Raw genomic sequence first — 56,791 nt, 5'->3', positions numbered from 1 at the left:
GTTCTTCGCCGCGGCGATGATGTCCAGCGCGCGGTACGCGGCAGGGGCCGCTCCGTGCACCTTGCTGTCCGCGACGGCCCGGCCGCGGGCCACGGCCTGGTCCCACGCCTCGCCGCGGTCCACCTCGGCCCGGTCCACCTCCAGCTCGCCCTTGAGGACGGCCGCGGTCCAGGCCAGCGACTGCTCCAGGAAGTCCGCCGCCTCGAACAGCGCGTCGGCGATGCCCAGTTCGTACACCTGGGCGCCCTTGAGCTGACGGTTCTGGTTGAGCGAGTTCTCGATGATGACGGTGACCGCGCGGTCCGCGCCGATCAGGTTCGGCAGCAGTACGCAGCCGCCCCAGCCGGGCACCAGGCCGAGAAAGACCTCGGGGAGCGAGAAGGCGGGCAGCGAGGCCGACACCGTGCGGTAGGTGCAGTGCAGACCGACCTCGACACCGCCGCCCATGGCCGCGCCGTTGTAGTACGCGAAGGTCGGCACGGCCAGGGACTGGAGCCGCTTGAAGACCTCGTGACCGCTCCTGCCGATGGTCAGCGCCTCGTCGCGTGTCCTGAGCACCTCGACGCCCTTGAGGTCGGCGCCGACCGCGAAGATGAACGGCTTGCCGGTGATGCCGACGCCGGTGATCGCGCCCTCCGCCGCCTCCTTCTCCACCTGGTCGAGCGCCGCGTCCAGGTTGGCCAGCGACTGCGGGCCGAAGGTGGTCGGCTTGGTGTGGTCCAGGCCGTTGTCCAGCGTGATCAGCGCGAAATGGCCCGCGCCCGGCAGCTCCAGGTGCCGCACCTGGGCCTGGGTGACGACCTCGCCGGGGAACCGCTCGGCCGCCCCCTTCAACAGCTCGGTGGTGCTGCTCACTTGGTGCCTCCGTCGAAGTGGGGGTTCTCCCAGATGACCGTGCCGCCCATGCCGAAGCCGACGCACATGGTGGTGATGCCGTAGCGCACGTGCGGCTGCTCCTCGAACTGCCGGGCGAGCTGCGTCATCAGCCGCACACCGGAGGAGGCCAGCGGGTGGCCGTAGGCGATGGCGCCGCCGTACTGGTTGACCCGCGGGTCGTCGTCGGCGATGCCGTAGTGGTCGAGCAGCGAGAGCACCTGGACGGCGAACGCCTCGTTGATCTCGAACAGGCCGATGTCGCCGATCGACAGACCGGCCTTGGCCAGCGCCTTCTCGGTCGCCGGGATCGGGCCGATGCCCATCACCTCGGGCTCGACGCCCGCGAAGGCGTACGAGACCAGGCGCATCCGTACCGGCAGGTCCAGCTCCCTGGCGACGTCCTCCGCGGCGAGCAGCGAGGCCGTGGCGCCGTCGTTGAGACCGGCCGCGTTGCCCGCGGTGACCCGGCCGTGCGGGCGGAAGGGGGTCTTCAGGCCCGCGAGCTGCTCCAGCGTGGTGCCCGGCCGCATCGGCTCGTCCGCCGTCGCCAGGCCCCAGCCGGTCTCCCCGGCCTCGGGGGTGGTGCGGCGGATCGCGATCGGCACCAGGTCCTGCTGGATCCGGCCGTTGGCGTACGCCTTCGCGGCCTTCTCCTGGCTGCGGACGGCGAATTCGTCGGCGCGCGCCTTGGTGAGCTGCGGGAAGCGGTCGTGCAGATTCTCCGCGGTCATGCCCATGAACATCGCGGACTCGTCGACGAGCTTCTCCGAGACGAACCGCGGGTTGGGGTCGACGCCCTCGCCCATCGGGTGCCGTCCCATGTGCTCGACGCCGCCGGCCACCACGACGTCGTACGCGCCGAAGGCGATGCCGCCGGCCGTGGTCGTCACGGCGGTCATCGCGCCCGCGCACATCCGGTCGACGGAGAAACCGGGCACGGTGGTCGGCAGCCCGGCGAGGATGCCCGCCGTCCGGCCCAGGGTGAGGCCCTGGTCGCCGATCTGCGTGGTCGCGGCGACCGCGACCTCGTCGATCCGCGCCGGGTCCAGATCCGGGTTGCGCCGCAGCAGCTCCCGGATGCACTTGATCACCAGGTCGTCGGCCCGGGTCTCGTGATACATGCCCTTCGGGCCCGCTTTGCCGAACGGGGTGCGGACGCCGTCAACGAATACGACGTCCCTTCCGGTACGAGGCACGGTGGGTCTCCCTCTTCGACGATGTGGAACGCGGCGCTGAAGCACGCTTCCTACGGCTCGCCTCACATGCTACTCGTCGGTAACTCATGTGCACAGCTTCCCTCGCGGAAGCGGCGCAGCTCACATCGCACGGATGTTACCGAAGGTTACCCCTGTGGGGGAGACCCTGAGGGAGCGCCGCGGGCGGGTCGGCCGTTCGGACGCAGAACCACCGGCGGCGGACCACCGACGCAGGACCACGGACGGGGAACCGCCGACTGCGGACGGGCCACCGGCCCCGGCGGGCTATTCGCCCGGGGGCGGGTCCGCCGGGCGGGCGGTCAGCGCGACCGTCAGCAGCGGGGTGGTCAGCTCGACCTGCCACGGGCGGGCGCCCATGTCCGCGAGCTGGGCGGCCACGACCTCCTCGCTCGCGTTCGCCGGAGGCGCCCAGCACAGCCGTCGCACGGTGTCCGGGGTGATCAGATTCTCCTGGGGGAGATTCAGCTCCTCGGCCAGCGCGCTCACCGCGGCGCGCGCCGCGGAGAGCCGGGCGGCGGCGACCGGGTCCTTGTCCGCCCAGGCGCGCGGCGGCGGGGGGCCGGTGTACGCGGCGGCGGGCTGCGGCAGCTCCCGCTCGGGCAGCGCGCGCGCCCGGTCGATCGCGGACTGCCACTGGTCGAGCTGGCGGCGGCCCATCCGGTGCCCGAAACCGGGCAGGGCGGCCAGCGCGTGCGCGTTCGGCGGGCTCTCCAGCGCCGCCGTCACGATCGCGGCGTCGCTGAGCACCCGGCCGGGGGAGACGTCCCGCTCACGGGCGGTACGGTCGCGCGCCAGCCACAGCTCGCGCACCACGGCGATCTGCCGACGCCGCCGCACCTTGTGCATGCCCGAGGTCCTGCGCCAGGGGTCGACGCGCGGCGGGGCCGGGGGGGCGGCGGCGATGGCCGCGAATTCCTGGAGCGCCCACTCCAGCTTCCCCTGGGTGCGCAGCTCCTCCTCCAGCGCGTCGCGCAGATCCACCAGCAGCTCGACGTCGAGCGCGGCGTACCGCAGCCACGGGTCGGGCAGCGGGCGGGTGGACCAGTCCACCGCCGAGTGGCCCTTCTCCAGCGCGAAGCCCAGCACGTTCTCCACCATCGCGCCGAGGCCGACCCGGGCGAACCCGGCCAGCCGCCCGGCCAGTTCTGTGTCGAACAGCGAGGTGGGGTGCATGCCGATCTCGGACAGGCACGGCAGATCCTGGGTGGCGGCGTGCAGCACCCACTCGGTGCCGGTCAGGGCGTCGCCCAGGGTGGACAGGTCGGGGCATCCCGTGGGGTCGATCAGCGCGGTCCCTGCTCCGGCGCGGCGCAACTGGACCAGATAGGCCCGCTGCCCGTAGCGGTAGCCGGAGGCGCGCTCGGCATCGACGGCGACCGGACCGGAACCCGCTGCGAAAGCCGCGACGACATCTGCGAGAGCCTCCGGGCTGGCGGTCACCGGCGGGATTCCCTCGCGCGGGTCCAGCAGCGGGACCGGCGCCGGGCCTGCTTGGGTTGCGGTCTCTCTGGCGTCGGTCACTTGTTAAGGGTAGCCGGGTACGGCGTGTCAGGTGGAGATCCAACGGACAGGGCGTACGGTACGTCGCCGCCGGGTCCGTGAGCGCCGGGGCCGCGGCACCGCCACGACGGCCGACGCGCGCGCGTATACGGCGGGCGTACGCGCGGACACGGGCGCGCGTATACGAAACGACCCCCGGCGGAACGTTCCGCCGGGGGTCGCTCACGGCCGGGGCCTCAGTGGATGATTCCGGTGCGCAGGGCCACCGCGACCATGCCGGCGCGGTCCCCGGTGCCCAGCTTCCTGGCGATCCGGGCGAGGTGGCTCTTGACGGTCAGCGCCGAAAGGCCCATGGAGACGCCGATCGCCTTGTTCGACTGGCCTTCCGCGACCAGCCGCAGGACCTCGACCTCGCGGCCGGACAGCTCGCGGTAGCCGCTGGGGTGGCCGGGGGCGCCCGGCGGGCGGCGCTGCATACGGGCCGCGGTGGCGCCCAGTGGCGCCAGTCCCGGCCGGGTGGCGAGACCGCCGGGGCTGTTGCGGGTGCCGGTCACGACATAGCCCTTCACCCCCCCGGCAAGCGCGTTGCGCACGGCGCCGATGTCGTCGGCGGCGGAGAGTGCGAGGCCGTTGGGCCAGCCTGCCGCGCGGGTCTCGGCGAGCAGGGTGAGGCCGGAGCCGTCGGGGAGATGGACATCGGCGACGCAGATGTCGCGGGGGTTACCGACCCGGGGACGGGCCTCGGCGATGGACGAGGCCTCGATCACGTCGCGAACCCCGAGAGCCCACAGGTGTCGGGTGACAGTGGAGCGGACGCGGGGGTCGGCTACGACGACCATGGCCGTCGGCTTGCTGGGGCGGTAGGCGACCAGGCTCGTGGGCTGCTCGAGAAGAACGGACACCGGGCCTCCTGTGGCAAAGGGGACTGAAACGGTCACAATCTCCTTCGGCAGCAATTGCTCCGGCCTTTAGGGAAAGATCACGATTTATTGAGGATCATTTCCGGCAATTCGGACGAGAAATCGAACATGCGAGAAGTGAGTGCGCCGCGCGATACGCCGGGGAGTGCGCGGGGGCGCGTCATCGGGGGCGCGTGACGTCACCGCAGGCCGGGGCGGTACGCCGGGCTACGGAAGCGGTCCGACGGACTCAGGTACGGCGCTTCGGCATCGGCACCACGCCGCTGCCCCCGCGCACCAACGGCTCCGGGCCCTCCGACGGCGGCAGACCCGCGCACGCGCACAGCAGATCGCACCAGGCCGCCAGGTGCGCCGCCACCTCGGGCGCGCCCCCCGCCCGCTCCCTCGGCGTCCACGACGCCCGGATCTCGATCTGCGTGTCGTCCACCCGGTCCGCCAGCGCGCCGAAGTAGTGCGACGACGCCCGCGAGACCGTACCGCTCGGGTCGTTGTACGCCGCCCCGCGCGCCGCCAGCGCCCCGGTCAGCCAGGACCAGCTCACCTCGGGCAACAGCGGATCCCCCGCCATCTCCGGCTCCAACTCGGCCCGCACCAACGTCACCAGGCGGAACGCGCCGTGCCACGCCTCGTGCCCGTCCGGCTCGTGCAGCAGCACCAACCGCCCGTCGGCCAGCTCCTCGCCGTCCGCCAGCACCGTCGCCTCCAGCGCGTACGCGTACGACGCCAGCCGCTTCGGCGCGGCCGTCTCCTCGATCCTGACCTCCGGCCTCACCCGCACCGAGCGCAGGGTGTCCACCGAGCGCCGAAAGGGGAGGGGGACGTCGTCACTGCCGTCGCCGAGGTGCCCGTGAACCGCTGCCATGCCCGGAAGACTAAGCCGCCGATGCCCTCCGGGCTCGGAACAACACCCTTATTGCCCTTCGGGGCGCCTTCCCGCTCCCCGCGAGGAGCACCCTTGCGCCTGCCACGCGCCCCCAACCTCCCGACTGCGCGGCGGGGTTCGCCGCTGGGGTGGCTGTGTGTGGGGGGTGGGGGACGTCAAGGGGGGCGCTCTTGCGTGGGGTCAGCGGTACGGGGGAGCGGGGGTGGGAGGGGGTGAACGTCAAGGGGGGCGCTCTTGCGTGGGGTCAGCGTTACGGGGGACCGTGCGGGGGAGCCGTCTTTTCTATGCTCACCGCGATTCCCTTTTTTTGCCGCCCTCTCGCCTCCGGCGGCTTAGATCCGGTGTCGACGGTCGATCGTGCTCGCTCCCTCGTTCCTCGGTCGCTGTGCGCGTTCTCCCTTTCGACACCGGCGCCGCCTTCGGCTCGCTGGCTACCGGCGAACCCCACCGCGCAGCGGTGCTGTAGGGGCGCAGCCCCTCGCGTAGACGCACCCTGGGGGCGAACCCCAGCGCGCGGACGTGTGCTAGGGGCGCAGCCCCCTTGGTGGGGGTGGTGGGGGAGACGTGGGAGGATTCTCGGCGTGAGTGCGCACCAGCAGACCGCTGCTTCCCCGTTCATCCGCGCCTGTCGGCGCGAGCCCGTGCCGCATACGCCGGTGTGGTTCATGCGGCAGGCCGGGCGTTCGCTGCCCGAGTACCTGAAGATTCGCGAGGGCATCGCGATGCTGGACTCGTGCACGCGGCCCGACCTCATCGCCGAGATCACGATGCAGCCGGTGCGGCGGCACAAGGTCGACGCGGCGGTCTACTTCAGCGACATCGTGGTGCCGCTCAAGGCGATCGGGATCGACCTCGACATCAAGCCCGGCGTGGGCCCGGTGGTGGAGGACCCGATCCGTACGAGGGAGGACCTGAAGCGGCTGCGGGCGCTGGAGCCCGAGGACGTCGGTTACGTCACCGAGGCGATCGGCCTGCTGACGGCCGAACTCGGCGAGACGCCACTGATCGGATTCGCGGGCGCGCCCTTCACGCTGGCCAGCTACCTCGTGGAAGGCGGCCCGTCGCGCAACCACGAGCGGACCAAGGCGCTGATGTACGGCGACCCCGAGCTGTGGCGTGACCTGCTGGACCTGCTCGCCGACATCACCGTGGGCTTCCTGAAGGTGCAGATCGAGGCGGGCGCGAGCGCCGTCCAGGTCTTCGACTCGTGGGTGGGGGCGCTCGCGCCCGTCGACTACCGGCGCTACGCGATGCCCGCGTCGGTGAAGGTCTTCGACGCGGTCGAGGACTACGGCGTCCCGCGGATCCACTTCGGCGTCGGCACCGGCGAACTGCTCGGTCTGATGGGCGAGGCGGGCGCGGACGTCGTCGGCGTCGACTGGCGGGTGCCGCTGGACGAGGCGGGCCGTCGGGTCGGTCCCGGCAAGGCGCTCCAGGGCAACCTCGACCCGTCGGTGCTCTTCGCCCCGACGGCGGCCGTCGAGGCGAAGGCCCGGGAGGTGCTGGACGCGGCCCCGGCCACCGGCCATGTGTTCAACCTCGGCCACGGTGTCCTGCCCAGCACCGACCCGGACGCTCTCACCCGTCTCGTCGACTTCGTGCACACCTCGACCGAGGTGTGACGGCTCAGTCCGTCGGCGGCTCCTCCGCACGCTCCGGCGCGTCCGTACCCGCCGGAGCCGTGGAGGGCGTGCGCTGCGGGTGGATCGGCGCGTGCGAGGACGGGCTCCAGGGGCGCGGCGCCATCGTCGGCGGCTCCTGCCGGGGCCAGCGGCGGCGCACCAGCCGGTAGCCGATGAAGCCGGCCAGCGCGACCACCAGGAACGGCAGCACGGCCGACAGGACGACCAGCACACCGCGGATCGTCACGTAGAAGGCGTGCCAGCCGCCGCCCAGCGCGTGGCCGACCTGCGTCCAGAAACCGTCCTCGTGCTTCGGCTTCGGCTTCGCCGCGACGTGCTTCACCGGCGGCTCGACCAGCCGCAGCGTCACCGTGGCCAGATCCGTCCGCTCCCGCAGTGCCGCCTGCTGCGCCTGGAGGGACTCCAAGTCGGCCTCGCGCGTGCTCAGTTCGCGCTCCAGCGACACCACGTCGCTGAGCGAGCCCGCCTGGTCCATCAGCTTGCGCACCCGCGCCACACTGGCCTGCTGCGACTTGATCCGGCTCTGCACGTCGACCACCTGGCCGGTGACGTCCTCGACGCCGACCTTGCGCTCCATCAGCGTGCCGAGCCCGGCCAGCCGGGTCAGCAGACCGTCGTACGCCGCGGGCGGCACCCGGAGCTGGATCGTCGACTGCTCGTGGCCCCCGGCGTCGACCGAGGTGTCCTCGGTGCCCGCGTAACCGCCCGCGTCGGCGACCATCGCGCGGGCCTTGTCGAGCGCGTCGCCCACCTTCGGGGTGCGGACGGTCAGGTGGGCCGTACGGACGAGGTAGCTGGGCGCGGACGGCTTGGCGTTGTTGCCGGTGGTGGCGGCCTTGTCCGACGCGGAACCGGGCGTACCGGAAGGCGCGTTCCCGGCGTCCGTACCGCTGCCGCCGTTCTTCATCGAGTCGCTGCCGCTGTCGTCCTGGCCGCGGGCCGCCGGGGCGGCGGCCTTGTCGGAAGCGCCGCCGCTTTCGCTGCTGCACCCGGCGACCGCGAGCGAGGCGGCCAGCAGCAGCGCGGCCGGGACGGCGGCCAGCCGCCGCCGTCCGCGCCGGCCGGCGTGGTGCGCGCGCCCGGTGCGCGGCGCTCCGGGTCTGTGTGTCCTCACGTCAATTCCCCCCAGGTGCGAGCCTCGTGAGGCCCGCCTAGTGACCTGTAATGACAGTTGGACGTGGATGGTCCGCGCCGGGTTGCGGTCCCGCGGTAGCGATGGGATCACGTTCGGAACTCGGAACGGAGTCTGAGACAGTGGACGCATGAGCCAGACGCACAACGGCACGGGCGCTCCTGAACACGCGATCGTCATCGGCGGCGGAATCTCCGGACTCGCCGCGGCGCACCGGCTGGCGGGCGCGGGCGTCCGCGTCACGCTGCTGGAGGCGTCGTCGCGGCTGGGCGGCAAGCTGTACGCCGACGAGATCGCCGGGGTGCCGGTCGACCTCGGCGCCGAGTCGATGCTGGCCCGCCGCCCCGAGGCGATCGCCCTGGCCCGCGAGGTCGGGCTCGGCGACGACCTGGAGCCGCCCGCGGTGCTCGGCGCCGCGCTGTGGACCCGCGGCAAGCTGCGGCCCATGCCCAAGGGACACGTCATGGGCGTGCCCGGCGACCTCGGGCCGCTCGCCTCGTCCGGTGTGCTGTCCGCCGCGGGTCTTGCCAGGCTCCCGCTGGACCACGTACTGCCGCGCACCGAACTCGGCGACGATGTCGCGGTCGGCGCCTTCGTCGCTGCCCGGCTCGGCCACGAGGTCGTGGACCGGCTCGTCGAACCACTGCTCGGCGGCGTCTACGCGGGCAACGCCTACGAGATCTCGCTGCGCGCCGCGGTGCCGCAGCTCTTCGAGGCCATGCGCACCGGGCGCTCCCTGATCGAGGCGGCCCGCGACATCCAGCGCCGGGCCGCGGCCAGGGCGGGCGGCGCGGGACCGGTCTTCAACGGCATCCGCGGCGGTGTCGGACGGCTGCCGCTCGCGGTCGCCGAGGCGTGCCGCGCCGCGGGCGTCACCATCGAGACGGACGCGCCCGTACGCGAGCTGCGGCGCACTCCGCACGGCTGGCAGGTCGGCCTCGACGGCCGCGCGCTGGAGGCCGACGCCGTGGTGCTCGCCGTGCCCGCGCCGACCGCGGCCCGGCTGCTCGACGCCGAGTCGCCCGCCGCCGCGGCCGAACTGGACACCGTCGAATACGCGGGCATGGCGCTGGTCACCATGGCCTTCCGCCGCCGTGAGATGACACGGCTGCCCAACAGCAGCGGCTTCCTCGTCCCGCCGGTCGACGGCCGCACCATCAAGGCGTCCACCTTCTCCAGCCGCAAATGGGGCTGGCTCGGCGAGGCAGGCGGCGACACCGTCGTCCTGCGCACCTCCATCGGCCGCCACGGCGACGAGGCGGACCTCGCCTGGGACGACACCGACCTCGTCCGCCTCTCCCGCGACGACCTGGAGGCCGCCGTGGGCCTGCGCGCCGCCCCGATCGCCGCCCGCGTCACCCGCTGGACCGCGGGTCTGCCCCAGTACCCGGTCGGCCACCTCGCCCGCGTCGCCCGCGTCCGCGAACACCTCACCAAGCTCCCCGCCCTGGCCGCCTGCGGCGCCGCGTACGACGGCGTCGGCATCCCCGCCTGCATCGCCGGAGCCCACCGCGCCGCGGCCGAGCTGCTGCCGCGGGGCTGAACGGCTCCGCGCCGGGTGGCCCCGCGGGCGTCGTGGGGGACCCTGGTGCCGGGAGCGCCGGGGGGCGCGGGAGAATGGGGGGTATGACCGACTCGACTGCCGACCGCGCTTCCGATTCCGCCGACGCCACGTCGGCGAAGGCCCCCAACGCGGGGAAGAAGGCCAAGGACCTCAACGAGGTCATTCGCTACACGCTCTGGTCGGTGTTCCGACTGCGCGACACCCTGCCCGAGGACCGCGGCGGGTACGCGGACGAGGTCGAGGAGCTGTTCGCGCAGCTCGCCGCCAAGGACATCACGATCCGCGGGACCTATGACGTCTCGGGGCTGCGGGCCGACGCCGATCTGATGATCTGGTGGCACGCGGAGACGGCCGAGGAGTTGCAGGAGGCGTACAACCTCTTCCGCCGCACCAAGCTGGGGCGCGCGGTGGAGCCGGTGTGGTCCAACATGGCGCTGCACCGCCCGGCGGAGTTCAACAAGTCGCATGTTCCGGCCTTCCTCGCCGATGAGACGCCGCGCGAGTGGGTCAGCGTCTATCCCTTCGTGCGCTCCTACGACTGGTACCTGCTGCCGGACGAGGACCGCCGCCGGATGCTCGCCGACCACGGCAAGATGGCCCGTGGCTACCCCGACGTGCGGGCGAACACCGTCGCGTCCTTCTCGCTCGGCGACTACGAGTGGATCCTGGCCTTCGAGGCCGACGAGCTGTACCGGATCGTCGACCTCATGCGGCACCTGCGCGCCTCCGAGGCCCGCCTGCACGTCCGCGAGGAAGTCCCCTTCTACACCGGCCGGCGCCGCGAGGTCGCCGACCTGGTCGCGGGCCTGGCCTGACGCAGCAGCGCCCGTATCGCGGGGTCGCGCAGCGTGCGCGGCCCACGGGCGGCCAGGGCCGACAGCGGCGGCGCGTCCCGGGGTATCCCCCGGAGCGCCTCCTGCCCGGCCGGGGCCGCCCACCGCGTGTACGGATAGACCTCGACGCGCGCCACCGCCCAGCACGCCCCCGTCAGCAGCAGCGGCAGCACGTACCAGAGCAGCGCGGGCGTGCCGTCCGGCGCACGGACCGACCCGTTCAGGGCGACGGTGGCCACCGCCATCGCCAACGTCAGCCCGGTGGCGCCGCGCACCTGCCGCACCCCCGCCGCGAGCCGTTCGCGTGCCGCCGCCGGAACCCCGAGCCCGGCGGCCACCAGCCGCTCGCCGAGCGCGCGTACGGCCTCCGGCCAGGAACGCCGTTTCGTACAGACCGAGTTCGACGCCGTCCGTGGGCCGCCGCTCTCCGGGCGCTCCACCGGCCGCGGCGACCCCGGCCAGGCACAGGCGCGCGCTGGCGGCGGTCGCCGCGGCACACGCGACGAGCAGCAGAAGAATCCACATGAGGGATTTCTACCGGACTCCGCCGACACCGCGTTCTCGGCCTGTGGATAACTCCGCGAGCGGGCTGGCGGGGCCCGTCAGAGCGTGCCGGGGGCGGGATGCGCGCGCAGGGACGGGTGGTCGGCGACGACGGTGGCGGAGCCCGGGGCGACCTCGGTGAAGCCCGCGTCGCGGACGACGGGGAGTGAGGACGCGCTCAGGCGGGTCCACAGGGCGGGGGAGGGGGTGCGGACGGCCAGGGGGAAACCGGCGGCGCGCCAGGCGTCGCGGTCGGCGTCCGACAGCTCCCACCAGGCGAGTTGGGCGCCGTGTCCGGCCTGGGCCATGGCCTTCCCGGCCGACATGGTGACGTCGGGATTCATCCACAGGACGGGGCGCGGGTCGCCGGGTTCGAGCGGTGACGGCGGCTCCGGGTCGTCCAACTCCGTGCCGGAGACCTGGAGTTTGGCCAGTTCCTTCGGCCAGCCGTCGAGCGGCACGGGCGGGTAGACCCGCACTTCGGCGGGCGGCACATCGGTCGTACCCGCTTCCGTGTCCGCCCCCGGCACCGATCCCGACGCGGACCCCGATCCCGATCCCGATCCCGTCACCGTGATGCCCGGCAGGGCCGCCGCCCGCCGCCACTCCGCTCCGCGCGCCCGCCGTACGACCTTGCGGATCCTGGCATCCTGCCAGTTCCGTACGGCCTGCGCCCACTCGCCGTCGTCGGCCGTCGCGCGCTCGTCGCAGAGCAGGGTGAGGACGGCGCGCGCCGCCGTCTCCAGGGCGTCGGTACGGGCCGGGGGCGCGTCGCGCTCGATCCGGACGACGAGCGGGAGGACGAACTGGGGTGCCGCGTCGCGGTCGGTGGCCTGGTGCTGGACGGGGCTGCTCACCGCCCCAGTCTGCCACCCGCTGCTGGACGCCGATCCGCCGTGGCGTGCGGCGTCGGTCCGTACGGAAGCGGCGGCGGCCGCGGCGGCCACGCCGGAGCTGGTGGCGCCCGCCGATGCCGTCGTGCCAGCCACGATGCTCCCGCAGGGGCACCGCCCGCCCCGGCGGGGCGGTTCGGTTGTCTCCGGACCACCGGCCGGTGGGGGCGGGTCGCGCAGTTCCTCGCGCCCCTTCGGGGCCCGTTCCGCCGTGGGGACGGTGGCCCGCCGTCGTGGCTGGTCGCGCAGTTCCTCCCCCAGCCTTCGGCCGGGAGGTGCCCCCAGCGCCCCTTCGGGGCCCGTTCCGCCGCGGGGGCTGGTCGCGCGTCCCCGCGGCGCTGAACGGCTGCCCCCCGCCGGAGGCGCACGGCACCCCCCCGGAGGGGTTACTCCGTGGGGGTCAAGGTCAGGGAGATGGAGTTGATGCAGTAGCGCTGGTCGGTCGGTGTGCCGTAGCCCTCGCCTTCGAAGACGTGGCCCAGGTGGGAGCCGCAGCGGGCGCAGCGGACCTCGACGCGGGTCATCCCGAGGGTGCGGTCCTCGATGAGTTCGACGGCGTCGGTGTCGGCGGGGTCGTAGAAGGAGGGCCAGCCGCAGTGGGACTCGAATTTGGTGTCGGAGCGGAAGAGCTCGGCGCCGCAGGCACGGCAGGCGTAGACGCCGGTCGTCTTCGTGTCGGTGTACTCGCCGACGAAGGGCCGCTCGGTACCGGCTTTGCGCAGGACCGCGTACTCCTCCGGCGACAGCTCGGCGCGCCACTGCTCGTCGGACTTGCTGACTTCGTAGGACATGGAGGTCTCCTCAGCTGCCGAGGCGGGCGAGAATCAGGGGACCGAGGTCGGTCACGTCGCCCGCGCCCATGGTGAGAACGAGATCACCCGGCTTCGCCATTCCTGCGACCACGTCCGGTACCGCCTGCTTGTCGTGTTCCGCGGTCACGTCGGCGCCCGCCGCGCGGGCCGCGTCGATGATGAGTGCGCTGGTCACACCGGGGATCGGGTCCTCGCGGGCCGGGTAGATGTCGAGGACGACGGAGGCGTCGGCGAGGGCGAGGGCGGCGCCCATCTCGGTGGCCAGCTCGCGGGTGCGGCTGAAGAGGTGCGGCTGGAAGACGACCAGGACGCGGGCGTCCCCGGCGGCGCCGCGGATCGCCTCCAGGTCGGCGGCCATCTCGGTCGGGTGGTGGGCGTAGGAGTCGATGACCTGGACGCCCGCCGCCTCGCCCTTGAGCTGGAGGCGCCGCTTGACGCCGGTGTACTTCGCGAGGGCCGAGGCCAGATTCCGGGTCGGGGCGCCGATCGCGGTGCCCGCGGCGAGCGCGGCGACGGCGTTGTGCGCGTAGTGGCGGCCCGGCACGGAGACGGTGAAGGTCAGCGGGCGGCCGTCGATGACGACGGTGACCTCGCTGGTCAGCCCGCGCGGGTTGATCTTCGTGATGCGTACGTCGGCGGTCTCGGCCTCGCCGACCGTCACGATGGTCAGACCGCCGATGTCCCGTACCCGCTTCGTCAGCTCGACGGCGCCCGGCTGGTCGGCGGAGATCACCAGCGTGCCGCCGGGGCGGATCTTCCCGACGAAGGTCTCGAAGGAGTCGTAGATCTCGTCCATCGAGGCGTAGTTGGCGTGGTGGTCGAGCTCCACGTTGAGGATGATCGCGACCTCGGGCGCGTACGTGTGGAAGCTGCGGTCGCTCTCGTCGGCCTCCGCGACGAAGATCTCGCCGCCGCCGTGGTGCGCGTTCGAGCCGGGCGCGTCCAGGTCGCCGCCGATCGCGTACGACGGCTCGCTGCCGAGCGCAGTCAGCGCGACCGCCAGCATCGAGGTGGTGGTGGTCTTGCCGTGGGTGCCCGCGACCGCGATCGGCCGGGTGCCCTCCATCAGCGCGGCCAGCGCGTCACTGCGGTGCACCACGGGGACGCCGCGCTCGCGGGCCGCCGCCAGCTCCGGATTCTCCGGGCGGATCGCGCTGGAGACGACCACCGAGGTGGCGTCCTGCGCCAGGTGCGCCGCGTCGTGGCCGATGTGCACGGTCACGCCGAGCGCGCGCAGCGCGCCCGCCGTCTCCGACTCACGTGAGTCACTGCCCGCCACCCGCGCCCCGCGCTGCGCGAGGATCTTCGCGATCCCCGACATTCCGGCGCCGCCGATGCCGATGAAGTGCGGTCGGTCCATGGCGGGGGGAACGGACGGGCTCATACGGAGGTCTCCCGGAGATGTGCGTGGTTCGTTTATTGACCGGGTCCTGATTCTCGCACCTCCGGGCGCGCGGACGACTCTGCCCGCGCGCCCGTGGCACCTTCCGCCGACTCTGCCCGCGCGCCCGTGGCACCGCGCGCCGACCCTGACCACGCACCCGTGGCACCCCCCGCCCGGCGAGACGTTTCTGCAAGGGGTGCCCGGGACACACGACGCCCGAGCCGCCGGGCGGCGCGGCACCGCCTCGCCGCGCTCACCGCGCTCGCCGCCTCATCGTGCCCTGCGGCTCATCGCGCTCGGCGGCTCATCGCGCGCTGCGCCTAATCGTGCTCGGCGAAGAGCTTCAGCACCGGCACCCCCACCTTGTGCCGCGCCCGCGACGTCCAGTCGCGGTGGAAGAACTCCTCCACGAAGTGCGGCGCGGTGAGCACGATGACCTCGTCGGCGTTGGTCTCCTCGACGACCGTGCGCAGCAGGTCGAGCGGGTGCTTGTCGACGATCCGGCCCACCGCCTCCGCGCCGGAGGCGCGCAGCGCCTCCAGGGAGTGCGCCAGGGCCCGCTCCGCGACCGGGGTGGCGTCGTCGCCCTCCGGCTCGCGGTCCTCGTGCGCGGCGTCATCCAGATAGCCGAGCGCCACGTCGTCGACGGCCCGCAACAGCCGGTCCTGGTCGCCGCGTGGCTGCATGAGCACGACGAAGGAGACCTGCTCGTCGCCGTGGAGAGAGGTGACGAGCTCCACGTCGGCCGGTGCGAGCGGCTTCTCGATCATGAGTACGGTCGTGAACACGGACGCGTCCTTCTTTCTCGTGCTTCGTCGGGGCCACCGGGCCGGCGTTGGAACGATCCTGCCCCGATCTTGGCGGGGCACTCGGGTAAGTGTTCCCGCGCGGAGCAAAACGGAACGAGGGAATCCGCTTTTTTCGGTCGCGGTTCCACCGTGCGGCGCGCCGCTGGTCAGGTGGGTGGCATGAGGGGTGTCGGTGGGACGGTCGGGCGGTCAGGCCCGGACGTAACGGGTGAACAGGAAGCCGTCCTCCTCCAGGACGGAGCGCGGGACGAGGCGGGCCGGGCCCGGAACGTCGGGGCCGTGCATGATCCGGGGCGCGTCGCCGCCCCCGAGCACCGGGGCGACGGTCAGGCACAGTTCGTCCAGCGTGTCGGCCGCGGCGAACTGCGCGAGGACTCGCGGGCCGCCCTCGTGGAGCAGCCGCGTGTGGCCCAGCGCGGCCAACTCGCGCACCGCGCGGACCGGGTCGACGCCTTCGCCGTCGCCCGCGACGACCACATGGGCGCCCGCCGCGCGGGCGGCGGCGACGCGGTCGGCGGGCGGCGACGCGCCGGTCAGCACCAGGGTGGGGGTGACCGGCGCGGTGAACAGCGGTGTCGTGAAGTCCAGATCGAGTCCGCGGCTGATCACCGCGACGGCGGCGGCCGGGGTCTGGCCGTCCGCCGCCCTGCGCGCCGCGAACACCTCGCGGGCCCTCGCGGGCCGGTAGCCCTCCAGGCGAACCGTTTCCGCACCCACCAGCACCACGTCGGCCAGCGCGCGCAGCACGCCGAAGACCCGCATGTCCGCCTCCGACGACAGCGGCGCCGACCTGCCGTCGTACCGGGCCGCGCCGTCCAGCGACGACACCATGTTGGCCCGGAGGTACGGGCCCGCTCCCCGTTCGGGGTACGCGTACGCGTCCGCCAGACCGAGCGGGGTCTCCAGCCCGGCCGAATCGTTCGCTCCCGCTACGGGATAGAGCCGTCGCATCCCCGAAGTCTCCCACGCCGCGCCGCTACGGGCCGGTCGGCGCCCTCGGCCCGCCGCCCCCGTACGCGTGGGGTCGGACACATGCCGGCGGGGGCGGAACCGGGAGGCACTACGCTGGTGAGCTGTGTCGACCTCTGTCGTTTCGTCTGGGAGTGCCGCGATAGGCGGCGATGGCGGGCCCGTGTCACTCAGCGCGCGCACGCCGCATGTGCCGGTGGAGCGATTGGTGGCGGAGATGGTGCCGCCGCCGCGGTTCGACGGCGTCAGGTTCGAGACCTACGTGCCCGACCCGAATCAGCCCAGCCAGGCCGCGGCCGTACGGGCCCTGGCCGGTTTCGCGGCGTCGCTGACGGCCGCGCCGACGCCCAAGCGGTGGTTCCGGCGGGAGGCACCCGCGCCCGGCGGCCCCGGCGGGGTCTACCTCGACGGCGGTTACGGCGTCGGCAAGACCCACCTGCTGGCGTCGCTGTGGCACGCCACCCCGGCGCCCGCCGAGCGCAAGGCGTTCGGCACGTTCGTGGAGCTGACCAATCTGGTCGGCGCCCTCGGCTTCCAGCACGCGGTGGCGGCGCTCAGCGACCACCGGCTGGTCTGCATCGACGAGTTCGAACTGGACGACCCGGGCGACACGGTGCTGGTGTCCACGCTCCTCGGCAAGCTCGCCGACGCGGGCGTACGGCTGGCGGCGACGTCGAACACGCTGCCCGGCAAGCTCGGCGAGGGCCGCTTCGCCTCCGCCGACTTCATGCGGGAGATCCAGGGCCTGTCCGCCCGCTTCACCAGCCTGCGGATCGACGGCGAGGACTACCGGCACCGCGGCCTGCCCGAGGCGCCGACCCCGCACACCGACGAGCAGGTCACCGCCGCCGCGGCCGTCACACCCGGCGCCGCGCTCGACGACTTCGGCGCGCTGGCCGCGCACCTGGCCACCGTCCACCCCAGCCGCTACGGCGCGCTCTGCGACGGCGTCGGCGCCGTCTTCCTGCGCGGCGTGGAACCCGTCACCGACCAGGCGACCGCGCTGCGCCTGGTGGTGCTCGCCGACCGGCTCTACGACCGCGAGATCCCGGTCTTGGCCTCCGGCGTGCCCTTCGACCGCGTCTTCGGCCAGGACATGCTGGCGGGCGGCTACCGCAAGAAGTACTTCCGCGCCGTCTCCCGGCTCACCGCGCTCGCGCGGGACGCCGAGAAGCTGACCGGCACTGGCGGAGACCGCTGATCCGGCGCAGGATCGGTGCATGGCCAAGAGCGGGAGCAAGGGCAAGGGCAAGCACGGCGCCGAGCACGCGCACGTGGACCGGCACGCGCACGAGGACGGCCGGGGCGGCAAGCACGCCGACGCCGCCGCCAAGAAGGCGCAGAAGGACCCGGGCCTGCGCTCCCTGCTGCGCGTGCCGCCCGGCGGCGGACCGGTCAACCTGCGGGCGTACGACCCCTCCGCGACCCCCGGCGGCCCGCGTGACAAGGCGACGGCCCTGGCCGCGACCGCGGAGCTGCGCGCCCGGCTGGCCGAGCTCCAGGAGCGGCTGTGGGCGCAGAGCACCGCGGGCGACCCGCACTGCGTGCTGCTGGTGCTCCAGGGCATGGACACCTCGGGCAAGGGCGGCACCGTCAAGCACGTGTCCTCCGGGCTGAACCCGTCGGGCATCCGCGTCACCGCGTTCAAGGCGCCCACCGAGGAGGAGCGCCAGCACCCCTTCCTGTGGCGCATCCGCCGCGCGCTGCCCCGCCCCGGCGAGCTGGGCGTCTTCGACCGTTCGCACTACGAGGACGTGCTGATCGCCCGCGTGCGCGACCTCGTGCCGCGCGCCACCTGGAGCCGCCGCTACAGCGTCATCAACCGCTTCGAGCAGTCGCTCGCCGACGACGGCGTCACCGTCGTCAAGGTCTTCCTGCACATCAGCTACGACAAGCAGCGCGAGCGGCTGCTGAAGCGGCTCGACAACCCGGACAAGCACTGGAAGTTCAACCCCGGTGACATCAGCGAGCGCGCGCTGTGGCCCGCGTACCAGAAAGCGTACGAGGTGGCCCTGGAGCGCTGCTCGACCGACGCCGCGCCCTGGCACGTCGTGCCGTCCGACCGCAAGTGGTACCGGAACTGGGCGGTCGCCAAGCTGCTGCTCGAACACCTCGAACTGATCGACCCGGCCTATCCGAAGGCCGACTTCGACATCGAGGAGAACCGCGTCGCGCTCCTCAAGACCTGACCCGCGTGCCCCGGTCCTAGCCGGAGCACGCGGTGCGCTGCGCCTCCTGCCACTCGCACACCGGGCAGTACGTCGCGCCGCGCGTGCTCGCCGGATACTCGGTCGGCTCGCCGCACAGCACGCAGTCCGCGAGGGCTTCCGCGTCGGGCGTCGGGGTCGTCTGTGTCACCCGTTCACCGTAGCGCGGGCGCGCAGCACGGCGGCTCCCCGGGGCGGAAGCTGGACGGCCGCGTCCGGGCCCGGCAGCACCTTGCACGACGGCCGGGCCAGCACCACCTCGCACGGCACGTCCAGCGGCACCCGCGCGGGCGCGTCGGAGAAGTTCACGACCGTACGGAAGGGGCCGCGGGCCAGCCGCAGCGTCCGGCCGCCCGCGGTCGCCGCGACCGTGTCGAGCTGGGGATCGGTCAGGGCGGGCTCCGACCTGCGCAGCGCGATCAGCCCGCGGTACCACTCCAGCAGCTCGCGGTGCCCCGCCTTGTCCGGCTCGGCCCAGTCCAGGCACGAGCGGTCCCGGGTCGCGTGGTCCTGCGGATCGGGCACGTCCTCCTCCGCCCAGCCGTGGTCGGCGAATTCGCGGCGCCGCCCGCGCGTGATGGCCGCGCCCAGCTCCGGGTCGTCGTGGTCGGTGAAGAACTGCCAGGGCGTGCCCGCGCCCCACTCCTCGCCCATGAAGAGCATCGGGGTGAACGGCGAGGTCAGGACGAGGGCCGCGGCCACGGTGAGCTGGTCAGGGGTGAGCCGGTCGCCGGTCGCGCGGTTGCCGATCTGGTCGTGCGTCTGCGCGTAGCCCAGCAGCCGGTGGGCGGGCGCGGCGGCCCGGTCCAGCGGGCGGCCGTGGTGCCGGCCGCGGAAGGAGGACCAACTGCCGTCGTGGAAGAAGCCCCCGGTGAGCGTCTTGGCCACCGCGGCGGGCCCGGCGGCGGCGAAATCCGCGTAATAGCCCTGCGCCTCACCGGTGACGGCCGCGTGCAGGGCGTGGTGGAAGTCGTCGCTCCACTGGGCGTGCAGTCCGAGGCCGCCCGCCTGGCGCGGGGCCGTCGTCCGCGGGTCGTTCAGATCGGACTCGGCGATCAGGAACAGCGGGCGGCCGAGCGCGGCCGACAGCCCGTCCACGGCCGTCGAGAGCTCCTCGAGGAAGTGCAGGGCGCGCGTGTCCACCAGCGCGTGGACGGCGTCGAGCCGCAGCCCGTCGAGCCGGTAGTCGCGCAGCCACGACAGCGCGCTGCCGATCAGGAAGTCCCGCACCTCGTCGGAGCCGGGCGCGTCCAGATTGACCGCGTCGCCCCAGGGGGTGTGGTGCCGGTCGGTGAAGTACGGGCCGAACGGTGGCAGATGGTTGCCCGACGGGCCCAGGTGGTTGTGGACCACGTCGAGGACGACGCCCAGGCACTGCTTGTGCGCCGCGTCGACAAATCGCTTCATTCCCTCGGGGCCGCCGTACGGCTCGTGCACCGCCCACAGCGACACGCCCTCGTACCCCCAGCCGTTGGTGCCGGGGAACGGGCACACCGGCATCAGCTCGATGTGCGTGATGCCCAGCCGGGCCAGGTGCGGCAGCCGCTCGATCGCCGCGTCGAAGGTGCCCTCGGGGGTGAAGGTGCCGACGTGCAGTTCGTAGACCACCGCGCCGGGCAGCGCGCGGCCCGGCCACGGCACCGTCCAGGCGAACGCGTCGTGGTCGACGACGGCGCTCGGCCCGTCCGGGCCCTCCGGCTGGCGGCGCGAGCGCGGATCGGGCAGCGGCGGACCGCCGTCGAGCAGATACGCGTACCGCGTGCCCGGCCCAGCGGACACCTCCGCGCGCCACCAGCCGGCCCGCGCCGGGTCGGGGCCGAGGCCGTGCCGTGTGCGGTCGTCGATCAGGATCTCCACCTGCTGGGCATCCGGCGCCCACACCTCGAACAGCACCCACGGCTCCCGTCTCGTCATCCGGTTCGTTCAGCGTCTTCGGTCTTCCGCGCGGCGGTCTTCCGCGCGGAAGTTCTCCGTACAGCGGTTTTCTGTACGGCGGTACGGCGGTCTTCTGTACGGCAGTCTTCTGTACGGCGGTCTTCTGTACGGGCGCCCCCCGAGGCCGTTCCTCGCGGGTGCCCGGGGCCGTGGCCGCGCCACGGACCCCGGGCACATGCATGCCCACGGAACGGCCTCCCGCATCACCGCGAGCGGATCAGCGGGGGAACATCACACTGCGTCGGGGACGAAGTCGATCCGCTCCTGAACGATCGGATACCCCGCCTTCGCGAAATTCCGCGCCATCGGGACATTCGTCCGGTCGGTGGCCGCCGCGACCTTGACCGCGCCGCGGTCGACCAGGTCGTGAGTGCACTCGACCAGCAGGTCGTACGAGTAACCGCGGCCCCGCTGCTCGGGCACCACGGCGATGAAGCCGATGCACGGGCCGGCCGGATTGCGCGCGGGCACGTGCAGCCCGGCCACCTCGCCGTCCGGGGTGTACGCCACCCGCCGCCAGTCGGCGGGCGAGGGGAACCAGTCGAAGATGCCGATGGTCTCGTCGAGGGCGGCCTCCAGGCCCTGTTCGGCGATCATCCGGCGGTCGTGGGCGTCGAGAGTGCCCTCCATGATGCGGGCCATGACGGCCCGGAAGGCGGTGTCGTCCGGCTCGGGCCGGTACTCAAGACGCCCGGTGCGCGGCGGCAGCGGGCAGTCCGCCGTCCACTCGTAGCGGTACCGCTCGACCAACTCGCGCAGTCCCGCGGCCTCGACGGCCGCCGCGCGGCTCCGCGCCGCCGCCGTCACGTCGGGGCGCTCGCGCCAGTCGGGCGGCAGCAGCAGGCTGTACTCGGTGTTCAGCGGCGCGGCGCGCAGCAGTTCGGTGGCCGCCTCGGCTTCGCCCTCGGCGAAGTCGAACCAGTCCAGGGCCAGCGGCTCGCTGTCCTCGGGCTTGGCCCACCACGCGGCCCGCGCGACGACCTTCGCGCCGCGCAGCGCGACCCACGACCACTCGGGCCGGTACTCGCCGCCCGCGTCGAGGGTCGCGAAGGACTGGCCGAGCAGGGCGCGGCCGACGAACGCGTCGCCGGTGCCGGTGCGCGTGCCGGATGCCGTCTCGGCAAGGGAGTTGAACAGGGCGGACTCGCCCGCGACCAGCGGGCGGAAAACCAGATCGGACATGGTGAAGCGATTCCTTCGGGAGTTCGACGGAGCGCTCCCGGGACCATCTCCCCGTGGATCTACGGACGCCCTGCGGAGGGGCGGGAGCGCGGCACAGTGATGTACGTCATCGCTCTCGCCTCCTTCTCGTCCGGTCATGGGCGTGATCAGCACCCTAGGCGGGCGACGGCCGACAAGGCCACCGGTTATTACGCGGCGGCCTTGTCGGGATGGCGACGCGGGTGCGCGGGAGCGGGCGGGGGCGGCTCAGGCCGCCGGGCTCACCTCGCCGCGCTCACCTCTCCGGGCTCGCCTCTCCGCGCTCACCTTTCCGGGGTCAGCAGGGCCACAGGGCTGCGGCCCAGCAGTTCGGCCAGCGGGGCCGCGCCCTCGTACGTCCCGCCGCCCAGGCGGTCGTGCCAGCGGCCCGGAGGGAGCGGCAGCGACGCCTCGCGCCAGCCGCCCGCCGCGGCGAGGCGGGCGGAGAGCCGGGTGACGACGGTGAGGGCGGAGCCGCCGCGCAGGAAGGCGAGGCAGTGGTCACCGGCAGGACCCTGCGCGACGAGGGGGATGTACGAGGCGGTGGGGCCGTACCACTCGGGGCGGTCGCGCCGCAGCCGGAGCGCCACGGCGGTCAGGCGCAGCTTGGCCTCGTCGAAGGAGCCCGGCGCGGCGCCGTCCAGCAGGCGGTCCAGGGTGCGGTCGACGCCGAACCGCTGGGTCCCGCCGACCGGCCCGTTCATGGGGCCGCGGTTGTCCGGGTCGACCAGGGTGTACACCGGGAATTCGGTGTTCTGGTAGACGTCGGGCACCCCCGGCATCGTCAGGTGCACCAGCGCCGCGCCGAGCGCGTTGGCATCGGCGTACGGGGCGAGGGAGTTGACGAATTCGCCCACGTCGTAGACGCCCGCGCCGCACGGGCCCTGCTCGGTGAAGTCGGTGACGGCCTTCTCGTACGCCTCGTCCTGCTCGGTCCACGAGGTGTGCAGGCCCGCCTCGCGGACCGCCTTGAGCGCGGCGGGCACCAGCCGGTCCGGGTGGCAGAAGCCGAGGCCGACGCCGGTCTGGAAGACGGTGTACGCGGTGTGCCGGTCGGGCGCGGGCGCGTCGCCTGACCGCTCGGCGCGGGCCTCGCGGGCGCCCATCCACTCCCGCCAGGCGTCGGGGAGTTCGGACAGGACGGCCAGTCGCAACCGCAGGTCGGCGCTGCGCTTGGTGTCGTGCGTGGACAGGACGGTGCCGGTACCGGGGTGGTCGCGCTGGATCCGCGCGCAATAGGCGTGGAATTCCTCCGGGGCCGTCGCCGGATGCGCCGGGCTGCGGCCGACCTCGCACAGCGACAGCAGCGGCGAGTAGCGGTAGAAGGCGGTGTCCTCGACGGACTTGGCGTGCAGCGCGGAGGCGACCTGCGCGAAGCGGACGGCGAAGTCGTCGGCGTCCTCACCGGGCACCGTCGCGCCCTCGGCCGGGCGGCCGAGCGCAAGGTCGCGCAGCAGGCCGATCGCCGGGGCGAGCCGCCCGTCGGCGCTTTCCGCCGCACTGGAGGCGGCCTCGGTCACCATCAGGGTGTCGCCGGGCGTCGCCGGGGTGCCGGGGCGTACGTACGGGCGGTACACCGGGATACGGACCAGCAGCTCGCGCAGCGCCTCCTCCAGCACGGACGTCGCATAGGGCGCCGTGTAAGGGTCGGTCTCCTGGTGCTCGGCTGTTACCGGCCCGCCCGCCCCCTCGGTCCCGCCGCCCGTGCCGGGGCGCTGCGCCCGCTGCGCGCTCGCCGCGAGGCGGGAGACCTCCGCGGCGAGGTCGTGGCCGACGATGCGGTGGGCGGCGCGCCGCGCGGTCGGCTCCCACCGGCCGCCGCGGCTGTCCTCGACGCCGGTGAACTCCCGGTAGAAGTCGGTCACTTCGGCGACGCCCGCCGGGTCGGTGAACAGCCCGTCGATCCGGTCGAGCGCGTCGTACCCGGTGGTGCCCGCGCACGCCCAGTCGGCGGGCAGCGCCTCGTCGCGCTGGAGGATCTTCTCCACCACCGTCCACCGCCCGTCGCTGGCCTCGGCCAGGCGGCGCAGATAGCCCGCCGGGTCGGCGAGGCCGTCCGGGTGGTCGATCCGCAGCCCGTCGGCGACGCCTTCGCGCAGCAGCCGCAGCACGGTCGCGTGGGTGGCCTCGAAGACGTCCTGCCGCTCGACGCGGACCGCGATCAGGTCGGAGATCGTGAAGAAGCGGCGGTAGTTCAGCTCGGTGCGGGCCTGCCGCCAGTACGCCAGCCGATACCACTGCGCCTCCACCAGTTCCGGCAGCGGCAGATTCTCCGTGCCCGGTCGCAGCGGGAACCGGTGGTCGTAGTAGCGCAGCACCTTGCCGCCCGCGCGCTTGTCGGAGACCACCGAGAGCTGCCCGAGGACGTCGGGCAGGGGGTCGCCCAGCACGGGCAGCAGCACCTTGCCGCCCAGCGCGGCCCAGTCGATGTCGAACCAGTCGGCGTACGCGGAGCCGGGACCGTCGCGCAGCACCTCCCACAGCGGGCCGTTGAGGTGTTCGGGCGCGGGCACCGCCATGTGGTTGGGGACGATGTCCAGGATCAGGCCGAGGCCGTGCTCGCGGGCGGTGTGCGACAGTGCCCGCAGGCCCTGCTCGCCGCCCAGCTCCTCGCGTACCCGCGAGTGGTCCACCACGTCGTAGCCGTGGGTGGAGCCGGGCACCGCTTCGAGGATCGGCGACAGATGCAGGTGCGAGACGCCGAGCGAGGCCAGGTACGGCACGTGCGCGGCGGTGTCGGCGAAGGTGAAGCCGGGCTGCACCTGCACCCGGTAGGTGGCGGAGGGCGTCACGGGAAGTCCGGTCATGAGGTCTTCTCTACCCCGGATTCGGCCGTGAAGCGGCCGAACGCGCCCGGGTCTCCCCGGACGCCGTCCGTATCGCCGAAAGCGGCCCGTCCTTCCCCGTGGCAGGCCGGCCGCGCCGCTGACCCGCGGGCCACCGGCCGCGCCGCCGACCCGCGGGCCACCGGCCGCGCCGCCTTACGCGGAGCACGTGTCGCGCCGCCCGGGCTGCTACAGCGCCGGGCGCTGGAGCACCACCATGCTGCGGTCGGCCAGCTCCACCCGGTCCCCGGCCTGTACGCGCTGGCCGGTGCCCGGCGGGACGCCCCCGGCCAACTGGGTGTCCACCACGAGCTGCCACTCCATGCCGTGGTTGACCGGGACCACGAACTCCTGCGGCTTCGGCGCCGCGTTGACCATCAGCAGGAACGAGTCGTCGGTGACCGGCTCGCCGCGCGGCCCCGGTTCGGAGATCGCGTTGCCGTTGAGGAAGACCGACATCGACCTGGCGTGCGCCGCCTGCCAGTCGCGCTGCGCCATCTCCTGCCCCTCGGGCGTGAACCAGGCGATGTCCGACAGTTCGTCGTGCGTGCCCTCGACCGGCCGCCCGTGGAAGAAGCGCCGCCGCCTGAACACGGCGTGGTCGCGCCGCAGCCACACCATCGTGCGCAGGAACTCGTGCAACTGCTGCGCCTCGTCGTTCGGCCCGCCGTCGTCCGGCTTGCCGGGCCAGGACACCCACGCCAGTTCGTTGTCCTGGCAGTAGACGTTGTTGTTGCCCTTCTGGGTGCGGCCGAACTCGTCGCCGTGCGAGATCATCGGCACGCCCTGCGAGAGCATCAGCGTGGCGAGGAAGTTGCGCATCTGCCGCCCGCGCAGCGACCGCACCTTCTCGTCCTCCGTCGGCCCCTCCGTACCGCAGTTCCAGGACCGGTTGAAGCTCTCGCCGTCACGGTTGTTCTCGCCGTTGGCGTCGTTGTGCTTGTCGTTGTACGACACCAGGTCGCGCAGCGTGAAACCGTCGTGGCAGGTGACGAAGTTGACCGAGGCCAACGGGCGGCGGCCGTCGTCCTGGTAGAGGTCGGAGGAACCGGTCAGCCGGGAGCCGAACTCGGCCAGCGTGGCGCTCTCGCCGCGCCACAGGTCCCGTACCGTGTCGCGGAACTTCCCGTTCCACTCGGTCCACAGGGGTGGGAAGTTGCCCACCTGGTAGCCGCCCTCGCCGACGTCCCACGGCTCGGCGATCAGCTTCACCTGCGAGACCACCGGGTCCTGCTGGACGAGGTCGAAGAAGGACGAGAGCCGGTCCACCTCGTGGAACTGCCGGGCCAGTGTGGCCGCGAGGTCGAAACGGAAGCCGTCCACGTGCATCTCGGTGACCCAGTAGCGCAGGCTGTCCATGATGAGCTGGAGGACGTGCGGGCTGCGCATCAGCAGGCTGTTGCCGGTGCCCGTGGTGTCCGTGTAATACCGCTTGTCGCCGCCGAGCCGGTAGTACGAGGCGTTGTCCAGGCCGCGCAGCGACAGCGTCGGCCCGAGGTGGCTCCCCTCGGCCGTGTGGTTGTAGACCACGTCCAGGATCACCTCGATCCCGGCCCGGTGCAGCGCGCGGACCGCCGTCTTGAACTCCAGCACCTGTTGCCCGCGGTCACCCAGCGAGCAGTACGAATGGTGCGGCGCGAAAAAGCCGATGGTGTTGTAACCCCAGTAGTTCGCGAGACCCGCGTCCACCAGACGGTGGTCCTGGATGAACTGATGCACCGGCATCAGTTCCAGTGTCGTCACCCCGAGTTCCACCAGATGGCCGATCACCGCCGGGTGAGCCAGCGCCGCGTAGGTGCCGCGGATCTCCTCCGGCAGACCCGGGTGAGTCATCGTCAGGCCCTTGACGTGGGCCTCGTAGATGATGGTCTTGTGATAATCGATCCGCGGGGCGCGGTCGTCGGCCCAGTCGAAGTACGGATTCACCACGACGGACGTCATGGTGTGCGGGGCGGAGTCCAGATCGTTGCGCGAGTCGGGCTGTCCGAAGCGGTAGCCGTAGACGGCCTCGTCCCAGTCGATGCTGCCGCTCATCGCCTTGGCGTACGGGTCGAGGAGCAGCTTCGCGGAGTTGCAGCGGTGGCCGCGGGGCGGGTCGTAGGGCCCGTGCACCCGGAAGCCGTACCGCTGACCCGGCATCACCCCCGGCAGGTAGGCGTGCCGTACGAAGGCGTCCGCCTCGCGCAGCTCGACGGCCGTCTCCGACCCGTCGTCGTGCAGCAGGCACAGCTCGATACGGGACGCCACCTCGGAGAAGACGGCGAAGTTGGTGCCCGCGCCGTCGAAGGTGGCACCCAGGGGGTACGACTGACCCGGCCAGACTTGCATCTCGTGACTCTTCCACTCCCGGACCGGGAGAGCGCGGACCGATTCCGCGCACCCGGCCAGCTTCGTTGCCGAATTCGTTGCCGAGAGTGCATCCTCCCACCTGGTCCACCCGAGGGTGACAAAGCCACAACAGCCAGCTACCGCAAGGGTGATGAGCTTGTCCGGTAGTAGTCAAGTAGGGTCAACAGGGCTGCGGGGCACCCTGCACCGCAGTACCCTTCCTTGATCGTGGACGGGGGTGGGAGGCGGGTGGCGTGGAGACGTCCGGAGGTCTGATGCTCCCGGGTGGTGGAGATCAGGAGGACCGTCAGGTCGCGGACGGTGCCGCCGCCGAGGCGGTGCAGAGCGCGGTCACCCTCGCCCAGCCGCTGGAGATCGGAGCGGAGCTGGACTGGGGCGCGGAAGCCTGGTCGGAGGTACGCACCCGCGCCACGCGCGCCGGGCGGGCCTACGTATGGCTCAACCTCGTGGAACAGCGCCTGCGCGCCGTCGTCAACGCGGTGCTGCGCCCGATCTACGAGCCCGTGCACGGCGAGGAGTGGGTGGTCGCCGCGGCGGGCCCGGCCGGGCACGAATGGGTGCAACGGGCCGTCGCCGTACGGGAAGTGAGCCGCCGTAAGGGCTTCCTGCTCGACCCCGCCGACGACAATGTGCTCAGCTTTCTGACGCTGCCCCAGCTCCGCGAACTGGTCGTCCAGCACTGGCCGTGCTTCGAGCCGTACTTCGACGACCGCCGCGACCTCGAACTCGCCCTGGACGAGCTGGAGGTGGCCCGGCACGTCGTCTCACGCAACCGGGCGCTGTCCAGGACCGTCCTGGACCAGGCCGAGCGGGCCGCCGCCAAGCTGCTGGAGCTGCTGGGCGCGGGACCCGCCCGTACGGCCGCGCAGCGGCTGCCGGTGGACGCCGTCGAGGACCTGGTCGCCGACCGCTACTCCGACGTCATCGGCGTCTACCCGGACCGCGTGCGGCTACAACGGCAGCTCCCCGTCGAGGACTTGTTCTCCGGCGCGCGCCGGCTCGACGCGATAGGCATCGGCCTCAATCTGCTGGTGCAGAACTACTCGGGGCGGCGCCTGGTGCGGCTCGCCGAGTCCGGCTGCCGGGTCAGACTGCTCTTCCTCAACCCCGCGAGCAGTACGGTCCGCCGCCGCGAGCGGGAACTGGGCCTGGGGCGCGGTGAGCTGGCCAGGTCGGTCGAGATGAACATCATGCACATGCGCCGGGTGCGGGCCCGGCTGCGGGACCCCGACGCCTTCGAGATCCGGGTCTTCGACGAGACCCCGCGCTTCACCGCCTACCTCGTCGACGGCGACACCGGCGACGGCCTGGCCGTCGTGCAGTCCTATCTGCGGCGGGCCCGCGGCATGGAGGTGCCGGTGCTGCTGCTGCGCGGCGGGTCCCGGCAGGTGGTCGCCGAGGAAGGGCCCGCGGAACACGGGCTCTTCGAGGTCTACCGCGAGGAGTTCGAGGGCATCTGGACGGATTCCCGTCCCGTGTCGTGACCTCCGGGGGAGGGGCGGGGACGCCCCGGGAAACGGAACCCCGCCGTCCGGCGCTGTCAGTGGTCCGCGCGATGATGGCAGGGCACACGGGGGTTACGGGGAAATGGGTGGGAAGGATGCTCGCCATGGCATGGCATGAGGAGCTGTTGGTCGGGTTCGACCTGGAGACGACGGGGACGGATCCGCGCCAGGCGCGGATCGTGACCGCGGCGGTCACCGAGGTGAAGGACGGGGAGCCGGTACGGCACCGGGCGTGGCTGGCCAATCCCGGCGTCGCCATTCCCGAGGAGACGACCGCCATCCACGGCATAAGCACCGCCCGCGCGGCGGCCGAGGGGCGCCCGGCGCCGGAGGTCGTCGCCGAGATCGCCGACGCCCTGCGGGGGTACTGGGCGGCCGGGGTGCCCGTCGTCGTCTACAACGCGCCCTTCGATCTCACCCTGCTGGACGAGGAGTTGCGGCGGTACGCGCTGCCGCCGCTGGCCGTTCCCGGGGCCCGCCCGGGGCCCGTGCTCGACCCGCTGGTGATGGACCGCGCCCTCGACAAGTACCGGCGCGGCAAGCGCACCCTGGAGGCCGCCTGCGGCGTCTACGGTGTCGTCCTCGACGGCGCGCACGAAGCGGGCGCCGACGCCCTCGCCGCCGTCCGCGTCGCCCGCGCCCTCGCCGCCCGCTACCCCCAGGTCGCCGACGCCGACCTCTGGGACCTCTACGACGAGCAGCGCGGCTGGTACGCCGACTGGGCCGAGGACTTCGCCTCCTGGCTCCGCCGCAAGGGGTCTGCCGACGCCTCCACCATCGACCGCGCCTGGCCGCTGCGCGTCTCCGCCGCCTGACCCCTCCGGGGCCGGTCACCCGCCGTCCCGCGGCCCGCCGCTGCGGCGGATCGAAGAGGCGCCGCCTCTTCGGCTCACCTGTGCGTCGCGGTCAACCGGCGGCCGTGCGGGGGGTGATGGGGCGGGGGAAGGCGGCGGTGCCTTCCTTGAAGGCCGCCGCGGTGGGGCGGGGTCAGAAGGAGTACCAGCGGACGGTGGGGTCGGCGGCTCTCAGCGAAGCGACACGTCGGCGGAATTCGTTGAGGGCGGCCGGGCTGGCCGGGGCGTGCTGGGCGACCCAGGCGCAACTGGCGGTCTCGCGGGCACCGCGCAGGACGGTGATGCCGGGCCACTCGGTGACGTCCCAGCCATAGGCGGCGGTGAAGGCGTCGTACGCCGCCGCGGGCACCCCGTAGCGGTCACGGCTGAGCGCCTGGACGACGAGGTCGTGCTCGCGCAGGTCGGAGGAGAAGGTCTCCAGGTCGACCAGGACCGGCCCGTCGGGCCCGATGTGCACATTGCGCGGCAGCGCGTCCCCGTGGATCGGCCCGCGCTCCAGGTGCGGTACGAGCTCGGCCGCGGCGGTCGCGAAACCGTCGCGCCGATTGCGCAGATACGCGGCGTCCGCCGGATCGATCGCGTCCCCGGCCAGCCGCAGCCAGCGCTCGACCCCGCCGAGCAGCTCACGCGGCGGCAGCCCGAAGTCCGGCTCGGGCAGCGCGTGCACGAGCAGCAGCAGCGGCGCCACATCGGCGGGCTCCGCGGGCCGCAGCGGCTCCGGCAGCCGCTGCCAGTACGTGATCGGATGGCCGTCCACCAGCCGCACCTCGGACTCCGCCGAGCGCACGGCGGGCACATCGTGCTTGGCCAGCCAGTCGGCGGTGCGCACCTCGCGCCGGGCCCGCTCCAGCAGATCGGCGCTGCGGCCGATCTTGATCACCAGACGCCCGGCGGCGTAGACCGCGTTCTCGCCGAAGGCGAGCAGCTCGGCCTCGTGATGCCCGGCGGCATCCAGCACCGCCCGCGCCCGCTCCCGCGTGAACACCCTCGTGTCCGCCATGCCGAAACCCGAACCCTTCGCCGAATCGCCCGCAGTCCCGAATCGTCCACTGTCCCGTACCGCCGCGCCCGCCCGCGCCCTCCCCGTACGCCCCCGCCGTGTCACGCGCCGCCCCACCGACGTGCCGCTTTCCGTACCGCATATGCCGACAGCATCGGTCAACGGCGCGGAACTAGGCCAGTGTCGCATCCGCGCGCCCCCTGAACGCGCGTCACCGGCTGAGAATGCGCCGTGAATACGCCCGAATACGTCGGGCGCGCAGCGATGAATCCTGGCCGCCCGGCCGGTCGGTATCCATGAAGGCCCGTCCGGGGGCCAGGTCCAGGAGAGGCGGAGAAGACTGTGACGGCGGCACCCGGCCCGACGGAACCCCTGGTCGTGGACGTGACCGGGCTCCCCGGCGGCGCGCCCGGCACCATCGGCGCGCTCGCCCGGCTGGGGCTGGCCGCGCACAGGACCGGGCACACCGTGCGGTTGCGCGGCGCCACCGCGGAACTCCGCGAATTGCTCGAACTCGCCGGGCTAGCGGGGCAGTTCGAGTGGGAGGCCGAAAAGCGGGAATAGGTGCGCGGTGTCGAGGAACGCGTTGATGCCGGTGATCCGGCCGTCGGTGATCTCCAGCACCTGGAGCGCCCACGGGTGGTGGCCGCCCTCCGGGCCGTTCGACCGGTACTGCCCGAAGCCGGGCGATCCGTTGGCCCACACCGGCAGCAGCCGGGAGTCCTTGCACTCGATACCGGTGCCGAGGAACCAGTCGCGTATGTCCTGGTGACCCTGGAGCCACAGGGCGTACGGCGGCATGGACAGCGTGACGTCCTCGTGCAGCAGGGCGGTCAGCGAATCGAGGTCGTAGCGCTCGAAGGCGTCCACATAGCGCGCGAGCAGCTTCTCCTGCGCCTCGTCCATCGGCGCGGCGGCGGCCTTGGCGTAGTCGGTCCCCGCCGTGCTCACCCCGGCCTCGCTGAGCGTGGCGCGGGCGCGCTGCAACGCGCTGTTGACCGACGCCACCGTCGTACCGAGCAGTTCCGCGGTCTCGCTGGCCTTCCAGGCCAGCACCTCGCGCAGGATCAGGACGGCCCGCTGCCGGGCGGGCAGGTGCTGGAGGGCGGCGACGAAGGCCAGCTTGATCGTCTCGCGGGAGACCACGACATCGGCCGGGTCGCCGGAGGACGGCAGGGCGCGGACGTCGGGCACCGGCTCGATCCAGACGCTCTCCGGGGAGGCGGCGGGCAGCGTCGCGTCGGCGTGCGACGCGGGGGACAGGTCCATCGGGCGGGCCCGGCGCTTGCCCGCGTTGAGACTGTCCAGGCACACATTGGTCGCGATCCGGTACAGCCAGGAGCGGAACGAGGCCCGACCCTCGAAGCCGCGCTGCCCGCGCCAGGCGCGGACCAGCGTCTCCTGCACGGCGTCCTCGGCCTCGAACACCGAGCCGAGCATGCGGTAGCAGTAGCCGGTCAGCTCTGCCCGGTGCTCCTCAAGACGGAGCTCCACCTCGTCGGCAGCCAGGGCGGTACCGCTCCCGGCGCTTTCGCTCTCTCTCACGGTCACGCTTTCCACACTAGGCCCGCCCACTGACAACGAGCCCGGAAAAGGGGCCCGGAACACCGCCCGGAACGCGCCGGAGCCCCCGTCCCGGGCGGGACAGGGGCTCCGTGACCTGCGGAGAAACGCGGGATCCGAATTTTCCGAGGTAATTTTCGCGCCGGGCCGAGGCGGGCCGGGTCGGGCCGGGAACAGGCCCCGGGGTCCTCCCCGGCCCCTGGTCGGGGATCAGACCCGGTCGGGCACCTGGTCCCGGTACGGCTCCTCCGGCAGCGCGACGACCGGCGGCGGGGCCAGGGTCGACTCGTCGTGCGTCATGTCGGGCAGCCGGTGCATCCAGCGCGGCAGGTACCAGTTGCGCTCGCCGAGCAGGCTCATCACGGCCGGGAGCAGCACCCCGCGGATGACGGTCGCGTCGATCAGCACCGCGAAGGCCAGGCCGACACCCATCTGCTTCATGCTCTGCATGGACAGCGTCCCGAAGATCGCGAACACCGCGACCATGATGACGGCGGCGCTGGTCACGACGCCCGCGGTGGTGGTGATGCCGTGCTCGATCGCGCCGCGGGTGCTCATCCCGCGCACCTTGGCCTCGCGGATCCGGGAGACCACGAACACGTGGTAGTCCATGCTCAGCCCGAACAGGATCACGAAGAGGAACAGCGGCAGCCAGGCCACCACCGCGCCCGTACCGGTGGCGCCCACCAGCGACGCGCCCCAGCCGTGCTGGAAGACCGCGGACAGGATGCCGTAGGCCGCGCCCACCGAGAGCAGATTCAGCACGATCGAGGTCAGCGCGATGGTCAGCGACCTGAAGGACAGCAGCATCAGCAGGAAGGCGAAGACGGTCACGAAGGCGAAGACCGGCAGCACACTGCTGGTGATCTTGGCCGTGAAGTCCATCGACCCGGCCGTCCCGCCGGTCACCGGCGCCTGGAGGCCGTCGACCTTGCCGAGCGTGTCGGGCCGTACGTGGTCGCGCAGCGTCCGCACGTTGTCCTGGGCCTTGGCGCGGTCGCTGCCGCCGGCCAGCGGTACGTCGATCTGGGCGACGTTCTGCGCGGCGTGCACGGTCAGGGTGACCGGGCCCTTGCTGGCGCCCGAGGACACGGCCTCGGCGCGGAAGGCGGCGATGGCCTTCTTGACCGCCGGGGCGTTGATGTCGTCGGCCTTGACGACCACGTTGGCCTGGTCGGGACCGCCGGGGAACGCCTCGTTGATGTGCTCGTAGGTCTGGATGATCGGCAGCTTGCTGCCCAGTTCCTGCGGCATCGACAGATTCGCGGTCTTCATGCCGAACGCGGGGAGCGCGATGACCAGCAGGGCGCCGCCCGCCATCACCGTGGCGGTCTTGGGGTGGCTCAGCACCGGACCCAGGACGGTCTTCCAGAAGCGGCTGCTGGGGTTGGCGGCGCGCCGGGCGGAGTTCTTCCGGCCGCGGTTCAGGAACGGGATGCGGCCCTTCTCGACCCGGTGGCCGAGCAGCGACAGCAGCGCGGGCAGCACGGTGACCGAACCGAACATCGCGATGGCGACGACGATCATCGTGGCCAGGCCCATCGCCTTGAAGTCACCGATGCCGGTGAAGAGCATGCCCGCCATGGCCACGATCACGGTGATGCCGGAGATCAGGATGGCCCGCCCCGAGGTGGCCGCCGCGATCTTGATCGCGGTCTGTCCGTCGTGCCCCGCGGCCCGCTCCTCACGCTCGCGGCGCAGGTAGAACAGGCAGTAGTCGACGCCGACGGCCAGGCCGACCAGCAGCATCACGGAGTTGGCGGTGTCGCTCATCGGGATGATGTGGCTGACCATCGCCACCACACCGCCCGCGGCCATGAACGCCGTCATCGCCAGCGCCACCGGCAGCAGCGCCGCGACCAGCGCGCCGAACGCGATCAGCAGGATGCCCAGTGCCACGGGCACGGCGGAGAACTCGGCGGTCTTGAAGTCGCTGCCGAAGGCGTCGTTGAGCACCTTCCCGCCGCTCGCGTCGCCGAATTCCTCGATCCGCAGGTCCGTGTGGCGCGACTGGACCTTCTTCACCGCGTCCATGACCGGCTGCACCTTGTCGGGCGCGTCGTCCGCCAGGCCGAGCATGTCGAAGCGGACCAGCGCCGAACGCCGGTCGGCGGAGACGGCCTTGGTGTCATAGGGCGAGGTGACCGCGGTGACCTTGCCCGTGCCCTTGACCGCGGTCATCACATCGGCGACCGCGGTGCGGAAGGCCGGGTCGGTCGCGTGACCCGAGCCCTTGGCCTGGATCAGCACCATCTCGCCCGCCGCGCTCTTGAGCCCGGCGTTCTCCTTGATCGTGGCGGCCTGGTTGATCTCGCCGGACATCGACTTGTCCTGGTCGAGGTCGACCCGGCCCGCCGACTGTCCGACGAACATCGCCAGGATGACGAAGAGCAGCCACCCGCCCACCGCCGCCCAGCGGTGCCGGGCGCTCCAACCGCCCATAGCCGCCGCGATGCCCATCCTGCTGCCGTGTGCGCCTGAGCGACTCACGGTGTCCCCCTTGAAGGATCGTCATGGGTGGCGGCCTGACCTGGTGATCCGGGGCCGCTCCGTACGCCTATGACGCTATGGGGACGCGGGGCGCCGACCCATCCGGCCTGCTGGTGACTTCCGGGAGGGCGGGCTCCCCCTCAGGGGTGGGGACAACCCCACCATGGCCGGGAAGTTGGCCCTTACACCGACACCAGTCGGCGCGCGGGCAGCAGCGCCTCGTCGTACCGGCGCAGCAGCAGTTCGGCCAGCTCCGGCGCGGCGCCGAGCACCGGCGCGAGCACGTCGGCGCCCGCCTCCCGCGCGCCGCGGGCGATCCGGTCGGGCAGGAAGCCCGGCGCGATGACGTACGGGGCCACGGCGATCCGGCGGACGCCCTCGGCGCGCAGCGCGCGTACGGCGTCCTCGGTGCGCGGCAGGGCGGCGGAGGCGAACGCGGGCCGCACGGCGCGCCATCCGGTGCGCCGCCACTCCCGCGCGATGTCGGCGATCACCGCCCTGGCCTCCGGGTCGGTGGAGCCCGCGGAGGCCAGCACGACACCGGTCGAGGCGCGGTCGCCCGGCCGCAGCCCGGCCTCCGTCAGCCGCCGCTCCAAGGTGGCGACCAGCAGCGGCGACGGGCCGAGCACGTCGGCCTGCGTGATCCGCAGCCGGGAGGGGGCGTCCCGCAGTACGGCGGGGATGTCGGCCTTGGCGTGGAAGGCGCGGGTCAGCAGCAGCGGAAGGGCGACGGTCTCCCGTACGCCCTCGGCCGCGAGCCGTTCCAGCACCTGGGGCACCGAGGGGGCGCAGAAGTCCAGGAAGCCGGTCTCGACCCGCAGACCCGGCCGCGCCGCCCTGACCCGCCGGGTCAGCGCGCGCACGGTCTCGGCGTGCCGCGGGTCGCGGGAACCGTGCGCGATGACGACCAAGGGGGGCCGGGCGGCGGGGCGCACTACTGCTGGGCCCCGGCGGTCAGGCCGCGGCTGCGCAGCACCCAGCGCTCCAGCGGGCTGAAGATGATCTGGTCGATGGCGATGCCGACGAACAGGATCAGCAGGATGCCGAGGAAGACCCCGGCCATGTCGGAACCCTCGCGCATGTTCTCCAGGTAGCGGCCGAGGCCGACGCCCAAGTCCGGTGAGGACGCGATGAGTTCGGCGGCCATCAGGGAGCGCCAGGAGAACGCCCAGCCCTGCTTGAGGCCCGCGACGTAACCGGGCAGCGCGGCGGGCAGCAGGATGAACCAGGCGCCGCGCAGGCCGGTCGCGCCGATGGTGCGGCCCGCGCGCAGGTACAGCGGCGGCACCTGGTCGATGCCGGACACCAGGCCGTTGGCGATCGACGGCACCGCGCCCAGCAGGATCACCGTGTACATCGCCGAGTCGTTGATGCCCAGCCAGATCACCGCGGCGGGCACCCACGCCACCGACGGCAGCGACTGGAGCCCGGACAGGATCGGGCCGATCGCCGCCCGGACGAACGGCACACGGGCCACCAGCAGGCCCAGCGGGGTGCCGATGGCCAGCGCGGCGACGAAGCCGAGCAGGCCGCGCTGCACGCTGGTCCAGATGATGGAGAGCAGGTCGCCCTCGTTCCACCGCTCGGACAGCGCCTGGCCGACGGCGTGCGGGCTGGGCAGCTTCGTCGGGTCGGAGAAACCGCCCCACACCGCGAGCTGCCAGACCACCAGCACCAGCAGGATCGCGGTGACCGGCGGCAGCACCTTCTTGAACAGGATCTCCCAGAAGGGCGCCCGCCGGACCTCGACGGTCTCCAGCGCGTCGAGGCCCGCTTCGAGCCCTGACAGGTCGTGCCGGTCCGCGGCGCCCGGCCCGTCCGTCTTCCCGAGCGGGACGGCGCCTTGCGCGGACGTCTCAGTGCTGGCCATGGCGGCGGATCTCCCCACGCAGTTCTTCGGTGATCTCGACGGACAGGTCCGCCACGGCCGCGTCCTCGATACGGCGCGGCTGCGGGATGTCGATGGTCCACTCACGGGCGATCCGCCCCGGCCGCGACGACATCAGCACGACCCGCTCGGCGAGCCGTACCGCCTCCCGGACGTTGTGCGTCACGAACAGCACCGACAGGTCGGTCTCGGACCAGATCCGGGTCAGCTCGTCGTGCAGCACATCGCGGGTGATGGCGTCCAGCGCCGCGAACGGCTCGTCCATCAGCAGCAGTTGGCTGTCCTGGGCGAGCGCGCGGGCCAGTGCCACGCGCTGCCGCATACCGCCGGACAGCTCGTGCACCCGCTTGCCGTACGCGCCGCCGAGCCGTACGAGGTCCAGCAGCCGCTCGGCCTCGGGGCGGCGCTCCTCACGGGGCACGCCCCGCAGCCGCAGGGCCAGTTCGATGTTCTTGCCCGCCGTCAGCCACGGGAACAGCGCGTGTTCCTGGAACATCAGGGCGGGCCGCCCGCCGGGCGCCGCGATGGCGCCCGCGGACGGCTTGTCGAGTCCGGCGACCAGATTGAGCAGGGTGGACTTGCCGCACCCCGAGGCCCCCAGGAGGCAGACGAACTCACCGGGCCGCACGTCGAGCGTGATGTCGTCCAGCACGAGTTGCCGGGCGCCGGGCCTGCCGAACGCCTTCGACACATGGTCGAGCCGCGCGGCGTACGCCTCGGGCTCCGCGGTCTGCGCGTCGGCACTGGTGAGGGTGTCGGCCATGGGTGTCACCTCCTGGGGTCCTACGGGGCGGGTGCGGTTGACGCCGCTACGGGTCGTCGGGGGGCGGGTGTCGCGGGCGGGGCTACTGAGCGCCGAGCCCCGCGGCGTCCACCGTCGGCTTGCCGTCCGCCGTGAGCACCTTGTTGAGCAGCGTCAGGTCGTACAGCCCGTTGAGCTTCGGCGCCTTGAGCAGACCGGCGTCCACGGCGTGCTGCGCCTCCTCGCCCGCGGTCTTCGCCAGCGGGTCGTCCAGCACCTGGATGGACTTCCAGGCCGGGTCGAGGACGTTGGCCGGGAGCGCCTTCTGCGTCAGCTTCTTGAGCTGGTCGTTCGCGTCCGCCTTGGCCTTGTCGGGGTTGGCCGCGATCCACGCGTTGGTGTTCACCGAACCGCGCAGCACCGCCTCGACCACGTCCGGGTGCGCCTTGAGGAACTTCTGCGACACGATCACATTGGTGATCACGAACTTGTTGTCGGGCCACAGCGTGCTCTCGTCCAGCAGCACCTTCGCGCCCTCGGCGACCAGCTTCGACGCGGTGGGCTCCGGCACCCACGCGCCGTCGATGGAGCCCTGCTTGTACGCGTCGGGGGTGATCTTGTTGTCGGTGCGGACCACCGACACATCGCCCTTGCCGCTCTGCGCGTCGACCTTCCAGCCCTTGGTCTTGATCCAGTTCAGCAGCGCCACGTCCTGGGTGTTGCCGAGCTGCGGGGTGGCGATCTTCTTGCCCTTGACGTCGTCCAGCGTCTTGATCTTGTCGGGGTTGACGACGAGCTTCACACCGCCGGACGCCGAACCCGAGATGATCTTCAGGCTGGCGCCGTTCGACTTGGTGTAGCCGTTGATCGCGGGGGAGGGGCCGATCCAGCCGATGTCGATGGAACCGGCGTTGAGCGCCTCGATCTCCTCGGGGCCCGCGTTGAAGGTCAGTTCCTTGACCGTGGTGGCGCCCAGTTCCTTCTGGAAGATGCCTTCCTTGAGGCCGACCAGCGGGGTGGCGTGCGTCAGGTTCGGGAAGTAGCCGATCTTGACCTGGTCGGCGGAGAGCTTCTTCGCGTCGGCACCGGCACTGGCGGCCGGCGCGGTCGTCGCGTCACTCGACTTGTCGTCGTTGGAGCCGTAGCCGCAGGCGGCGAGAGCGCCGAACAGGATCGGCAGGGCGGCGGCCGCGGCGGTGAGTCTGCGGCGGCGGAGGGCGCGGGATACGGGACGGGACTGGGCAGACACGTGGGTGTCCTCTCGTAAGGCCCGGCGTGTCGCGCTCATGGTCAGGGCGCGGCCGGAAGTTCGTCAGGTCTTCGAAAGCGGTGCAACGGGGGCCGCTGTGCGCGGCGCTGGGGTACGGCGGCGGTCACGGCGTGCCCGTGGTCCGCGGCCGGGCGCGTCAGCCCACACATCGTGCGACCCCGCCCGTACCCGCGCCGAGCGAGCCGCTGCCGACGCGGCCGCCCTCCTTCGCGAAACCCGAGAAGGCATCCTGAGTCATCGTCAGAAGTCCCAACCCTCGTCGTCGGCCGCGCCACCCGCGGCCGGATCCGTCTTCTCCGCGAATGCCTCGCCCGCCATGCCCGCGGTCAGCGTCGTACCGTCCGCCGGGTCGATCAGCAGGAAGGAACCGGTCAGCCGGGAGTCCGCGTACGCGTCCACCGGCAGCGGCTCCGCGGTGCGCAGCAGCACCGCTCCGATGTCGTTGACCTCCAGTTCGGCGGGCTCGTTGTCGTGCGCGAGACCGTGCGAGAGGTCGATCCGGTACGGCAGGCCCTTGACGATCGCCTTCACCGTCCGGGTGGTGTGCTTGAGCAGCACGCGGTCGCCGATCCGCAGCGGACGCTCGTGCAGATGGCACACCGTGGCCCTGATGTCCTGGGTGATCGCGGGCGCCGTCGCGGTCGGCGCGATCATGTCGCCGCGCGAGATGTCCAGGTCGTCGGCGAGCAGCACCGTCACCGACTGCGGCGCCCAGGCGGTGTCGACGGCCTCACCGAGCGCGTCGATCCCGGAGATCGTGGTGGTACGGCCCGACGGCAGCACCGTCACCGCGTCGCCGACGCGCAGCAGCCCCGAGACGATCTGGCCCGCGTAACCGCGGTAGTCCGGGTGCTCCGCGGTCTGCGGCCTGATCACGTACTGCACGGGGAACCGCGCAGGGCAGCCGGTCAGGTCGTGGCTGACCGGGACCGTCTCCAGGTGCTCCAGGACGGTCGGGCCGCCGTACCAGTCCATGTGCGCGGACGGCTCGACGACATTGTCACCGGCCAGCGCGGAGATCGGGATCGCGGTGATCTCCGGGACGCCCAGCGAGGCCGCGTAGGAGGTGAACTCCTCGGCGATGGCGGCGAACACGGGCTCCGCGTAGTCCACCAGGTCCATCTTGTTGACCGCGAGCACCACGTGCGGGACGCGCAGCAGGGCCGCGACGGCCGCGTGCCGCCGGGTCTGCTCGATCACGCCGTTGCGGGCGTCGACCAGCACCACGGCCAGCTCCGCCGTCGAGGCGCCGGTGACCATGTTGCGGGTGTACTGCACATGGCCCGGGGTGTCGGCGAGGATGAACCGCCGCCGCGCGGTGGCGAAGTAGCGGTAGGCGACGTCGATGGTGATGCCCTGCTCGCGCTCGGCCCGCAGGCCGTCGGTGAGCAGCGCCAGGTCCGGGGCCTCCTGGCCCCGGCCGAGCGACGCCCGCTCGACCGCCTCCAGTTGGTCGGTGAGCACCGACTTGGAGTCGTGCAGCAGCCGCCCCACCAGCGTGGACTTGCCGTCGTCGACGGAGCCCGCGGTGGCGAAGCGCAGCAGCGTGGTGGCCGACAACTGCTCGGCGGTGAGGGGGTTGGTGGGACCCGTGGTGGCGGTCATGGTTAGAAGTACCCCTCGCGCTTGCGGTCTTCCATCGCGGCTTCCGACATCTTGTCGTCGGCGCGGGTCGCGCCCCGCTCGGTCAGCCGGGAGGCGGCGATCTCGGTGATCACCGCGTCGAGCGTGGTGGCCGCGGAGTCGACGGCGCCCGTGCAGGACATGTCGCCGACCGTGCGGTAGCGCACCTGGCGGGTCTCCACCGGCTCACCGGCCTTCGGGCCGCCCCACTCGCCCGCGGTCAGCCACATCCCCGACCGGTTGAACACCTCGCGCTCGTGCGCGAAGTAGATCTCGGGCAGCGCGATCTTCTCGCGGGCGATGTACTGCCACACGTCCAGCTCGGTCCAGTTGGACAGCGGGAAGACCCGTACGTGCTCGCCCGGCGCGTGCTTGCCGTTGTAGAGCTGCCACAGCTCGGGGCGCTGGCGGCGCGGATTCCACTGCGAGAACTCGTCGCGCAGCGAGAACACCCGCTCCTTGGCCCGCGCCTTCTCCTCGTCGCGCCGACCGCCGCCGAACACCGCGTCGAAGCGGTGCTCCCTGATGGCCTCGGTCAGCGGCACCGTCTGGAGCGGGTTGCGGGTGCCGTCGGGGCGCTCGCGCAGCCGCCCGTCGTCGATGTACTCCTGCACCATCGCGACATGCAGCCGAAGGCCGTGCTCGGCGACCGTACGGTCCCGGAACTCCAGCACCTCGGGGAAGTTGTGCCCGGTGTCCACGTGCAGCAGCGAGAACGGCACCGCCGCGGGCGCGAACGCCTTCAGCGCCAGGTGCAGCATGACGATCGAGTCCTTGCCGCCGGAGAAGAGGATCACCGGCCGCTCGAACTCGCCCGCCACCTCCCGGAAGATGTGCACGGCCTCGGACTCCAGCGCGTCCAGGTGCGAGAGGGCGTACGGGCTGTCCGTGCTTCCGGAGTGCGCGACGGCGGCGGTCATATGGTGAGCCCCTTCTCGACAAGCAGCGCGTGCAGTACGGAAGCCGACTCCTCGACCGTGCGGCCCTGGGTCTCGATCCGCAGATCGGGGTCGGCCGGGATCTCGTACGGGTCGTCCACGCCGGTCAGGCCGGTCAGTTCACCCGCGGCCTGCTTGGCGTACAGGCCCTTGACGTCACGCACCGAGCAGACCTCGACCGGTGTCGCGACATGCACCTCGACATAGCCGGTGCCCTGCTGCTGGTGGCGCTTGCGGACGGCCTCGCGGCTGTCGGCGTACGGCGCGATGACCGGGACGAGCGCCAACACGCCGTGCGAGGCGAGGAGTTCGGCGACGAAGCCGATGCGCTGCACATTGGTGTGCCGGTCCTCGCGGCTGAAGCCGAGGCCCGCGGAGAGGAATTCGCGGATCTCGTCGCCGTCGAGCACCTCGACCCGGCGGCCCTGCGCGCGCAGCCGCTCGGCGAGTGCGTGGGCGATGGTGGTCTTGCCCGCGCTCGGCAGACCGGTGAGCCAGACGGTGGCGCCGGTGGTCATCCCCAACTCCTGACTGGTCGTCACTGCCTCGGTCGTCACCGCGCCGGTCCGCGTGGGGCCGGCCTTCGTGGCACCGGTCCCCGTCCGACCGGCCGTCACAGGTGGATCCCGCACTCGGTCTTGCCCAGGCCCGCCCAGCGGCCGGCGCGGGCGTCCTCGCCCTCCAGCACCCGGCGGGTGCACGGCGCGCAGCCCACCGAGGCGTAACCGTCCGTCAGCAGCGGGTTGGTGAGGACCCCGTGCTCGGCGACGTACGCCTCCACGTCGTCCTGCGTCCAGCGGGCGATCGGCGCGATCTTGACCTTCCGCCGCTTGGCGTCCCAGGACACCACCGGGGTGTTGGCCCGGGTCGGCGACTCGTCGCGGCGCAGGCCCGTCGCCCACGCCTCGTAGCCGCGCAGGCCCTCCTCCAGCGGAGCGACCTTGCGCAGCGCGCAGCACCGGTCGGGGTCGCGGTCGTGCAGCTTCGGCCCGTACTCGGCGTCCTGCTCGGCGACGGTCTGCCGCGGGCTGATCGTGATGACGTTGACGTCCATCACGGCCGCGACCGCGTCCCGCGTGCCGATGGTCTCGGGGAAGTGGTAGCCGGTGTCGAGGAAGACCACGTCCACGCCGGGCAGCGCCCGCGAGGCGAGGTGCGCGACCACGGCGTCCTCCATCGAGGACGTGACGCAGAACCGCGGCCCGAAGGTGTCGGCGGCCCAGCGCAGCACGTCGAGCGCGGACGCCTCCTCCAGGTCGCGGCCCGCCTGCTCGGCCAGGGTGCGCAAGTCCTCGGCGGTGTGCTGTGCGGTGGTCACGAGGCGCCTCCATGCGGGGAGTTGGCGGTCGTTCCCCTGGACAGCAGCCCGAGGAACTTCAGCGTGAATGCGCGATTGCAGGCGTGGCATTCCCACGCGCCGTGGCCTTCCTCGGACGGACGCAGGTCCTCGTCCCCGCAGTAGGGGCAGTAGAACGGCGCGGCCCGCTCGCTCATGACAGCTCCTCAGCGGAGGCGCGCGCCGCCCACTGCGCGAAGCGCTCGCCGTCGGTGCGACCGGCCTGGAAGCGGGTCAGCACCCGCTCCACGTAGTCCGGCAGCTCCGCCGAAGTGACCTTCAGACCGCGGACCTTGCGGCCGAAGCCCGCCTCCAGGCCGAGGCTGCCGCCCAGGTGCACCTGGAAGCCCTCGACCTGCTCGCCGTCGGCGTCGGTGACGAGCTGTCCCTTGAGACCGATGTCCGCGACCTGGATACGGGCGCAGGAGTTGGGGCAGCCGTTGATGTTGATGGTGACCGGCTCGTCGAAGTCCGGCAGCCGCCGCTCCAGTTCGTCGATGAGCGAGGCGCCGCGCGCCTTGGTCTCCACGATGGCGAGTTTGCAGAACTCGATTCCGGTGCAGGCCATCGTGCCGCGCCGGAAGGGCGACGGCGTGGCCTGGAGGTCCAGCGACTCCAGACCCGCGACCAGTGACTCGACCCGGGACTCCTCGACGTCCAGGACGAGCATCTTCTGGTCGACGGTGGTCCGCAGCCGGTCGGAGCCGTGCTCGGCGGCCAGTTCGGAGATCTTCGTCAGCGTCGCGCCGTCGATCCGGCCGACCCGCGAGGCGAAGCCGACGTAGAAGCGGCCGTCCTGCTGCCGGTGCACGCCGATGTGGTCGCGCCACTGCCGCACCGGCTGGTCGGGCGCCGGACCGTCGGTCAGCTCGCGCTTGAGGTAGTCGTCCTGGAGCACCTGGCGGAACTTCTCCGGACCCCAGTCGGCGACCAGGAACTTCAGCCGGGCGCGGGCGCGCAGCCGCCGGTAGCCGTAGTCGCGGAAGATGCCGATGACGCCCGCCCACACCTCGGGCACCTCGTCCAGCGGCACCCAGGCGCCCAGCCGCACACCGAGCTTGGGGTTGGTGGACAGCCCGCCGCCGACCCACAGGTCGAAGCCGGGGCCGTGTTCGGGGTGCCGGACGCCGACGAAGGCGATGTCGTTGATCTCGTGCGCCACATCCAGCAGCGGCGAGCCGGAGACCGCGGTCTTGAACTTCCGCGGCAGGTTGGAGAATTCCTTGCTGCCGATGTAGCGGTCGTGGATCTCGTCGATCGCGGTGGTGCCGTCGATGATCTCGTCCTCGGCGATGCCCGCGACGGGCGAGCCGAGGATGACGCGGGGCGTGTCGCCGCACGCCTCCATGGTGGACAGGCCGACCGCCTCCAGGCGGCGCCAGATCTCCGGTACGTCCTCGATCCGGATCCAGTGGTACTGGATGTTCTGCCGGTCGGTGAGGTCGGCGGTGCCGCGGGCGAACTCCTGCGAGATCTCGCCGATCACCCGGAGCTGGGCCACGGTCAGCCGGCCGCCGTCGATCCTGACCCGCATCATGAAGAACTCGTCGTCCAGCTCCTCCGGCTCCAGGATGGCGGTCCTGCCGCCGTCGATCCCGGGGCGGCGCTGCGTGTACAGCCCGTACCAGCGCATCCGGCCGCGCAGGTCGGCGCCGTCGATGGACTGGAATCCGGCCTTGGAGTAGATCGTCTCAATGCGTGTCCGCACATTGAGACCGTCGTCGTCCTTCTTGGTCTGCTCGTTGCCGTTGAGCGGCGTGAAGTGCCCCATGGCCCACTGGCCCTCACCGCGGTGCCGTCCGGCCTTGCGGCGCGACGCGGCAGCCCCGGCGGCGGCGTCTCCGGCCGGAGTCTGGGGCAGGTCAGGGGTGGAAGCCATGGCGATGCGTCCTTCGGGCAGGCTCGAATACGGTCGATTACGCGCGGGAGCACCCTATGGCCTGGGAAAACGCAGGGCTGTGAAACACAGCGGGGCGGCCGGGGACTCCCGGGCATCCACGACGACGGGGATGGCGGGGAGCGGAGCTAAGTCGGTCAGACCGCCGGACAGATGGCGCTGGACACGCGGCAGAAGTCGACGTGCGGCCGACCTACCAAGGCGATTCCAGTGCGTGACATGACGAAAGCGTGGCATGCGGGTCTCCGGAGAGTCCACCGCCATCCATTATGTGGACCAGATAATCTCACCAGGTGAGAAACTGTGGCGTCGGTCACGCCCCGCCCGGCGCGACCGGCGCGCGGACGGTCACGCGCCCGGCGCGCGCACGGTCACGCGCCCGGCGGAGTGGACGGGGAAGCGGCGACCGTCGTGTCGAACACCCGGAAGCCGCGCCGCCGGTAGTTGTCCAGCGCGTACGGCCCGTCCAGCGAGCAGGTGTGCACCCACACCCGCTCGGTCGGTTCCCTTCCCTCCCAGCGGTCGCCCAGGTCCCAGGCCCGCTCGGTGCCGAAGGACAGCAGATGGCCGCCGAGACCGCGGCCCCTGGAGTCCGGCAGCAGCCCGAAGTAGACGATCTCCACCACGCCCGCGTCCTGCGCCCCCAGCTCCACATAACCCGCGGGGGTGCCGTGTTCGTACGCCACCCACACCTCGGTGCCGGGCCGCGCCAGATGCGCCCGCCACTGCTCCGGCGGCCACGGCAGCCGGTCCCGCCACGCGCAGTCCGCGCCGACCGCCGTATACAGAAAGCGCCCGAATTCGGCCGACGGGACCTGCGACCGCACGATCCGGACACCCGACGCCTCGGGCGGCACGGCCGCGGCCCGCAGCTCGTCGGGCGAGGTCAGTTCGAGGGACCAGGTGGTCACGGGCGTACTCATGCGGCCCACCCTAGGCGGTGCGGCCCGGCGCCCCGGGCCCGCCCCGGACGCCGCGACCGGGCACCCGGTGGCCGGATCTCGCCCCCGGCCCGCGCCCGTACCGCGCTCCGCGCGCCCCCACCGCGCGGACACGTCCTCTTGACGGCCGCGCCGCCGACTCGTTTCGATGGTCATCACGCGAATGCGGCCGGACACGTACGGTGACCGGCCGCGCCCGGCGGCCGTACGGTCAGCGGCGCGCGGCCAGCACCGCGGGCGCGAGCGAGTGCGGGAGGAGGTCCAACGGGTGGTGCGGACGGATGAGTTCGACATTCACCCCGTCGGCGAAGCGGTACGGCCGGTGCGCCAGCACGCCCGCCAGATTCCGCCGCAGCCGGGACAGCTCCGCGCGCACCGTCACCGTACGGCTCGGATCGCCGAACAGATCGGCCGCCAGCTCGGCCGCGGTCCTGCCGCCGCGGTGCACCGCGAGCACGAACAGCAGCTCCGCGTGGCGCGGACTGAGCTGCTGCGCCCAGCTCCCTGCCGCGCCGCTCACCGTCACCATCCAGTTGCGCGGACGGCTCACGTCCAGCACCACCTGGCTCGCGCCCGACGCCCGCTCGCGGCTGCCCAGCCGTACCAGCCAGCCGCCCGGCAGCGGCTCCACCGAGCACAGGCCGAGCGAGGGCAGCCACATCTGCCCGGCGCTGACGGCCGCGGGCAGTTGCAGCCGGTCCGGCGGCGCCATCCCGGCCACCGCGGCCACCCAGCCGTTGGGGTCGACGGCCAGCGCCTGGCCCTCCATCCGGGCCAGCAGCGGCGCGGCCACCGACCGCAGCCGCTCGACCGCCGCCCAGTGCCTGGCCCGCAGTTCGCCCTCGGCGACCCTGGCCACCGCGGAGACCAGCGACAGATTCGCCGGGTGCGCGGTGGAGGCGGGACCGGTCACGTTCACCACGCCCAGCAGCCGTCCGTCGCGCGGATCGTGCAGCGGGGCCGCGGCGCAGGTCCAGCCGTGCAGATTGCGCACGTAGTGCTCGGCCGAGTGCACCTGGAGAGGGGTGCCGGTCACCAGCGCCGTACCGATCGCGTTCGTGCCGACCGCGTCCTCGGCCCAGCTCGCGCCCTCGGCGAAGCCCAGCCGGTCGGCGAGGGACTTGCGGGACGCGAGGCTGCCGTCGCGCCACAGCACCCGGCCCTCCGGGTCGGTGACGATCATGATGTGCCCGGCCACGTCCGCGACCGCGTGCAGACCGTCGCGCAGCAGCGGCAGCAGACCGCCGAGCGGGGTGGACTGCCGCCGGTACTCCAGCTCGTCGGTGCCCAGCAGCCCGTCGTTGCGACCGGTGTCCGGGTCCAGGCCCCGGCTCAGGGCGCGTGTCCATGACTCGCCGATCACCGGCCGCGGCGGCTTCGGCGGCACATCACCCGCAAGAGTGGCTTCCCGGACCGAGGCCAGCAGGTGCGCGGACGCGCGGGCGTCCATCGCGTCCCTCCGGCCGACCTGGATCGGAAAGTGTGTCACGTCGCCCCCGCCCTGCGTGCTCTCCGTCTTCCACTGCCCATGGTGCCGCCGTACGGGCCCGGCCGTCGCGATTTCCCTCCCCTCCGCCGGAGGTCCCCACACGGCCTGACGACATGTGCAACGGGCTGCAACCATTGCGAGCGTACGCGACTTCGACGGAGAGTGACGCGGCGTCACCGGCGCGCGGCAGCCCCCCGCCCGCGCTGCCGGGACGGTCGGCCTGACGGCCCAACAGACCGGGGGTGGTGCCGAGTCGGCGCGGCGCCACCCTCCGTGGGCGCGGCGGCGGAAACCTTTCTGCTCCCCCTTCGGGGGGCGAGCGGAGGGACAGCCGCTGCCGCGCCGTTTTCCGTTCCGCCGCGACGGGACTTCGCGGACGCGCCCTAGGACTGGACCGGGCGGGCGCGGTCGACGATCGAGGACAGGTCCAGGGTGTGGGGGAGGGTGCCGAAGGTGGCGCCCCAGTCGTGGCCGAGGCGGGAGGCGCAGAAGGCGTCGGCGACCTCGGGGGGCGCGAAGCGGACCAGGAGGGTGCCCTGGAGGACCAGCGCCATGCGCTCGACGATGCGGCGGGCGCGGGTCTCGACTCCGTCGAGGTCGGCGAGTTCGCCGAGGAGGTCCTTGACGGCGCCGTCGAGGCGGTGGTCGGCCCCGCGGGCCAGCCCCAGCTCGGCCAGGAAGGCGTTGAGGGCCAGCGGCTCCCGCTGGAGGACGCGCAGCACGTCGAGGGCCTGGACGTTCCCCGAGCCCTCCCACACCGAGTTCAGCGGCGACTCGCGGAAGATCCGCGGCATGCCGGACTCCTCCACGTAGCCGTTGCCGCCCAGGCACTCCAGCGCCTCGGCCGCGACGACCGGACAGCGCTTGGTGACCCAGAACTTGGTGACGGCCACCGCCAGCCGCCGGAAGTGCCGCTCCTGCTCGGTGTCCGCGTCGCAGGCCGCCGCCAGCCGCAGCGCCGTGGTCGTCGCGGCCTCCGACTCCAGCGCGAGGTCCGCCAGCACGTTGCGCATCAGCGGCTTGTCGGCCAGCGGCCCGCCGAAGGCGCTGCGGTACGTGGCGTGGTGCACGGCCTGCGCCACCGCCTGCCGCATGAGGGCGGCCGAGCCCAGCGCGCAGTCGAGACGGGTCGCCGCGACCATCTCGATGATGGTGGCCACCCCGCGCCCCTCGTCGCCGACCCGCCGCGCCCACGTACCGCTGAACTCCACCTCGCAGGAGGCGTTGGAGCGGTTGCCGAGCTTGTCCTTCAGCCGCTGGATCGCGAAGACGTTGCGGGTGCCGTCCGGCAGCACGCGCGGCAGCAGGAAGCAGGTCAGCCCTCCCGGCGCCTGCGCCAGGACGAGGAAGCCGTCCGACATCGGCGCGGAGCAGAACCACTTGTGCCCGGTCAGCGCGTACGCGCCGTCCTCCGCCAGCGGCTCGGCGTGCGTGGTGTTGGCCCGTACGTCGGAGCCGCCCTGCTTCTCCGTCATGCCCATTCCGAACAGCGCGCCCGGCTTCTCGCCGGCCGCGACCAGTTGCGGATCGTAGACCCGCGACCCGAGCCGCGGCTCCCACTCGGCGGCCAGCGCCGGGTCGGTGCGCAGCGCGGGCACCGCCGCGTGCGTCATCGACACCGGACAGCCGTGCCCGGCGTCGACCTGCGACCAGACCAGGAACCCGGCGGCCCGCCTGAGGTGCCCGTCGGGCCGCGACCAGGCGTCGGTGAGACCGGCGGTGACCGCGTGCCCGAGCAGCCGGTGGTACGAGGGGTGGAAGTCCACCTCGTCGATCCGGTTGCCGTAGCGGTCGTGGGTGCGCAGCACGGGCGAGTACGTGTTCGCCTCCTCGCCCCAGCGCTGTGCCTGGGCGGATCCCGCGGCCTTGCCCAGCTCGCTCAACTCGTCCGTGATCTCCGTGAGCCCGGCCGGATCGGCGTGGCGGGCCACGGCCTCCACGAGGGCGCTGTCGGTGCTGTACACGTCATGGCCGACCAGCGGCGGAGCCTGATTGGTCACCGTGTGAGTGAGGGTGCTCATGGCAGCTAACGTAAGGGGGTGCAAGCAGCCGAAGAAAGAGGCCATCGTCGCCCGAGCAGGTGGCGCCGGGCTCGGGTGGTGTACCGCAACGTCTCCAAGCGCAAGGTCGCTTGGCTGCTGCTGAAGGACACCGTCAACTCCTGCATGGAGTACCGGGTGACCGGCCTCGCCGCCGAGGCGGCCTTCTTCGTCCTGCTGTCGCTGCCGCCGCTGCTGCTCGGCCTGGTCGGCGCCCTCGGCTACGTCGACACCGTCATCGGCCTCGACACCATCGACCACATCCGGCACAACATCCTCACGGCGTCCTCCACCGTGCTCTCCGACAAGGGCGTCAACCAGCTCGTCAAACCCCTGGTCGACGACGTCTTCCACGGCCGCCGCCCGGACCTGATCTCGCTCGGCTTCCTGATCGCCCTGTGGTCGGGCTCCCGCGCGGTCAACGTCTTCGTGGACACCATCACCATCATGTACGGCCTGGAGGGCCGCCGCGGCATCGTCAAGACCCGGCTGATGTCGCTGGTGCTGTACGTCGTCGCGCTGATACTGGGCGCCGCCGTACTGCCGCTGGTCGTCGCGGGACCCGACGCGGTGGTCGACGTGCTGCCGGGCGGCGAGGGCGCGGTCGCGGTGCTGTACTGGCCCGCCGTCCTGCTCGCCACGATCGCCTTCCTCACCACGCTCTACCACGTGTCGGTGCCGGTGCGCTCCGCCTGGTACGAGGACGTGCCCGGCGCGCTGATCGCGCTGCTGATGTGGGTGGTCGGCAGCTTCGTCCTGCGGATCTACCTCACCCACACCGTCGAGGGACCGACGATCTACGGTTCGCTGGCCGCGCCGGTCGCCGTCCTGCTGTGGATCGGCGTGTCCGCCTTCGCCGTCCTGGTCGGCGCGGCCGTCAACGCGGCCGTGGACCGGGTGTGGCCGTCGCTGGCCACCGCCGCGGCCCGCGAGGAGAACGCCAGGCTGCGGGAGGCCGCGGCGGCCGAGGTCGTCGCGCAGGCCGCCGCCCGCAGGGCCGCGTACGCCGGGGACGAGGACGGCGACCCCGACGACGACCCGCCCGCCGAATACCCCGAGCGGTGGGCGGAATTCCTGCCGCACGCCGATGTGCGGTCCCGGCTGCGCCGCCGCCCCGACGTACCGCCGATGGCTCCGGCGCCCCCGCCCGCCCGGCACTCGGCCCCGCACCGCTCGGCCTCCCGGCCCGCGCCTCCGCCGCCCGCCGCGCCCCCGCCGCCGATGCCGCCCTTCCCGCCGGAGCTGTGACGCGCGGCTCGGCTCGGCGGGACCGGCGGCCGGGTCGCGGTGCACCATGGAGGCATGTACGAGGAACGTGCCGCCGCGGTGCCGGGCGTCACCGTGTGGACCCGTGAGAACGGCGGCGGGTCCTACCGCGTGCTGCCCGACGGCTGCATGGACCTGATCTGGTACGACGGCGGCCTGCTGGTCGCGGGCCCCGACACCCGCGCGTTCGTCGCCGACGACGCGCCGGGCGGATCGTACGCGGGGCTGCGGTTCGCGCCGGGGCTCGGCCCGCTGGTGCTGGGAGTGCCGGCCCGCGAGCTGCGCGACCGCAGGGTGCCGCTGGACGCGCTGTGGCCCGCGGCGCGCGCCGGACGGCTGGCGGACCGGCTGGGCGGCCGGGACGCCGCCGCCGTCCTCGACGCCTGGGCGGTGACGCGGCTCGGCGCGGCGGGGCCCGTCGATCCCCTCCCGGGCGGCGTCGCCAGGGCGCTGGCCGCGGGCCGCCCGGTGGGCGCGATCGCGGCCGGGACGGGCCTGGGGGAGCGGCAGTTGCGCCGCCGCTGCGAGGCCGCTTTCGGCTACGGCCCCAAGACGCTCGGCCGGGTGCTGCGGCTGCAGAGGGCGCTGGAGCTGGCCCGCGGGGGCACCGCGTTCGCGCAGGTCGCGGCGGTCGCGGGCTACGCCGACCAGGCCCATCTCGCGCGCGAGGTCAAGTCGCTCGCGGGCGTGCCGCTCGGGCGGCTCATCCAGCCGACGGCTCCGGCATAGCGGCGAAGAGGTCGACGGTGTTGCCGTCCGGGTCGTACACGGCCGCGTAGCGCTGGCCCCAGAAGGCGTCCCACGGCTTGAGGTGGCCCGTGTGCCCGGCCTCGGTCAGCTCGGCGTAGGCCGCGTCCACGCCCTCGGGGGCGCCGCAGTCGAAGGCCAGCGACATCCGGGAGCCGGTGGCGGGCGACCAGTCGGGGTCGAAGGAGCGGACGGTCTCCACGGTGTCCCAGGCCAGCCGCAGACCGCCGGGGAGCGTGACCTCGACGTGCGGCTCCGCGTCCGCCGCCGCGGGCAGCTCGATGCCCAGGCGCCGGTAGAAGGCGAGCGAGGCGGCCATGTCCGCGACGACGAGGCCGATCAGATCGATACGGGGCGTGAGGGGTGCGTTCATGCCGTTCACGCTAGGCGGGCCGGGCGCCGGGTGTCTTGAACGAAACGGACACCCGGCACCCGACCTGCGACCCCCCGGCCCCCACCGGGGTTGTGAGCGTCGCCGCGGTCGCGCACCGTGCTCCGCGGGCGACGCGGTCCGAAGGATGCGATGAGGCCGATGGGGACTGATGAAGGCCGATGGGGTCGGATGAGGCCGATGGGGTCGGACGGGGCCCGACGGGGAGGAGTACGGGCCAGTGGTAAGGGGGAGGTATGCGGTGGTGCGTGGAAGGAAAGCTTCTTGTCCGTTGGTTCGGAAGGATCGTCCCACCGGGCCGCCGCGTCAAGGGCTGGGTCAAGGAAGTGAACGAAAAACAACTCACCCCCCGGTCAACGCTGTTACTAGGTCAAGGATTCGACCGCGAGTCATTGACATGAACATAGTCTGGACCTTTCAATCGCGGTACAGGCGCACGTCCCCCACCGTCGCGCACAAGGAAGGTCCCCCACATGATCAGATCCCGCACACAAATACCCTGGTCGCGCACCCTGTTGAGGCTGTTCGCGCTGTTCGCCGTGGTGCTCGGGGTACAGGCGGGGCCCGCGCACACCGCGCAGGCCGCCGACTTCAAGGTGATCGCCTTCTACGACGGCACGTACGACGCCGCCCACATCAACTTCGTCCACGAAGCGAACGCGTGGTTCCCGCAGCACGCGGCGCAGTACGGCTTCTCGTACACCTCGACCAACGACTGGAGCCAGCTCAACACCGCCAACCTGGCCCAGTACCAGGTGGTCATGTTCCTCGACAACGCCCCGCAGACCGCGGCCCAGCAGAGCGCGTTCCAGACGTACATGAACAACGGCGGCGGCTGGATCGGCTTCCATGTCGCGGCCTACAACGACGCGTCGTCCAACGGCTGGTCCTGGTACCACCAGACCTTCCTCGGCACCGGCACCTTCAAGTCCAACACCTGGGGGCCGACCGCCGAGACGCTGAAGATCGAGGACCCGAACCACCCGGCCACCGCGGGCCTGCCCGGCACGATCGCCTCGTCCGTCAGCGAGTGGTATAGCTGGCAGAACGACCTGCGGCAGAACCCGAACATCGACATCCTGGCCTCGATGGACCAGTCGACGTTCCCGATCGGGACCGACCCCAACCAGACCTGGTACAGCGGCTATTACCCGATCGTGTGGACCAACAAGAACTACAGGATGGTCTACAACAACTTCGGGCACAACGCGATGAACTACGACACCAACACCGCGCTGTCGTCCACCTTCGCCAGCGCCCAGCAGAACCAGTTGCTGATCCAGGAGATCCGCTGGGCGGCGGGCCAGAGCGGCCCGGTCACCCCGCCGCAGGGCGGCCCGACCGGCGCCATCCACGGCTACGGCGGCAAGTGCGTGGACATCGCGGGCGCCAGCAGCACCAACGGCGCGGCCGTACAGCTCTACGACTGCAACGGCACCAGCGCCCAGACCTGGGCGGTCGGTTCCGACGGCACGCTCAAGGCCCTCGGCAAGTGCATGGACGTCACCTCGGCGGGCACGGCCAACGGCACCAAGGTGCAGCTCTACGACTGCAACGGCAGCGCCGCCCAGAAGTGGACGCGCAGCGGGAGCACGCTGGTGAACGCCGGGTCGGGCAAGTGCCTGGACGCGACGGGGCCCAGCAGCGCCAACGGCACCCGGCTCCAGATCTGGACCTGCGGCACGGGCGCCAACCAGCAGTGGACGCTGCCGAGTTGATCCCCCGGCCGGGCTGATCTCCGCGGCCGGCCGACACCCGAGCGGAGCCGGGCCACGGCCCGGCTCCGTACTCGTACGCCCCACGCCCACCTGAGGCCACACCCACCCCGGATGAACGCGGCGCGCGCCGGTCGCGTATTACTCCCACAGGGGTTGCGGCGTGCGCCGCCCCCGGGGGAGGGGACGACCGGTGACACCGGAAGAACGCGAAACCGGGCAGCACACCGAGCACTACGAGATGCTGGTGTCGTTCGCCCTCGGCCACGTGCGCGACCGCGCGCAGGCCGAGGACGTGGCCCACGAGACGCTGCTGCGCGCCTGGCTGCACCTCGGCCGGATCGAGCCGGGCAGCGCCACCGTCCGCGCCTATCTGCTGACCATCGCCCGCAATCTGCTGGCCGTGACACCGGGGGCCGGCTCGCCGCCGAACTCCCGCTGAGGGCCGCCGCGTCGGTACCGCTGAGCCCCGCCGCCCGGCCGGCTCACGCGGGATAGGCGTGCGTCTGGGCCGCCTTGACCGTCGCCCACACCTGCGCGCCCTCGTGCAGGCCCAGTTCGGCCACGGACACCGCCGTCAGGTCGGCGGTCAGCGGCAGGTCGTCGGCGCTTCCGGTGAGGGCGACACGGATCTGGTCGCCGTGCGACTCCAGGCCGCAGATCCTGGCCCGCCAGGTGTTGCGCGCGCTGGAGTCCGGCCGGTCGGTGGAGAGCGTGACCGCGCTCGGCGGGAAGGCCACGAAGGCGGGCCCCGTCAGCTCCTCCGTGGCGGTCACGGTCAGCTCCGGACCGAGCCGGACCGTGTGCCCCTCGGCCTCGCCCCGGTAGAGATTGAGCCCGACCAGCCGCGCGATGTAGTCCGTACGCGGACGGCGGGCGATCTCCGCGGGCGTGCCCTCCTGCACCACCCGCCCGTGCTCGATCACCACCAGCCGGTCGGCCAGCACCATCGCGTCCAGCGGGTCGTGCGTCACCAGCACCGCCACCGCCTCGAACGCGGCCAGATGGCGGCGCAGCTCCGCCCGTACGTCCAGCCGCGCGCGGGCGTCCAGCGCCGCCAGCGGCTCGTCGAGCAGCAGCAGCCGCGGCCCGGTCGCCAACGCCCTGGCCAGCGCCACGCGTTGGGCCTGCCCGCCGGACAGCCGCCGCGGCTTGACGCCCGCGTGGTCCGCGAGCCCCATCCGGTCCAGCAGATCCGCCGCCCGCGCCCGCGCGTCCGCCTTGGACGCGCCGTGGCAGCGCGGCCCGAAGGCGACGTTGTCCAGCGCGGTCAGATGCGGGAAGAGCAGATAGTCCTGGAAGATCACTCCGACCGGCCGGTCCTCGGCCGGCACCCGCCGCCGTACCGCCGGTTCCTCCAGCGTCCGCCCGTCGAGCCGCAGATGGCCGCCGGACAGCGGGGCGAGACCGGCCAGCGTACGCAGCGCGGTGGTCTTGCCCGCGCCGTTCGGACCGAGCAGCGCCAGCACCTCGCCGGGCGGCACCGACAGCCGTACGTCCAGCCGGAAGGTGCCGCGGTCCAGGACGAGACGCGCGTCGAGGCCGTCGGCGTCCTCGGCACCCCGCACGTCGGGCCCGTCCCCCTTGTCGAGTCTCATGACGCGGCCGTCCAGCGTTCGCGCAGCCCGGCGAGGACCGCGACGGAGACCGCGAGCAGGACGAGGCTGAGCGCGATGGCGGCGGCCGGATCGTCCTGGAGCGCCAGATAGACCGCCAGCGGCATCGTCTGCGTACGGCCGGGGAAACTGCCCGCGAAGGTGATGGTCGCGCCGAACTCGCCCAGCGCCCTGGCCCAGGCCAGCACCGCGCCCGCCGCGACACCCGGTGCGATCATCGGCAGGGTGACCCGGCGGAAGGCGGTGAACCGCGAGGCGCCCAGCGTCGCCGCCGCCTCCTCGAACCGCGTGTCGGCCGCCCGCAGCGTCCCCTCGACGGTGATCACCAGGAACGGCATCGCCACGAACGTCTCCGCCACCACCACACCGGCCGTCGTGAACGGCAGCGTGACGCCGAACGCCGAGTCGAGCCAGCGCCCCACCACACCGTTGCGCCCCAGCGCCAGCAGCAGCGCCACACCGCCGACCACCGGCGGCAGCACCAGCGGCAGCGTCACCAACGAGCGCACCAGACCGCGGCCGGGAAACGTCGTACGGGCCAGCAGCCACGCCAGCGGGACCCCGAACACCAGCGACACGGCGGTCGCCGTGGTCGCGGTCTCCAACGACAGCCGCAGCGCCGTCCACACCTCGGAACTGGTGAGCTGCGACGGCAGGCTCCGCCACGGCGCCCGGATCAGCAGCGCCAGCAGCGGCAGCAGCAGAAAGACGAGCGCGATCAGCGCGGGCAGCAGCAACGGCAGCGGGACACCGCCGCGGCTGCGCACGAAGCGGGGGGGGGGGGGGGGGGGGGGGGGGGGGGGGAGGGGGGGGGGGGGGCACACCGCCCTCTTTCGCCCTGGTGGGGGGGAGGAGAGAAAGGGAAAAACACCCCCCCCCCCCCCCCCCCCCCCCCCCCCCCCCCCCCCCCCCCCCCCCCCCCCCCCCCCCCCCCCCCCCCCCACCGCTCCTGACCGGTCACGGGTTGAGGAAGCCCGCCCCGGTGAGCACCTTCTGGCCCTCGGCGGACCGCACCAGCGCGATGAACGCCTGCGCGGCCGTCCCGTTGGGCGCGTTCTTCAGCTCCACGATCGGGTACGTGTTGATCGCCTTCGCCGACTCGGGGAAGTCCACGCCCTGCACCTTGCCGCCCGCGGCCTTCACGTCGGTCTTGTAGACCACCGCCGCGTCGACCTCCTTCAGCTCCACCTTCGTCAGCGCGGCCTTCACGTCCTGCTCGTAACTGACCGGCGTCAGCTTCAGCCCGCTGTCGGTCAGCGCCGTCTGCGCGGCGGCCCCGCACGGCACCGTCTTCGCGCACAGCGCGACCTTGAGGCCGGACTTCGTCAGGTCCTTCAGCGACGCGATCTCGTCCGGGTTGCCGGGCAGCGTCGCGATCTCCAACTGGTTGCGCACGAAGGGGGCGGGAGTGCCCGCCGCGTCCTTGGCGTCGGTGACGATCTTCATCGTCTTCGTACTGGCCGCCGCGAAGACGTCAGCGGGCGCGCCCGAGGTGATGCTGGCCGCGAGCACGTCGCTGCCGCCGAAGTTGAACGTCACCTTCGTGCCGGGGTACGCGGCCTCGAACTGCTTGCCGAGCGTCGTGAAGGACTCCTTCAGCGACGCCGCCGCGAACACGGTCACGGAACCGGTGACCTTCGGCGTGGTCGCCGACGCGGAAGCGGAGGACGAGACGGAGGGGGACGACGACGAGGCGTCGGAACCCTTGTCCGAGGACGAGCAGGCAGTGAGCGCCAGCAGTACGGCGGCGCCGCCGACGGCCGCCACCATGCCGCGGCGCCGTTCGGTACGGATCATCACAGGAACTCTCTCTCTGCCGCGCACCAGGTCATTGTGACGATCATAGTGACGCATCTGCGAGGGATAAGTCTCCTGGCGCATTGCATAAGCCGCATGATCCAGCTGTCCGCCTCGTTTGTGCGATCACACAACCATGATGACGTCCAGGGTGCGGGGGCCGTGGACGCCTTCGACGCGGTCGAGTTCGATGTCGCTGGTGGCGGAGGGGCCTGAGATCCAGGTCTGGGGCCGGGTGGGGTCCAGGCGGGGGAGGGCCTGGGGGACCGAGGCGACGATCTGCGCGGGGGTGATGACGCAGATGTGGTGGTCGGGGACGAGGGTGATCCGGCGGCGGCCCTGGTCGGGGGAGGTGTCGAGCACGATGGTGCCGGTCTCGGCGATGGCCAGCGCGCAGCCGGTGATCACGGTGTCGATCGCGTCGAGGTCGTAGGTGGTCTGCTCGGGCCGGTCGGTGTGCCGCTCGGTGTCCGGGCCGATCGCGTCGAGCCAGTGCGCGGGCAGGCCCTGCGGGGTGACGACGCTGCGGCTGCCGTGCTCGGCGATCAGGCGGGCGACGGTCGCGGGCAGTCCGGTCTCGTCCGTGTGGTGGACGTGGGCCCGGTAGTCGGTGAGGTTCTCCGCGAGGAGGGTCGCGGTCTCCTGCGGGGTGCGGTCGGCGTGGGTGTGCAGGTAGTCCCTGGTGAGGGGGGTGTCGTGCGGGCGGTCGTCGCGGGGGACGTCCGCGAGGGCGTTGCGGATGCGGGTGAGGACGGTGTCGCGGGAGGTCACTGGCCGTTCTCCTCGGTCTGGGGGTGGTTGTGTTTGTTGTGTTGCCACCAGTCGCGGAAGGTCTGTGGGGGGAGGGTGGGGAGGTCGCGGGTGGCGGTCCAGGCTTTGGCGGGTCCGGGGAGTCGTTGGGGGTGGAGGTGTCGGGTGCGGGTGGCGAGGCGCTGGCCCTGGCGCATGAGGGCGGGGTGGTCGAGTGTCCAGCGGGCGGCGCGCATGGTGGCGCGTTCGGCGGCGTGGCCTTTGGCGGGTTTGATGGTGACGCGTTGGCCGTTGTGGGTGGTGGTGGCGCCTTGGGCGACGCGTTCGCGGAGGTGGACGAGGACTTCGGGGATGTTGATGGCGACGGGGCAGACGTCGTAGCAGGCGCCGCAGAGGGTGGAGGCGTAGGGGAGGGAGGCGTCGAGTTCGGTGGCGGTGGT

At 72.6% G+C, this 56,791-nt stretch carries 52 protein-coding genes (2 of these 52 only partly in view); 12 read left to right on the top strand and 40 right to left on the bottom strand.

What is annotated here, in order from left to right; all coding sequences use genetic code 11:
• From ACZ37P_RS13370 to ACZ37P_RS13350, 5 genes are all read right to left on the bottom strand, one after another.
• Nucleotides 1-855, bottom strand: the 5' portion of a protein-coding gene (locus tag ACZ37P_RS13370; protein WP_467346476.1) for a 3-hydroxyacyl-CoA dehydrogenase NAD-binding domain-containing protein. 1,272 nt of this gene lie to the left of the window's left edge; 855 of the gene's 2,127 nt are visible here — the first part of the coding sequence; it begins with the start codon at nucleotides 853-855; its stop codon lies beyond the left edge, outside the window.
• On the bottom strand, nucleotides 852-2,072 hold the full coding sequence (locus ACZ37P_RS13365; RefSeq protein ID WP_355338657.1) for a thiolase family protein: 1,221 nt from the start codon (nucleotides 2,070-2,072) through the stop codon (nucleotides 852-854). Before ACZ37P_RS13365 ends, ACZ37P_RS13370 begins: the two co-directional genes overlap by 4 nt.
• Before the next feature lie 285 nt (nucleotides 2,073-2,357).
• On the bottom strand, nucleotides 2,358-3,614 hold the full coding sequence (locus ACZ37P_RS13360; RefSeq protein WP_402711692.1) for an HRDC domain-containing protein: 1,257 nt from the start codon (nucleotides 3,612-3,614) through the stop codon (nucleotides 2,358-2,360).
• Nucleotides 3,615-3,829: 215 nt separating this feature from the next.
• Nucleotides 3,830-4,495 carry a LuxR C-terminal-related transcriptional regulator gene (locus ACZ37P_RS13355; RefSeq protein WP_188280408.1) on the bottom strand — a complete coding sequence of 222 codons (666 nt, stop codon included), beginning with the start codon at nucleotides 4,493-4,495 and terminating at the stop codon, nucleotides 3,830-3,832.
• Nucleotides 4,496-4,742: 247 nt separating this feature from the next.
• Nucleotides 4,743-5,375, bottom strand: a complete 633-nt coding sequence (locus ACZ37P_RS13350) for a DUF3000 domain-containing protein (protein WP_188280407.1) — start codon at nucleotides 5,373-5,375, stop codon at nucleotides 4,743-4,745.
• Between the two features lie 602 nt (nucleotides 5,376-5,977).
• Between ACZ37P_RS13350 and hemE the strand changes: the two genes are divergently transcribed.
• Entirely contained in the window at nucleotides 5,978-7,018 is a 1,041-nt protein-coding gene (gene hemE / locus ACZ37P_RS13345) for a uroporphyrinogen decarboxylase (protein WP_467346472.1), read from the top strand.
• A gap of 4 nt (nucleotides 7,019-7,022) precedes the next feature.
• On the opposite strand, the gene ACZ37P_RS13340 is transcribed toward hemE, so the two are convergent.
• On the bottom strand, nucleotides 7,023-8,153 hold the full coding sequence (locus ACZ37P_RS13340) for a DUF4349 domain-containing protein (protein WP_391048756.1): 1,131 nt from the start codon (nucleotides 8,151-8,153) through the stop codon (nucleotides 7,023-7,025).
• 148 nt (nucleotides 8,154-8,301) lie between these two features.
• Between ACZ37P_RS13340 and hemG the strand changes: the two genes are divergently transcribed.
• The gene (hemG, locus tag ACZ37P_RS13335; RefSeq protein WP_467346470.1) at nucleotides 8,302-9,714 is read left to right on the top strand and encodes a protoporphyrinogen oxidase; all 1,413 of its coding nucleotides are present in this window, start codon (nucleotides 8,302-8,304) and stop codon (nucleotides 9,712-9,714) included.
• An 83-nt stretch (nucleotides 9,715-9,797) separates the two neighbouring features.
• Nucleotides 9,798-10,550, top strand: a complete 753-nt coding sequence (hemQ, locus tag ACZ37P_RS13330) for a hydrogen peroxide-dependent heme synthase (RefSeq protein WP_467346468.1) — start codon at nucleotides 9,798-9,800, stop codon at nucleotides 10,548-10,550.
• Here hemQ and ACZ37P_RS13325 read toward each other — a convergent pair.
• From ACZ37P_RS13325 to ACZ37P_RS13300, 6 genes are all read right to left on the bottom strand, one after another.
• Entirely contained in the window at nucleotides 10,499-11,008 is a 510-nt protein-coding gene (locus ACZ37P_RS13325; protein WP_467346466.1) for a hypothetical protein, read from the bottom strand. The two genes, hemQ and ACZ37P_RS13325, sit on opposite strands and share 52 nt — an antisense overlap.
• A 162-nt stretch (nucleotides 11,009-11,170) precedes the next feature.
• Nucleotides 11,171-11,968 carry a peptidyl-tRNA hydrolase gene (locus ACZ37P_RS13320; protein ID WP_467346567.1) on the bottom strand — a complete coding sequence of 266 codons (798 nt, stop codon included), beginning with the start codon at nucleotides 11,966-11,968 and terminating at the stop codon, nucleotides 11,171-11,173.
• Between the two features lie 422 nt (nucleotides 11,969-12,390).
• Nucleotides 12,391-12,795 (bottom strand): peptide-methionine (R)-S-oxide reductase MsrB, encoded by a 405-nt coding sequence (gene msrB / locus ACZ37P_RS13315; RefSeq protein WP_355338679.1) that lies wholly within the window; start codon nucleotides 12,793-12,795, stop codon nucleotides 12,391-12,393.
• A gap of 10 nt (nucleotides 12,796-12,805) precedes the next feature.
• Nucleotides 12,806-14,200 carry a UDP-N-acetylmuramate--L-alanine ligase gene (gene murC, locus ACZ37P_RS13310; RefSeq protein ID WP_355338682.1) on the bottom strand — a complete coding sequence of 465 codons (1,395 nt, stop codon included), beginning with the start codon at nucleotides 14,198-14,200 and terminating at the stop codon, nucleotides 12,806-12,808.
• A 320-nt stretch (nucleotides 14,201-14,520) separates the two neighbouring features.
• Complete coding sequence (locus tag ACZ37P_RS13305; protein ID WP_355338685.1) at nucleotides 14,521-14,988, bottom strand: indole-3-glycerol phosphate synthase; 468 nt, start codon at nucleotides 14,986-14,988, stop codon at nucleotides 14,521-14,523.
• Between the two features lie 210 nt (nucleotides 14,989-15,198).
• The gene (locus tag ACZ37P_RS13300; RefSeq protein WP_355338688.1) at nucleotides 15,199-15,960 is read right to left on the bottom strand and encodes a pyrimidine reductase family protein; all 762 of its coding nucleotides are present in this window, start codon (nucleotides 15,958-15,960) and stop codon (nucleotides 15,199-15,201) included.
• A gap of 181 nt (nucleotides 15,961-16,141) precedes the next feature.
• On the opposite strand from ACZ37P_RS13300, the gene zapE reads away from it, so the two are divergent.
• On the top strand, nucleotides 16,142-17,179 hold the full coding sequence (gene zapE, locus ACZ37P_RS13295) for a cell division protein ZapE (protein ID WP_391163888.1): 1,038 nt from the start codon (nucleotides 16,142-16,144) through the stop codon (nucleotides 17,177-17,179).
• 19 nt (nucleotides 17,180-17,198) lie between these two features.
• Nucleotides 17,199-18,167, top strand: coding sequence for a PPK2 family polyphosphate kinase (locus tag ACZ37P_RS13290; protein WP_391163889.1), 969 nt, complete (start codon nucleotides 17,199-17,201; stop codon nucleotides 18,165-18,167).
• A gap of 16 nt (nucleotides 18,168-18,183) precedes the next feature.
• On the opposite strand, the gene ACZ37P_RS13285 is transcribed toward ACZ37P_RS13290, so the two are convergent.
• The 5 genes from ACZ37P_RS13285 to glgX form a co-directional block, all read right to left on the bottom strand.
• Nucleotides 18,184-18,336 (bottom strand): hypothetical protein, encoded by a 153-nt coding sequence (locus ACZ37P_RS13285; RefSeq protein ID WP_223186409.1) that lies wholly within the window; start codon nucleotides 18,334-18,336, stop codon nucleotides 18,184-18,186.
• Nucleotides 18,333-20,099, bottom strand: a complete 1,767-nt coding sequence (gene treZ / locus ACZ37P_RS13280; RefSeq protein WP_467346463.1) for a malto-oligosyltrehalose trehalohydrolase — start codon at nucleotides 20,097-20,099, stop codon at nucleotides 18,333-18,335. Before treZ ends, ACZ37P_RS13285 begins: the two co-directional genes overlap by 4 nt.
• A gap of 252 nt (nucleotides 20,100-20,351) precedes the next feature.
• Nucleotides 20,352-21,302, bottom strand: a complete 951-nt coding sequence (locus ACZ37P_RS13275) for a GNAT family N-acetyltransferase (protein ID WP_391163891.1) — start codon at nucleotides 21,300-21,302, stop codon at nucleotides 20,352-20,354.
• Nucleotides 21,303-21,604: 302 nt separating this feature from the next.
• Nucleotides 21,605-24,127, bottom strand: coding sequence for a malto-oligosyltrehalose synthase (gene treY, locus ACZ37P_RS13270; protein ID WP_467346461.1), 2,523 nt, complete (start codon nucleotides 24,125-24,127; stop codon nucleotides 21,605-21,607).
• 207 nt (nucleotides 24,128-24,334) lie between these two features.
• Nucleotides 24,335-26,473 (bottom strand): glycogen debranching protein GlgX, encoded by a 2,139-nt coding sequence (gene glgX, locus ACZ37P_RS13265; RefSeq protein WP_391048730.1) that lies wholly within the window; start codon nucleotides 26,471-26,473, stop codon nucleotides 24,335-24,337.
• Between the two features lie 275 nt (nucleotides 26,474-26,748).
• Between glgX and ACZ37P_RS13260 the strand changes: the two genes are divergently transcribed.
• Complete coding sequence (locus ACZ37P_RS13260) at nucleotides 26,749-27,978, top strand: SAV2148 family HEPN domain-containing protein (RefSeq protein ID WP_355338811.1); 1,230 nt, start codon at nucleotides 26,749-26,751, stop codon at nucleotides 27,976-27,978.
• A 125-nt stretch (nucleotides 27,979-28,103) separates the two neighbouring features.
• A complete protein-coding gene (locus ACZ37P_RS13255) occupies nucleotides 28,104-28,814 on the top strand; it encodes a 3'-5' exonuclease (RefSeq protein ID WP_391048729.1) in 711 nt (236 codons plus the stop codon).
• 172 nt (nucleotides 28,815-28,986) lie between these two features.
• Here ACZ37P_RS13255 and ACZ37P_RS13250 read toward each other — a convergent pair whose 3' ends face one another.
• The gene (locus ACZ37P_RS13250) at nucleotides 28,987-29,853 is read right to left on the bottom strand and encodes an aminoglycoside phosphotransferase family protein (protein ID WP_355338711.1); all 867 of its coding nucleotides are present in this window, start codon (nucleotides 29,851-29,853) and stop codon (nucleotides 28,987-28,989) included.
• A gap of 342 nt (nucleotides 29,854-30,195) precedes the next feature.
• Here ACZ37P_RS13250 and ACZ37P_RS13245 point away from each other — a divergent pair, with 342 nt between their 5' ends.
• Nucleotides 30,196-30,417, top strand: coding sequence for an STAS domain-containing protein (locus tag ACZ37P_RS13245; protein WP_188280389.1), 222 nt, complete (start codon nucleotides 30,196-30,198; stop codon nucleotides 30,415-30,417).
• Here the strand turns inward: ACZ37P_RS13245 and ACZ37P_RS13240 are convergent.
• The 16 genes from ACZ37P_RS13240 to ACZ37P_RS13165 form a co-directional block, all read right to left on the bottom strand.
• On the bottom strand, nucleotides 30,376-31,398 hold the full coding sequence (locus ACZ37P_RS13240) for a sigma-70 family RNA polymerase sigma factor (protein WP_355338814.1): 1,023 nt from the start codon (nucleotides 31,396-31,398) through the stop codon (nucleotides 30,376-30,378). The genes ACZ37P_RS13245 and ACZ37P_RS13240 overlap by 42 nt on opposite strands.
• 228 nt (nucleotides 31,399-31,626) lie before the next feature.
• A complete protein-coding gene (locus ACZ37P_RS13235; protein ID WP_467346564.1) occupies nucleotides 31,627-33,876 on the bottom strand; it encodes an MMPL family transporter in 2,250 nt (749 codons plus the stop codon).
• A 212-nt stretch (nucleotides 33,877-34,088) separates the two neighbouring features.
• Nucleotides 34,089-34,841: a sirohydrochlorin chelatase gene (locus ACZ37P_RS13230; RefSeq protein ID WP_355338717.1), complete on the bottom strand. Its 753-nt coding sequence runs from the start codon at nucleotides 34,839-34,841 to the stop codon at nucleotides 34,089-34,091.
• A complete protein-coding gene (locus ACZ37P_RS13225) occupies nucleotides 34,841-35,776 on the bottom strand; it encodes an ABC transporter permease (RefSeq protein WP_355338720.1) in 936 nt (311 codons plus the stop codon). Before ACZ37P_RS13225 ends, ACZ37P_RS13230 begins: the two co-directional genes overlap by 1 nt.
• Nucleotides 35,763-36,566 carry an ABC transporter ATP-binding protein gene (locus tag ACZ37P_RS13220; protein WP_391048725.1) on the bottom strand — a complete coding sequence of 268 codons (804 nt, stop codon included), beginning with the start codon at nucleotides 36,564-36,566 and terminating at the stop codon, nucleotides 35,763-35,765. The genes ACZ37P_RS13225 and ACZ37P_RS13220 overlap by 14 nt, the downstream gene beginning before the upstream one ends.
• A gap of 73 nt (nucleotides 36,567-36,639) precedes the next feature.
• On the bottom strand, nucleotides 36,640-37,785 hold the full coding sequence (locus ACZ37P_RS13215; RefSeq protein WP_401724007.1) for an aliphatic sulfonate ABC transporter substrate-binding protein: 1,146 nt from the start codon (nucleotides 37,783-37,785) through the stop codon (nucleotides 36,640-36,642).
• Between the two features lie 261 nt (nucleotides 37,786-38,046).
• Complete coding sequence (locus ACZ37P_RS13210) at nucleotides 38,047-39,411, bottom strand: sulfate adenylyltransferase subunit 1 (RefSeq protein WP_401312203.1); 1,365 nt, start codon at nucleotides 39,409-39,411, stop codon at nucleotides 38,047-38,049.
• Nucleotides 39,412-39,413: 2 nt separating this feature from the next.
• Nucleotides 39,414-40,349, bottom strand: coding sequence for a sulfate adenylyltransferase subunit CysD (gene cysD, locus ACZ37P_RS13205; RefSeq protein ID WP_355338732.1), 936 nt, complete (start codon nucleotides 40,347-40,349; stop codon nucleotides 39,414-39,416).
• A complete protein-coding gene (gene cysC / locus ACZ37P_RS13200) occupies nucleotides 40,346-40,885 on the bottom strand; it encodes an adenylyl-sulfate kinase (protein ID WP_355338820.1) in 540 nt (179 codons plus the stop codon). The genes cysD and cysC overlap by 4 nt, the downstream gene beginning before the upstream one ends.
• A gap of 95 nt (nucleotides 40,886-40,980) precedes the next feature.
• A complete protein-coding gene (locus tag ACZ37P_RS13195) occupies nucleotides 40,981-41,685 on the bottom strand; it encodes a phosphoadenylyl-sulfate reductase (RefSeq protein ID WP_355338735.1) in 705 nt (234 codons plus the stop codon).
• Entirely contained in the window at nucleotides 41,682-41,861 is a 180-nt protein-coding gene (locus ACZ37P_RS13190) for a hypothetical protein (RefSeq protein ID WP_355338738.1), read from the bottom strand. The genes ACZ37P_RS13195 and ACZ37P_RS13190 overlap by 4 nt, the downstream gene beginning before the upstream one ends.
• Complete coding sequence (locus tag ACZ37P_RS13185; protein ID WP_391048716.1) at nucleotides 41,858-43,582, bottom strand: nitrite/sulfite reductase; 1,725 nt, start codon at nucleotides 43,580-43,582, stop codon at nucleotides 41,858-41,860. The genes ACZ37P_RS13190 and ACZ37P_RS13185 overlap by 4 nt, the downstream gene beginning before the upstream one ends.
• Before the next feature lie 155 nt (nucleotides 43,583-43,737).
• Entirely contained in the window at nucleotides 43,738-43,821 is an 84-nt protein-coding gene (locus ACZ37P_RS13180; RefSeq protein ID WP_355338823.1) for a putative leader peptide, read from the bottom strand.
• 150 nt (nucleotides 43,822-43,971) lie between these two features.
• Entirely contained in the window at nucleotides 43,972-44,523 is a 552-nt protein-coding gene (locus ACZ37P_RS13175; RefSeq protein WP_355338744.1) for a GNAT family N-acetyltransferase, read from the bottom strand.
• Between the two features lie 229 nt (nucleotides 44,524-44,752).
• On the bottom strand, nucleotides 44,753-46,030 hold the full coding sequence (locus tag ACZ37P_RS13170) for a GAF domain-containing protein (RefSeq protein WP_391048710.1): 1,278 nt from the start codon (nucleotides 46,028-46,030) through the stop codon (nucleotides 44,753-44,755).
• 383 nt (nucleotides 46,031-46,413) lie between these two features.
• Nucleotides 46,414-48,051 (bottom strand): acyl-CoA dehydrogenase family protein, encoded by a 1,638-nt coding sequence (locus ACZ37P_RS13165; RefSeq protein WP_467346456.1) that lies wholly within the window; start codon nucleotides 48,049-48,051, stop codon nucleotides 46,414-46,416.
• An 18-nt stretch (nucleotides 48,052-48,069) separates the two neighbouring features.
• Here ACZ37P_RS13165 and ACZ37P_RS13160 point away from each other — a divergent pair, with 18 nt between their 5' ends.
• Complete coding sequence (locus tag ACZ37P_RS13160) at nucleotides 48,070-49,317, top strand: YihY/virulence factor BrkB family protein (protein WP_391048707.1); 1,248 nt, start codon at nucleotides 48,070-48,072, stop codon at nucleotides 49,315-49,317.
• A 54-nt stretch (nucleotides 49,318-49,371) separates the two neighbouring features.
• Nucleotides 49,372-50,064 (top strand): helix-turn-helix domain-containing protein, encoded by a 693-nt coding sequence (locus tag ACZ37P_RS13155; RefSeq protein ID WP_401312217.1) that lies wholly within the window; start codon nucleotides 49,372-49,374, stop codon nucleotides 50,062-50,064.
• Here ACZ37P_RS13155 and ACZ37P_RS13150 read toward each other — a convergent pair.
• Nucleotides 50,039-50,455, bottom strand: a complete 417-nt coding sequence (locus ACZ37P_RS13150) for a VOC family protein (RefSeq protein ID WP_391048703.1) — start codon at nucleotides 50,453-50,455, stop codon at nucleotides 50,039-50,041. The genes ACZ37P_RS13155 and ACZ37P_RS13150 overlap by 26 nt on opposite strands.
• 491 nt (nucleotides 50,456-50,946) lie before the next feature.
• Here ACZ37P_RS13150 and ACZ37P_RS13145 point away from each other — a divergent pair, with 491 nt between their 5' ends.
• Together ACZ37P_RS13145 and ACZ37P_RS13140 are read left to right on the top strand one after the other, a co-directional pair.
• Nucleotides 50,947-52,191 carry a ThuA domain-containing protein gene (locus tag ACZ37P_RS13145; RefSeq protein WP_391163901.1) on the top strand — a complete coding sequence of 415 codons (1,245 nt, stop codon included), beginning with the start codon at nucleotides 50,947-50,949 and terminating at the stop codon, nucleotides 52,189-52,191.
• 190 nt (nucleotides 52,192-52,381) lie between these two features.
• A complete protein-coding gene (locus ACZ37P_RS13140; RefSeq protein ID WP_355338762.1) occupies nucleotides 52,382-52,630 on the top strand; it encodes an RNA polymerase sigma factor in 249 nt (82 codons plus the stop codon).
• Nucleotides 52,631-52,673: 43 nt separating this feature from the next.
• On the opposite strand, the gene ACZ37P_RS13135 is transcribed toward ACZ37P_RS13140, so the two are convergent.
• The 5 genes from ACZ37P_RS13135 to ACZ37P_RS13115 all read right to left on the bottom strand — a co-directional run.
• Nucleotides 52,674-53,786, bottom strand: a complete 1,113-nt coding sequence (locus ACZ37P_RS13135; RefSeq protein WP_401312224.1) for an ABC transporter ATP-binding protein — start codon at nucleotides 53,784-53,786, stop codon at nucleotides 52,674-52,676.
• Nucleotides 53,783-54,628 carry an ABC transporter permease gene (locus ACZ37P_RS13130; RefSeq protein ID WP_467346453.1) on the bottom strand — a complete coding sequence of 282 codons (846 nt, stop codon included), beginning with the start codon at nucleotides 54,626-54,628 and terminating at the stop codon, nucleotides 53,783-53,785. Before ACZ37P_RS13130 ends, ACZ37P_RS13135 begins: the two co-directional genes overlap by 4 nt.
• Nucleotides 54,629-54,761: 133 nt before the next feature.
• A complete protein-coding gene (gene modA / locus ACZ37P_RS13125; protein WP_467346452.1) occupies nucleotides 54,762-55,601 on the bottom strand; it encodes a molybdate ABC transporter substrate-binding protein in 840 nt (279 codons plus the stop codon).
• 126 nt (nucleotides 55,602-55,727) lie between these two features.
• On the bottom strand, nucleotides 55,728-56,372 hold the full coding sequence (locus ACZ37P_RS13120) for a LutC/YkgG family protein (protein WP_355338774.1): 645 nt from the start codon (nucleotides 56,370-56,372) through the stop codon (nucleotides 55,728-55,730).
• Nucleotides 56,369-56,791, bottom strand: the end of a protein-coding gene (locus tag ACZ37P_RS13115; protein WP_467346450.1) for a lactate utilization protein B. 1,068 nt of this gene lie beyond the right edge of the window; 423 of the gene's 1,491 nt are visible here — the last part of the coding sequence; its start codon lies off the right edge, out of view; it ends in the stop codon at nucleotides 56,369-56,371. The genes ACZ37P_RS13120 and ACZ37P_RS13115 overlap by 4 nt, the downstream gene beginning before the upstream one ends.

This window comes from Streptomyces sp. NPDC024632, assembly GCF_055559175.1.
This window is presented reverse-complemented; position numbering and strand designations above follow the sequence as displayed.

Excerpts from the sequence above, each read along its gene's own strand:
- ACZ37P_RS13180 (WP_355338823.1), bottom strand. The coding sequence starts at position 43,821 with ATGTCACGCACTGGAATCGCCTTGGTAGGTCGGCCGCACGTCGACTTC.
- ACZ37P_RS13300 (WP_355338688.1), bottom strand. The coding sequence starts at position 15,960 with ATGCGACGGCTCTATCCCGTAGCGGGAGCGAACGATTCGGCCGGGCTG.
- ACZ37P_RS13145 (WP_391163901.1), top strand. The coding sequence starts at position 50,947 with ATGATCAGATCCCGCACACAAATACCCTGGTCGCGCACCCTGTTGAGG.
- treZ (WP_467346463.1), bottom strand. The coding sequence starts at position 20,099 with ATGACGAGACGGGAGCCGTGGGTGCTGTTCGAGGTGTGGGCGCCGGAT.
- ACZ37P_RS13250 (WP_355338711.1), bottom strand. The coding sequence starts at position 29,853 with ATGGCGGACACGAGGGTGTTCACGCGGGAGCGGGCGCGGGCGGTGCTG.
- glgX (WP_391048730.1), bottom strand. The coding sequence starts at position 26,473 with ATGCAAGTCTGGCCGGGTCAGTCGTACCCCCTGGGTGCCACCTTCGAC.
- ACZ37P_RS13275 (WP_391163891.1), bottom strand. The coding sequence starts at position 21,302 with ATGTCCGATCTGGTTTTCCGCCCGCTGGTCGCGGGCGAGTCCGCCCTG.
- ACZ37P_RS13290 (WP_391163889.1), top strand. The coding sequence starts at position 17,199 with ATGGCCAAGAGCGGGAGCAAGGGCAAGGGCAAGCACGGCGCCGAGCAC.
- modA (WP_467346452.1), bottom strand. The coding sequence starts at position 55,601 with ATGATCCGTACCGAACGGCGCCGCGGCATGGTGGCGGCCGTCGGCGGC.
- cysD (WP_355338732.1), bottom strand. The coding sequence starts at position 40,349 with ATGACCGCCGCCGTCGCGCACTCCGGAAGCACGGACAGCCCGTACGCC.
- cysC (WP_355338820.1), bottom strand. The coding sequence starts at position 40,885 with ATGACCACCGGCGCCACCGTCTGGCTCACCGGTCTGCCGAGCGCGGGC.
- ACZ37P_RS13135 (WP_401312224.1), bottom strand. The coding sequence starts at position 53,786 with ATGAGACTCGACAAGGGGGACGGGCCCGACGTGCGGGGTGCCGAGGAC.
- ACZ37P_RS13260 (WP_355338811.1), top strand. The coding sequence starts at position 26,749 with ATGCTCCCGGGTGGTGGAGATCAGGAGGACCGTCAGGTCGCGGACGGT.
- hemG (WP_467346470.1), top strand. The coding sequence starts at position 8,302 with ATGAGCCAGACGCACAACGGCACGGGCGCTCCTGAACACGCGATCGTC.
- ACZ37P_RS13210 (WP_401312203.1), bottom strand. The coding sequence starts at position 39,411 with ATGACCGCCACCACGGGTCCCACCAACCCCCTCACCGCCGAGCAGTTG.
- ACZ37P_RS13150 (WP_391048703.1), bottom strand. The coding sequence starts at position 50,455 with ATGAACGCACCCCTCACGCCCCGTATCGATCTGATCGGCCTCGTCGTC.
- hemQ (WP_467346468.1), top strand. The coding sequence starts at position 9,798 with ATGACCGACTCGACTGCCGACCGCGCTTCCGATTCCGCCGACGCCACG.
- msrB (WP_355338679.1), bottom strand. The coding sequence starts at position 12,795 with ATGTCCTACGAAGTCAGCAAGTCCGACGAGCAGTGGCGCGCCGAGCTG.
- ACZ37P_RS13185 (WP_391048716.1), bottom strand. The coding sequence starts at position 43,582 with ATGGCTTCCACCCCTGACCTGCCCCAGACTCCGGCCGGAGACGCCGCC.
- ACZ37P_RS13155 (WP_401312217.1), top strand. The coding sequence starts at position 49,372 with ATGTACGAGGAACGTGCCGCCGCGGTGCCGGGCGTCACCGTGTGGACC.
- ACZ37P_RS13175 (WP_355338744.1), bottom strand. The coding sequence starts at position 44,523 with ATGAGTACGCCCGTGACCACCTGGTCCCTCGAACTGACCTCGCCCGAC.
- ACZ37P_RS13165 (WP_467346456.1), bottom strand. The coding sequence starts at position 48,051 with ATGAGCACCCTCACTCACACGGTGACCAATCAGGCTCCGCCGCTGGTC.
- ACZ37P_RS13255 (WP_391048729.1), top strand. The coding sequence starts at position 28,104 with ATGGCATGGCATGAGGAGCTGTTGGTCGGGTTCGACCTGGAGACGACG.
- ACZ37P_RS13225 (WP_355338720.1), bottom strand. The coding sequence starts at position 35,776 with ATGGCCAGCACTGAGACGTCCGCGCAAGGCGCCGTCCCGCTCGGGAAG.
- murC (WP_355338682.1), bottom strand. The coding sequence starts at position 14,200 with ATGAGCCCGTCCGTTCCCCCCGCCATGGACCGACCGCACTTCATCGGC.
- ACZ37P_RS13350 (WP_188280407.1), bottom strand. The coding sequence starts at position 5,375 with ATGGCAGCGGTTCACGGGCACCTCGGCGACGGCAGTGACGACGTCCCC.
- ACZ37P_RS13190 (WP_355338738.1), bottom strand. The coding sequence starts at position 41,861 with ATGAGCGAGCGGGCCGCGCCGTTCTACTGCCCCTACTGCGGGGACGAG.
- treY (WP_467346461.1), bottom strand. The coding sequence starts at position 24,127 with ATGACCGGACTTCCCGTGACGCCCTCCGCCACCTACCGGGTGCAGGTG.
- ACZ37P_RS13235 (WP_467346564.1), bottom strand. The coding sequence starts at position 33,876 with ATGGGCATCGCGGCGGCTATGGGCGGTTGGAGCGCCCGGCACCGCTGG.